The following is a 56,994-nucleotide window of genomic DNA, read 5'->3' as shown; positions in this document are numbered from 1 at the left end:
ACGCCCAGGGCCGCTTCGCCTTCACGCAGCTGGCGCCCGGACGCTACGAGCTCACCGCCGAGGCGCCGGGCTTCAGCCGCCGCACCTTGCGCCTGCTCCAGGTGCCGCGGGCCGCGGAAGTCGTGGTGGGGCTCTGGGGCGCGAGCACCCTGGAGGGCTTCGTCGTCGACGCGAAGGGCCAGCCCATCGCGGACGCGGAGGTGATGGCGGCGGGCGCCACCGCGCCGGTGCGCGTCACCACCGGGGAAGGCGGCGGCTTCGCGCTGGAGGTCAACGCCGGGACGTGGGTCGTGTCCGCGCGCCGAGGAGACCAGCTGGGCCGCGTGCAGGCGCCGCTGTCCGTCGCGCCGGGCGAGACGCTGCGCGGGCTCGTGGTGACGCTGGGCGCGGCCAGTGGCCTGACGGGCAGGGTGTCCACGGTGGAGGGCGCGCCGGTGCGCGGGGCTGTCCTGGTGGCGTCTCCCGCGGGCGGCCAGGGCGAGCTGGGCCGGGCCGCGTCCGCGGACGACGGCGGGTGGCGGATGGACGTGCCTCCCGGCGAGTACGACGTGACGGTGCGCGCCGCGGGGATGACGGGCCGCGTGTTCGAAGCGGTGGTGGTGAACCCGGGCGGCCACACGCCCCTGGACGTGCGGCTGGAGCCCGCGACGGCGGCGCTGGAAGGCCTGGTGGTGGACGCGGAGGGACGGCCCTTGGAAGGCGTGCAGGTGCGCGCCGAGCCGGAGTCCTTCTCTGGCGTGGCGCGCACGGCCCTCACCGACGCCGAGGGCGCCTGGCGGCTGGAGGGGCTGGAAGCGGGGCCCACCTCCGTGCGCGCGCGGCGCGAGGGCTCGCGGCGGTGGACGTCCCGCATGGAGACGCTGAAGGCCGGGGTCATCACCCGCGTGGACTTCACCCTGGCGGACTCCGGCTCCGTGTGGGGGCAGGTGACGCGCGCGTCGGGCGGGCCGCTGACCGAGCCCGCGCTGGTGCACGCCGTGCCTCGGGGCGGCTCGGGCACGGCCTCCACGGAGACGGACGCGCAGGGCCAGTTCCAGTTGGAACTGCCCGCGGGCGTGTACCAGTTGGTCGCGCTGCTCCACCAGACGCCCGCCATCTACTTCCACATGGAGAGCGACCCGTTCGTCACGGTGCCTTCGGGCGGCGCCGTGCGGCAGGACCTGCTGTTGAAGGAAGACTCGGTGTTGTCCGGCGTCGTGCTGGAGCCCTCCGGGGTGCCCAGCCCGCTGGCCATCGTTGCCGCCATCCAGGGCGGGGACTTCCCCATGACGCGCAAGGAGCGCGCGGACGAGTCGGGCCAGTTCACCCTGCCGCCGCGCCCCCAGGGCGCCAGTCCCCTGGAGCTGGTGGCCCACAACGCGGGACGCGTGGGGCGCCTGTCCGCCGCGCACGAGGACCAGGCGCCGCTCACCGTGCGGCTGGAGCCCGCGGCCACCCTGCGCGGGCGCGTGGTGGCGGGCAGCGGCGCGGCGCCGGAGGGCTTCGTCCTGGAGCTGCTCGAGGCCGACGGTGAAGCCCTGCCCTGGGCCGGCGCCTGGCCCACCACGCGGCGCTTCACCGGCAGCACCTTCCTGCTGCCGGACGCGCCCGCCCAGGCGCTGAAGGTGACGGTGCGCACCGAGGACGGCCGCACGGGCGAAGCCCAGGTGACGCTGCGGCCCGGGGGCACGTCGGACGTGGAGGTGCCGCTCACCGGCGGCGTGGCGTCCATCTCCGGGCGCGCGGTGTGGAGCCGGGGTGGCGGCCCGGCGCCAGGGGTGGCGGTGTTCCTCGACAAGGCCGTGGGCGGGCGCCCGGACGCCTTCACCGGACAGGACGGACGCTTCCGCCTGAGCGACGTGCGCCCGGGCATCCACACCGTGCGGCTGCTGCCGCCAGAGGGGCGCGTGGAGACGCGCACCGTGAAGGTGGCCGAAGCGGAGGCCAGTGACGTCGGTGACGTCACGGTGTCCCCGCGCCGGGCCACGCCGGGCACGCTGGGCGCGGGCTTCAGCGAGGACCGGGGCCACGTCGCCTTCGCGTGGCTGACGCCGGACGGGCCCGCGGCGCGCGCGGGCGTGAACGTGGGGGACCGGCTGGTGGCGGTGGATGGCCAGGTGGTGCGCGACAGCACGGAGGCGGAGTCCCGCACCCGGGGCGCGCCCGGCACGCCCGTGCGGCTCCACGTCCGGCGCGCGAATGGAGAGCAGGAGGTGCTCGTCACCCGCGCGGAGTGAGGCCCGCTACACCTTGTCCAGCACGCGCGACAGCACCTGCGCGGTGAAGTTCACCAGCGGAATCACGCGCCGGTAGTCCATGCGCGTGGGGCCGATGACGCCCACCGTGCCCAGCACCTGCTCCTGGTTGCCGTAGGGGCTGGCGATGACGGTGACGTCGCCGGCCGCGGAGAAGTCGCTCTCCGCGCCGATGAAAATCTGCATCTCGTTGGCCACCTGCACGCGGTCCAACAGCGACAGCAGCTTGTGCTTCTCGTCCAGGGCCTTGAAGAGCGCGCGCATGCGCTCCACGTCCGCGAACTCCGGCTGCTCGAAGAAGGAGCCCGTGCCCTGGATGAGCACCCGCTCCGTGGACGCCAGGTCCGTGGCCGCCGCGCCCAGCTTCAGCGCCTTGGCCGTCAGCGCGTTGTAGAGCGCCTGCTCCTGGTCCATCTCCGCGCGGATGCGCTCGCGCGCCGACTCCAGCGGCACCTCCCGCAGCAGCTCCGACAGGTAGTTGCTCGCCTTGAGCAGCTCGTCGGAGGTGATGGGGAACTCCACGGTAATCGCCTTGTTGACCACCTGACCGCTCGGCCCCACCAGGATGGCGAGCACCCGGTCCTCCCGCAGCCGGACGAACTCGATGCGCCGGAACACCGCAGACTCCGGCCGCGGCGCCACCACCACGCCCGCGTGGCGCGTCAGCGAATGGAGGATGCGGCTGGCCTCGCCCAGCATCTCCGCCAGTTCGGCCTCGTGCGCGAGCCCCGCGTGGATGAACTCCCTGTCCCGCGGCGTCGGGTCCTTCAGCTTCACCAGCGTGTCCACGTAGAAGCGGTAGCCCTGGTCGGTGGGGACACGCCCGGCCGAGGTGTGGGGCTTCTCCAGGAAGCCCAGCTCCTCCAGGTCCGCCAGCACGTTGCGCATGGTGGCCGAGGACACCTCGAACCCCGACCTGCGGGTGAGCTGCTGACTGCCTACCGGCCCGCCCGTGGAGATGTACTCCTGGACGACCGCCCGGAGGACTTCCTTCTCACGCTCACCCAGCTCTTCGGACATCCCTGGCGCTCACTCCGGAGCCACCGGTGCGGCGGCACCTCCGCCCTGGCTCCCTGGGAAAGTCTAAGGAAGCGGCCCCGGGCATTCAATCCGTCAGCCGCAATGTCCTTACGGGTGGCCCGGCGCGCCATTCCCGACGCGGGCATTCCAGCCAGCCGGACGGCCGCCCCGCCGCACGAGCGCGCTGCCCGTCACTGTACTTCCCCGAAGCGGGCCCGGCTGAGAGGTGTGGCAATGCCCACATGGCCGGCGAAATTCGCCAGCGATAGAAGCCGCGCCGTGCTCGCCTCGCGTGCCGCGGCCCTCCCCGCTCCACCGACAGCCCCCGTCAGCCTGCCCTCCGGAGACGTCCTCCCCGGCGGCGCCCAGCGCGGGTGGCTCATCGCCAGCCTCCTGTCCCTCTACGTTATTTGGGGCTCCACCTATCTGGCCATCCGGTGGGCGATGGAAGGCGGCATGCCGCCGTTCCAGATGTCGGGCGTGCGCTTCGTGCTCGCGGGCGCCCTGCTCTTCGCGGTGCTGTGGCTGCGCGGGGCGCCGGTGCCCACGGCCCGCCAGTGGGGCGCCAGCGCGCTGGTGGGCCTGTTGCTGCTGAGCGTGGGCAACGGCGGGCTCGTCTTCGCGCAGCAGTCGGTGCCGTCGGGTGTGGCGGCGCTGGTGGTGGGCAGCCTGCCGTTGTGGACGGCGCTCTTCGGTGGGCTCTTCGGTCAGTGGCCCGGGCGCGCGGAGCGCTGGGGACTGGCCGTCGGTTTCGGCGGCATCGTCCTGCTCAACCTGGGCAGGGACTTGGGCGGCGGTGTTCTTCCGACGCTGGCGCTGCTGGTGTCGCCCATGAGCTGGGCGCTGGGCTCGGTGTGGAGCCGCCGGCTGCCCATGCCGCGGGGGTTGATGTCCACCGCGGCGCAGATGCTGTGCGGTGGCGCCGTCATGCTGGGCTTCAGCCTGCTGATGGGGGAGCGCCTCACTGCGATGCCCACGCCCAAGGCGGTGCTCGCGTTCTTCTACCTCGTCGTCTTCGGCTCGCTGGTGGGCTACAGCGCCTATGGCTACCTGCTGCGCAACGCGCGCCCGGCACTGGCCACCAGCTACGCGTACGTCAACCCGGTGCTGGCGGTGTTCCTCGGCGGCCTGCTGGCCGGAGAGACGATGACGCCCACGGCCTGGCTGGCCATGGGCGCCATCCTGGGCGCGGTGGTGCTGCTGACGCGCAAGAAGTGACGCTCAGTTGACGAGCAGCACCTTGCCCACGCCGCCCTGCTCCGCGAGCTTCTGCGCTTCCTTCACCTGCTCCAGCGGGAAGCGCTTGCTGACGGGGATGACCAGGTCGCCCTTCGCCACGGCCTGTCCCAGTTGCGTCAGGCGGCGCGAGTCCGGGTGCGCGAGGATGGCGCGCACGGTGAGCTGGCGCCCCTTGGCCTCCGGAGGCTCACCCACGACGCTGCCCAGCGTGCCGCCGGGCTTCACCTTCTCCAGCACGCGGGCCACCACCTGGCCGCCCACGGTGTCCGCCACCGCGTCCAGCATGGGCAGCTTCGCGAACTCGTCCGCGACGTCGAGCGCGAAGACGCCGTCCACGCCCAGCTTCTGCGCCTCCGCCTTCTGGCTGGCGCGCACGCCGGCCAGCACCTTCGCGCCCCGCGCCTTCGCCGCGAAGACGGCGGCGCGGCCCACCGCCCCCATCGCGCCGATGATGAGCACCGTGTCCCCTTGCTTGGGGTTCACCGCCTCTTCCATCAATTGCACGCCGGTGAGCGTGACCAGGGGGAGCGCGGCGGCGTCCTTCAGGTCCATGGACTCGGGGACCTTCGCCCAGGCCTCCACGGGCGCGACGACCTTCTCCGCGTAGCCGGCGTTCACCACGCCCATGACGCGGTCGCCCGGCTTGAAGTCGGTGACGCCCGGGCCCACCTCGATGACCTCACCGGCCACGTCGCGCCCCAGGATGGTGGGGAACTGCACGGGCATCATCGCCTTCATGTCCCCGCGGCGAATCTTCCAGTCCACGGGGTTGATGCCCGCGGCGGTGACGCGGACCTTCACCTCGCCCGGCCCCACCTTCGGCTCGGGCATGTCTTGAATGGCGAGCGCGTCCACGTCTCCATAGGACTTGAGCACCACGGCTTTCATTGCGGGCCTCCCAACGAGAATGAGCTGACGTCGCGCGAAGGGTAGGCACCCATGGAGGCCGGCAAACGCGGCGCCTGCTCGGCCCTGCCTCCCCCGGGAAGGAGGCCCCGTCCCTGTCAGCCCACTCACTCGTTCAGTTGGACAAGCGTTACCCTGTTGGACCCGTACAACGAACTGTAGTTGGAGATCGCAATCACCGGCTTTCCAGAGCTCCCCACCGCCAACGTCGAAGGAGACACGGCGCCATCCGAGGAGATGTGGTCCGTCGCATACGAGCCCCGCCGGTGCCAGTACATGTAGACGCCGGAGGCCGAACCGCTGCTGTAACCCCCAGAGCTCACGGCAAACGTCACCATGATGTGCCCGTTGCCATCCACCGCGACGGAAGGCCAGCGGCGCTCCCGCGCATGGACCTGGGGCCCCGTCGCCATCACGACACGGAGGTCCCACGCCGAACCCACCCATTCAGCCACGACCACCTTCCGGTGGTAACCCAAGAAGTCGGCTTCAGCCCAGATCGCCACGGGCCGCCCATCCGGCAACGTGGCCAGCGCGGGCTCGGTCGCCTGCTCCCGAAGACCGTCCCAGGTTTCGTGGAGAAGCCGTCCTCCCCTTGCCTCCCAAGCCGAACCATTCCAGTAACGGACGTACAGCCCCGCGCCAACGGCCGAGGACTCGGCCTCCGCCCAGGCCAGAAATACGCCCCCGGAGCCATCCACGCTCAACGCGGGCGCATATGCCGAGACGGCGGCCCCCGGCCCCGTGCCTACCCGCTGAACGTCTCCCAATCGCAGCCACCCTCCACCTTCCCAGCGATGGACATGAACTCCATCCGCGGCGCTCCAGGCCACGATGGGGCGGCCTTCGCTGTCGACCGCGAGCGCGGCGCCCTGCAACGCCGCGGCATCGGGCGCGTTCACACGCGCGCCCAGCGGCGCCCAGGTGTCCACCGACCATTGAAAGACGTGGAGCGCGGGGTTGGCCTCCGCGGCATCACGCTGGAGGAACGCCATCACCAGACGCCCCTCCGAGCCCAGCGCGAGGCGGGGATGAGAGACGATGGCCTCCGGAGAGGCCCCTGGCGCGATGACCGGGGCACCGACCTCCTGCCAGGTACCGTCTTCCAAGCGCCCCACGACGATGCCCGCCGCGCGCACAGCCTCGTCACGCGGCGCGTTGCCGAGCGCATCGGCGAGCGCGGCCACCGGCGCCCCATCCGGTTCCACGACCAGTGCCAGCCGGTCCGTCACCGAGGCGGGGCCCTGCCCCCCTGATGACGGCCACTGTGACCAGAAAGGAGACTCTTGATGGAAAAGGTCGACCTCCCAGGTCCAGTCGATGCGCCCGACAGGAAGCCCATTGTGTACGGCGTGGTTTCCCGCCCGGTCCCTGACTTCCCACAGCGGCACAGAAGCCGAGCCCGTTGACGGGAGCACCTCTGGCTTGTCTATCCGCGCATACAGCGTCAAGCGGTCCTCGGACAACGACATACGCGGGGACAGGGTTCGGCCCTCTATCTGGACACTGGCCGTGGGGCCTTCGCCATGAGTGAACCAGATGGCCTCCGAGAAGGTCACCGCCAAGGTCGTCGTGCGGTCCACACGGAGGCCGCTGAGGGGCGACCAGCTCCAGACGCTGGGGCCCGTACGGTCGACAGTCACGGAGTGCTTCGTGCTCAGGAGGGACTGCCCCTTCCATTGCGTTCGAGCCTGAAGCTGATGCACGCCCTCCGGCAGCTGGGTTGTGTCCCACTCGAACTTGAAAGGCGACAGCAGCGTGGCCAGTAGCGAGCCATTCAAGAAGACCTCCACTAGCTCTGGCGTGCCCCCGTGCGCTCGCACCGTGACGGGGAGAATCCCGTTCGCGTACTCCATTTCCGGTGCGTTGTTGATTTGCAGGCGCAGCGAGTCGCTTGGGGAAGGGCCGCCCGGCTGTCCATCTGAGATTTCACCGCAGGCAGCCATGGCCAGCGCCGCGATGAGAAGCGTGGCGAGCGCCGGGGGCACGACGGAAGAGCGAGGCATTGAAGCTCCTGACAGGAATGTGCCTCTTTGGACACGCGAGCCGCCGCGGGCGGGAACCTGTCTTCTCAAAAGCTCCAGCCCAGCCCGGCCCCCGCGCTCGCGAGCGGCCGTAGCACGTTGCCCTCGGGCAGCGGCATCACCGCGCCGCCCAGGCCCCCCGTGATGACCAGCGACACCTCCTCCTCTCCACCCACCCAAACGGAAGCGCTCACGCCGCCGTAGGTCGCCACGCCCCGCCTGGACGTGCCCCCATCGTTCTGGAGGAAGACCAGCGCGCCCAGCTCGGGGCCGAGCACCAGCGCCGCCACCTCGCCGTGGAACCGGCGCCCCATCCCCAGCCGAAGGGACCACTCCGTCTGGCGGATACCTCGGCTCAAGGCGGACGTGCTGGCGCGCCCGGCGAACGTCCCCCAGACCACGTCCAGCAGCCCCGGCTCGATGGGGGCCTTGAACACGGCGGTAAGGTGGCCCCCCTTGCCCACGCCGAAGTTGCTGGCGGTCCGCGTCGAGAAGGAGCCCCCCAGGTGGACCGCGCCCCGCCAGCCCGTGGGGCCCTTCTCCTGCATCGCCACCAACGTGCCCTGGCGGAGCAGCGGCTCGTCCACCAGCACGTGCCCTTTCTCGGGCACCGCGACGCGCAGCTCCAGCCACGCGTCCTCCCGCCGCGAACGCAGGCGGTAGCCCCCAGGCGGCAGGGCCAGCATCACCGGGCCGCTGCCCTTGGAGAACACGCCCATCACCATGCCGTCCTGCGCCGAGGCCACCACCCACTCGCCCGGCTCGGGCACGGTGATGAGCAGCCGGCTGGGCGCGAGCAGCGGCTCGGTGAGCACCAGCTCCCCCTGCCCCTTCAGGTCGAAGTGGAAGTTCGGGTGCTGGGTGCCCGCGCGGGTGAGCAGCGTGGACTCCACCGTGCGCCCGTACGCATAGGCATAGGACTCCTGGAGCGTGACACGCCCATCCCGGTTCAGGTCCCCCGCCCCGCGCAATCCCGCGAGCAGGTGGTGGGTGAAGAAGGAGCCCTGGAGGTCATCTGCCTCCTGCGAGGCTTCGTCCGCGCTGGACGAGGTGACGATGACGCGCCCCTTGATGGCGGGCGCGGACCATTGCACCAGCCGCTCCTCCACCGGCTCCAGGCCCTTGATGCGGGTGGCCGCGCCCGAGCGGCATGAGTCGATGAACATCACCGCCACCCCCACCGGGGACGCCTCCATGAACGCCACCAGCTCCTTCACGGGCAGGCGCGTCCCGGAGAGGTGCAGCGACTCACCGTCGGCGTGGCTCGACACGTAGACGAGGAGCTGGTCGCCTGGCGTGGCATCACGCGCCATGCGTTCGCGCAGCGTCCCGAGCGCCGCCTTCACCTGCCTGGCATCCGCGCCCAGGACGACCTGGGCATCCTCCGGGAGGAGGCCCCCCGCGTCCCGGAACAGGGTGAACATGCGACGCGCGTCCGCGTCCGCGAAGCGCAGGGGCTCGTCGGAGGCCAGCCCCCGGTTGGCGCCGATGAGCAACGCATAGCGCCTGGGCGGCGGAGCCTCCTCGGAGGGAGACTGCGACAGCAGCGCGGCGGTCAGCAGCGAGAGCAGCATCATGGGCTGGAGCTCACGGGGACGGCGAGACGGTAGTGGTGCGCCGCGCCTTCGAGCAGCGCGGGAGGCTGGCAATCCAAAGGCAGCTCGAGGGCAGCGCAGGCGGCGGCCTGAATCGCCAGGGCCGCGCGGCCCGGCTCGGCCGGCAGCGGCGCATCCGAGAAGAACGCATCCAGCACGAAGTCACCGGGCGTGACGATGAACGTCGGCGGCATCACCAGCGTCGCCGGGTCTCCCGACTGCGTGCCCCGCGCGGGCCACAGGAGCGACACCTTGCCCGCCGCGTCCGTGGCGAACACCAACGCGTACCGGTAGGGCGCCGCCTTCAGCGAGAGCGTCACCACGTCCCCGGGCGACAGCGGCGCATCCACGGCGCCGTCCGCCTGCCGCACCACCGAGACGAAGGGACCGCCCTTGACGCGGACGCCTTCCGGCGGCTCCCGCAGCACCACCACCGAAGCCAGCCCCAAGGCCAGGGCCAGCGGAACCGCCCACCGCCACGCCCCGAGGAACCCACGCGCGGGGGCAGGTGCCGCACGCCACGCCAGCACCCGTGTCCGCGTCCACGCGAACTCAGGCGCCACACGCGCCGCGCCCGCCGCCTCGCGCAGCCGCGCCAGCCTCGCCTGACACTGCGCGCACGTCGCGAGATGCGCGGGCGGGGGTGCGTCTTCCACGACCAGCTCATCCAGCGCGAGCCTCGACAGGTGCCCGCTCATGGCCGGGGCTCCAGCGCCAGCTCCCGCGCGCGAACCCGGACCTTCTCCAGTTCGCGCCCCACCGTCTTGCGCGACAGGCCCACCACCTCCACGATTTCCTCCTGGGTGAGCGCGTCCACGAAGTGGAGCGTCGCAATCTGGAGGGCCCGGTCATCCAGCTCGCGAGCCAGCACCCGCAGCAGGTTGCGCGCCTCCACCTCCTGCGGGTCCTCGCCAGCCTCCTCCGCTTCGGAGGGTGCCTGGGCGGGGACGTCCTTCAACGCCCGGCTCCGCAGCATGTTGAGGCAGACATGGGTGGTGACCCGGAAGATGTAGGTCATGGGGCGTGCCTCCGCGCGAAACGCCCCACCCGCCTGGAGGAGCCGGCAGAAGACCTCCTGCACGGCGTCCCAGGCGTCCGAATCGCGGCCGAGCAGGGTCCTGGCCCTCCCGTGAACGGTGGGCGCGTACTTTTCATAGAGGTCGGCGAGCTCCGAGGCGCCTAGTCCCCGGGCCATTTTCTCTCCACGCTCCATTGGACACGCGACCGTGCCAGCGTGGGAACGCGCCCCCCAGGAAAAACGCCGCTCCCCCGGGGAGGCTCAGTTCGGGGAGCGCGTCACCGCGTCCGAGGGCACCGCGACGGAAGGCGCCTCCGTCTCGCGTGGCAGCCAGACGTGGAAGGTGGAGCCCTCTCCCGCCACGCCCGGGGACTCCACCCAGATGCGGCCGCCGTGCTGCTCCACGATGCCCTGGCTGATGGTGAGCCCCAGGCCCAGCCCGCCGTACCTGCTGCCGTGCGCGCGGCCGAAGCGCTCGAAGATGAGCGCCTGCTTCTCCTTGGGGATGCCCACGCCGGTGTCCGCCACCGACAGGTGGACGCCCTCGTCGCGCTCACCCTCCACCCGCACCCACACCGGCCCGCCCTCCGGCGAGTAGCGCAGGGCGTTGGACAGCAGGTTCGTCAGCACCTGGTCCAGCCGGCCCCGGTCCCACGTCCCCTCCAACTGCTCCGACGCCTCGACGTGGATTTCATGGCCTTGCGACAGCACCGCCATGCGGTCCCGCGTCTCCTGCACCAGGTGGCTCAGGTCGAACCGCTCCAGCTCCAGCGACAAGCGCCCCGCCTGGAGCCGGCTGATGTCCAGCAGGTCCTCCACCAGCTTGGCCATCCGGTCGATTTGCCGGTTGATGATCTTGAGCGACTTGCCCGGCCCGGACTCCGTCTCTCCGCCCAGCTTCAGCAGCGCCAGGTGCGCGTGGCCCTTGGCCGCGGCCAGCGGCGTGCGCAGCTCATGGCTGGCCGCCGCGAGGAAGGAGTCCTTCGCCTCGCTGGCCAGCCGCAGCGCCGTCTCCGCCCGCTGCCGCTCGGTGATGTCGCGCGCCACGGAGATGAAGCGCCCCGGGCCGCCGTCCGCCGCCACGTACTGGAGCACCACCTCCACCGGCACCTCCGAACCATCCCGTCGGCGGTGGCTGGTGGAGTACGTCTGGCTGGGCAACGTGCCACTCACCAGCGGCGCCAGCAGCTTGCGGAAGCCGGCCTCGTCGAAGGCGCCCTCCACCTCCAGCACCGACAGGCCCACCAGCTCCTCGGTGCTGCTGGCCAGCTGCTTGGCCGCGCCCGCGTTGGCGTAGGTGAGCGTCAGCGAGTCCGGGGAGAACATGAGGACGCAGTCCAGCGTCGCATCCAGCGTCGCCTTGAAGCGCCCCTGCGCCTCCTCCGCCCGGCGCTTGTCGTCGATGTCCGTGGCCACGGCAATCCAGCCGGCCAGCAGGCCATTCTCGTCCCGCTCCGGCACCGCGCGCGCCAGGTGCCAGCGGTACACGCCGTCGAAGCGGCGCAGGCGGAACTCGCGCTCCACGCGCTGCCCCATGCGGATGGCCTGCACCCAGACGGCGCGCATGGCCTCGCGGTCCGCCGCGTGGACGAACTCCAGGAAGGTGTTGAGCGACAGCGGCTGGTCCGCCTGGATGCCGGTGTAGTCCCGCGCGGCGCGGTTGGCGTAGGTGAAGCTGCCGTCCGAGCGCGCCGCCCACATCACCTCCGGCAAGGACTCCGTGAGCCGCAGGTGGCGCAGCTCGCTCTGCCGCTCCATCGCCTCGCGCTCGCGCTGCCGCAGGAGCACCGCCTGCCGCTGAAGCTGCTGCTCCTTGAGGAACAGGTCCACGAAGACGCTGACCTTGGAGCGGAGGATTTCCGGGTCGAACGGCTTGAGCAGGTAGTCCACCGCGCCGTGCGCGTAGCCCTTGAAGACGTGGGCCGCGTCGCGGCTGAGCGCGGTGAGGAAGATGATGGGGATGGTGCGCGTGCGCTCACGCTGCTTGATGAGCGTGGCCGTCTGGAAGCCATCCAGCCCCGGCATCTGGACGTCCATCAAGATGACGGCGAAGTCGCGCTGAAGCAGGAACTTGAGCGCCTCCTCGCCGCTGGTGGCCTTCACCAGCTCCTGGCCGAGCGGTTCGAGGATGGCCTCGAGCGCGAGCAGGTTGGAGGGATGGTCGTCAACCATCAGGATGCTCGCCCGGGGCTGGGAAGGCCCTTCCTGGTTGCGGTCCGCGGAGATGTGTTCGCTAGGCGTCATTGAAGTCGGCGGATGAAGCTGCCCCGGTCCTACCTTTTCTCAAGGTAGAAGAGGCTAGGTGGCCCCTCGACCGGACCCAAGCCCGGAAGAGGGGCGCCGTACGGTAACCATCACTCAGTGAATCAAGCCGTCACCCACAGACGGATGAGCTCCAGAAGCTTGTCGGTGTCCACCGGCTTGGGCAGGTAGTCACTCGCGCCGGCCGCCATGCACTTCTCCCGGTCGTCCTTCAGCGCCTTGGCCGTCACCGCGATGATGGGGAGGCTGGAGTACTTGAGGTCCTTGCGGATGGCCCGCATGGTCTCATAACCGTCCATCTCCGGCATCATCACGTCCATGAGGACGATGTCGACGTCGCGGTGCTGCTCGAGCATCTCGATGGCCGCGCGCCCGTTCTCCGCGAACACCACCTGCATGCCGTGGTTCTCCAGCACGCTGGTGAGCGCGAAGATGTTGCGCATGTCGTCATCCACCACCAGGACCTTCCTGGCGGACAGCTCCGCGTCCTTGTCGTTGCGCTGCGCCAGGGCGGCCCGTGCGCGCGGCGGCAGGTTCTGGTCCAACCGGTGGAGGAACAGCGCCGTGTCGCTGAGCAGCTGCTCCGGGCTCTTCGTCCCGCTCTTGAGGATGACGCTGCCGGTGTAGCGACGCAGCCGGGCCTCGTCCTTGGGCGTCAGCTCCTTGCCGGTGTAGATGACGATGGGAAGGTCGCGGAAGCGGTTCTGCGTCTTGACCTCCTCCACCAGCCGGATGCCGTCGGTGTCGGGCAGCATCAGGTCGATGACGACGCAGTCGAACTCGCCGGTCTCCAGGTTCTGGAGCACCTCCTCACCGGTGGCCACGGCCGTCACCACCACGTCGCCGCCCTCGCTGAGCAGCGACACCAGGCTGTCGCGCTGGACGTCGTCGTCCTCCACCAGCAGCAGCCGGCGCTCCGTGCGCTCCAGGAAGCTGGCCAGCTGATTGAACACCCGCTCCAGGCCCTCCTTGCTGACGGGCTTGGTGAGGTAACCGAAGGCGCCCTGCGAGTTGCCCTGGTTCTTGTCCATGACGCTGATGACGTGCACGGGGATGTGGCGCGTGCGCGGGTTGCGCTTGAGCCGGTCCAACACGCTCCAGCCGTCCACCACGGGGAGCTGGATGTCCAGGGTGATGGCGTGCGGCTGGAACTCGTTGGCCATGGACAGGCCGGTGTCACCGCGCGTGGCCACCAGGGCCTTGAAGCCCTTCTCCCGCGCCATCTGCACCATGATGCGGGCGAACTTCACGTCGTCCTCGATGAGCAGCAGGACGCGGTCCCCTTCGCGGATGTGGTCGCGGTCATCCTCCACGGCGACGGGCGTCAGCAGCGACTCGATGGGCGGCGGCAGCGCCGCGTCCAGCACGTGGCCGCTGTCCGCCACCGGCGGCGCGACAGGCGTCTCCTCGCGCGGCGACTCCGGCGTCGGAGGAGGCGGCAGCCGGGGCGGAGGCTCGTACGGGGACGGCATGGACGGCATGCCCTCCTCCTCCGGGCTGAGGTACTCGGGCGGCAGGTAGAGGGTGAAGGTGCTGCCGCGGCCGGGCTCGCTGGTCACCTGGATTTCGCCGCCCAGCAGCTTCGCGATTTCGCGGCTGATGGACAGGCCCAGGCCCGTGCCGCCGTACTTGCGCGCGGTGGAGCCGTCCGCCTGCTGGAACGCCTCGAAGATGAGGCGCTGCTTGTCCCGCGCGATGCCGATGCCCGTGTCCGACACCGCGAAGCCGAGCACGTACCGCGAGCGTCGCAGCGTCTCGTGGTCGAAGTGCGTGCCGGCCTCGGCCTGCTTCACCTTCAGCTGGACGCTGCCCTCGTCGGTGAACTTGAAGGCGTTGGACAGCAGGTTCTTGAGCACCTGCTGGAGCCGCTGCGGGTCGGTGCGGACGTGGCGCGGCGCGCCGGGCCCCACCTCCACGGTGAAGGACAGGCCCTTCTGCTCCGCGACGGGCAGGAAGCTGCGCTCGATGAACTGGTTGAGCTCGGTGAGGACGATGTCCCGCGGCTCCACCTGCATCTTCCCGGCCTCCACCTTGGACAGGTCGAGGATTTCGTTGATGAGGCTGAGCAGGTCTCCGCCGGAGGCGTAGATGGTGTTCGCGTACTCCACCTGCTTGGTGCTGAGGTTGCCGTCCTTGTTGTCCGACAGCAGCTTGGCCAGGATGAGCAGCGAGTTGAGCGGCGTGCGCAGCTCGTGGCTCATGTTGGCCAGGAACTCGCTCTTGTACTTGGAGATGACGGTGAGCTGCTCGGCCTTCTCCTCCAGGCTGACGCGGGCGCGCTCCACCTCGTTGTTCTTCTCCTCCACGCGGCGGTTCTGCTCCTCCAGCAGCGTCGCCTTCTCCTCCAGCTCGATGTTGCTGCGCTTGAGCGCGTCCTGCTGCTGCGTCAGCTCATTGGACTGGCTCTGGAGCTCCTGCGTCAGGTCCTGCGACTGGAGCAGGAGCTGCTCGGTGCGCATGTTGGCGATGATCATGTTCAGCACCACGCCAATGGTCTCCGTGAGCTGGTCCAGGAAGATTTGATGGATGGCGCTGAACGCGTGGAAGGAGGCCAGCTCGATGACGGCCTTCACCTCGCCCTCGAAGAGGACGGGCAGGACGATGATGTTGAGCGGCGCGGCCTCGCCCAGCCCGGAGGAGATGGTGATGTAGTCCTCCGGCACGTGGGTGAGCAGGATGGTCTTCCGCTCCAGCGCGCACTGGCCGACCAGGCCCTCACCGAAGCGGAACCGGTTGGCGATGTTCTTGCGCTCCCGGTACGCGTAGGTGCTGGTGAGCTTGAGCAGCGGCACGCCCGCCTCGACGCCGTCCACCAGGAAGAAGGCGCCGTGGTGCGCGGAGACCAGCGGCGTCAGCTCGCTCATGATGAGGCGGCTGACGGCGTCCAGGCTCTTCTGGCCCTGCATCATGCCGCTGAACTTCGCCAGGTTCGTCTTGAGCCAGTCCTGCTCCTGGTTCTTCTGCGTCGTCTCACGCAGGTTGACGATCATCTGGTTGATGTTGTCCTTCAGCGCGGCGACCTCGCCCTCCGCCACGACGGTGATGCTGCGCGTGAGGTCCCCCTTCGTCACCGCGGTGGCCACGTCGGAGATGGCGCGCAGCTGGCTCGTCAGGGTGCCGGCCAGCTGGTTCACGTTGTCCGTGAGCTGCCGCCACGTGCCGCGCGCGCCGGGCACGCGGGCCTGGCCGCCCAGCTTCCCTTCGATGCCCACCTCGCGGGCCACCGTCGTCACCTGGTCGGCGAAGGTGCCCAGCGTGTCCGTCATGTTGTTGATGGTCTCCGCCAGCGCGGCGACCTCGCCCTTCGCCTCCACGGCCAGCTTCTGCGTCAAATCGCCGTTGGCCACCGCCGTCACGACCTTGACGATGCCGCGCACCTGCGTGGTGAGGTTGGAGGCCATGAAGTTCACGTTGTCCGTGAGGTCCTTCCACGTGCCGGCCACACCGGGCACGCGGGCCTGGCCGCCCAGCTTCCCTTCGACGCCCACCTCGCGCGCCACCGTGGACACCTGCTCGGCGAAGGTGCCCAGCGTGTCCGTCATGTTGTTGATGGTCTCCGCCAGCGCGGCGACCTCGCCCTTCGCCTCCACGGCCAGCTTCTGCTTCAGGTCGCCATTGGCCACCGCCGTCACGACCTTGACGATGCCGCGCACCTGCGTGGTGAGGTTGCGGGCCATGAAGTTCACGTTGTCCGTGAGGTCCTTCCACACGCCGGACACGCCGCGCACCTCCGCCTGACCGCCCAGCTTGCCCTCGGTGCCGACCTCGCGCGCCACGCGCGTCACCTCCGCGGAGAAGCTGTTGAGCTGGTCCACCATGATGTTGATGGTGTCCTTCAGCTCCAGGATTTCGCCCTTGGCGTCGACGGTGATCTTCTTGGACAAATCGCCGTTGGCCACCGCCGTGGTCACCAGCGCGATGTTGCGCACCTGCGCGGTGAGGTTGGAGGCCATGCTGTTCACGTTGTCCGTGAGGTCCTTCCACGTCCCGGCGACGCCGGGCACCGCGGCCTGCCCTCCCAGCTTGCCGTCCGTCCCCACCTCCTTCGCGACGCGCGTCACCTCGGCGGCGAAGGCGCGGAGCTGATCCACCATGGTGTTGATGGTGCTCTTGAGCTCCAGGATTTCGCCCCGGGCCTCCACGGAGATTTTCTGTGACAAATCGCCGTTGGCCACCGCCGTCGTCACCTTGGCGATGTTGCGCACCTGGTCCGTGAGGTTGCCGGCCAGCACATTCACGTTGTCCGTGAGGTCCTTCCAGGTGCCGGCGACGCCGGGCACCGCGGCCTGACCGCCCAGCTTGCCCTCGGTGCCGACCTCCTTCGCGACGCGGGTCACCTCGGAGGCGAAGGCGCGGAGCTGGTCCACCATGGTGTTGATGGTGTTCTTGAGCTCCAGCACCTCGCCCTTCACGGAGACGGTGATTTTCTGCGACAAATCGCCGTTGGCCACCGCCGTCGTGACTTTGGCGATGTTGCGCACCTGGTCCGTGAGGTTGCCGGCCAGCACATTCACGTTGTCCGTGAGGTCCTTCCACACGCCGGACAGGTCCTTCACGTCGGCCTGACCGCCCAGCTTGCCCTCGGTGCCGACCTCCTTCGCGACGCGCGTCACCTCGGCGGCGAAGGCGCGGAGCTGGTCCACCATGGTGTTGATGGTGCTCTTGAGCTCCAGCACCTCGCCCTTGGCGTCGACGGTGATCTTCTTGGACAAATCACCGTTGGCCACCGCCGTGGTCACCTCGGCGATGTTGCGCACCTGCGCCGTGAGGTTGTTGGCGAGCAGGTTCACGTTGTTGGTGAGGTCCTTCCACGTGCCCGCCACGCCCGGCACTTCCGCCTGGGCGCCCAGCTTGCCCTCCACACCCACCGTGCGCGCCACGTCCGTCACCTGCTGCGCGAAGATGGACAGCGTCTGCGTCATCGCGTTGATGGTGTCCGCGAGCGCGGCAATCTCCCCCTTGGCGTCCAGCGTCAGCTTCTGGTTCAGGTCGCCGTTGGCCACCGCCGTCACCACGCGCACGATGCCGCGCACCTGCGTGGTGAGGTTGACGGCCATGAAGTTCACGTTGTCCGTGAGGTCCTTCCACACGCCGGACACGCCGCGCACCTCCGCCTGGCCGCCCAGCTTGCCCTCGGTGCCGACCTCCTTCGCGACGCGCGTCACCTCGGCGGCGAAGCTGTTGAGCTGGTCCACCATGGTGTTGATGGTGCTCTTGAGCTCCAGCACCTCGCCCCTGGCGTCGACGGTAATCTTGCGCGACAGGTCCCCCCTGGCGACGGCCGTCGTCACCTCCGCGATGTTGCGGACCTGGTCGGTGAGGTTGTTGGCGAGCAGGTTCACGTTGTTGGTGAGGTCCTTCCACGTGCCCGCGACGCCCGGCACCACCGCCTGGGCGCCCAGCTTGCCCTCCACGCCCACCGTGCGCGCCACGTCCGTCACCTGCTGGGCGAAGATGGACAGCGTCTGCGTCATCGCGTTGATGGTGTCGGCCAGCTCGGCGACCTCGCCCTTGGCCTCCATCTTCAGGCGCTGGGTGAGGTCACCGTTGGCGACGGCCGTCACCACCTTGGCGATGCCGCGCACCTGCGTGGTGAGGTTGACGGCCATGACATTCACGTTGTCCGTGAGGTCCTTCCACGTCCCGGACACGCCGCGCACCTCGGCCTGGCCGCCCAGCTTGCCGTGGGTGCCGACCTCGCGCGCCACGCGCGTCACCTCGGAGGCGAAGCTGTTGAGCTGGTCCACCATGGTGTTGATGGTGTTCTTCAGCTCCAGGATTTCGCCGCGCGCGTCGACGGTGATTTTCTTGGACAAGTCGCCGTTGGCCACCGACGTCGTCACCAGCGCGATGTTGCGCACCTGCGTGGTGAGGTTGGAGGCCATGTAGTTCACGTTGTCCGTGAGGTCCTTCCACACGCCGCCCACGCCCTTCACGTCGGCCTGGCCGCCCAGCTTGCCGTCGGTGCCCACCTCGCGGGCCACGCGCGTCACCTCGGAGGCGAAGGCGCGGAGCTGGTCCACCATGGTGTTGATGGTGTCCTTGAGCTCCAGCACCTCGCCGCGCACGTCGACGGTGATTTTCTTGGACAGGTCGCCCTTGGCGACGGCCGTCGTCACCTCGCCGATGTTGCGCACCTGGGCCGTGAGGTTGCTGGCCATCAGGTTCACGTTGTCCGTGAGGTCCTTCCACGTCCCGGCGGCGCCGGGCACCTGGGCCTGGGCGCCCAGCTTGCCTTCCACGCCCACCGTGCGCGCGACGCTGGTCACCTGCTGCGCGAAGACGTTGAGGGTGTCCGTCATCGCGTTGAGCGTGGCGCCCAGCGCGGCGATCTCCCCCTGCGACGGCACCATCAGCTTCTGGGTGAGGTCGCCGTTGGCGACGGCCGTCACCACCTTCACGATGCCCCGCACCTGGGTGGTGAGGTTGGAGGCCATGAAGTTCACGTTGTCGGTGAGGTCCTTCCACGTCCCGGACACGCCGGGCACCGCGGCCTGACCGCCCAGCTTGCCCTCGGTGCCCACCTCGCGGGCCACGCGCGTCACCTCGGAGGCGAAGCCGTTGAGCTGGTCCACCATGGTGTTGATGGTGCTCTTGAGCTCGAAGACCTCGCCGCGCGCGTCGACCGTAATCTTCTTCGACAGGTCGCCGTTGGCCACCGCGGTGGACACCTCGGCGATGTTGCGCACCTGGGCCGTGAGGTTGTTGGCCATCAGGTTCACGTTGTCCGTGAGGTCCTTCCACACGCCGGACACGCCGCGCACCTCGGCCTGGCCGCCCAGCTTGCCGTCGCTGCCCACCTCGCGGGCCACGCGCGTCACCTCGGCGGCGAACGAGTTGAGCTGGTCCAGCATCGCGTTGACGGTGGTGCCAATGCGGAGGAACTCGCCTTTGACGGGCTGGCCATCAATCTCCAGCGCCATCTTCTGGGTGAGGTCGCCCTGCGCCACGGCCACCAGCACGCGCGCCACCTCCGTGGTGGGCTGCACCAGGTCGCCGATGAGCGAGTTGATGGAGTTGATGCTGTGGGCCCAGTCGCCGCGCACGTCGCCCAGCGACACGCGCTCGCCCATGTGGCCCTCGCGGCCCACCACGCGCTCCACGCGGACCACTTCCTGCGTCAGGGTGGCGTTGAGCGACACCACGGCGTTGAAGGCGCTGGCGATCTCCTCCATCACCGGGTCGGCGCTGCCGCCGGGGAGCCGCACGGTGAAGTCACCGCCGTGCACCGAACGAAGCGCGGCGAGCAGGGGCTGCAGCGGATGGCCGCCGCGTCCCTGGGCCCGGGGGCTGGACGCGCGAGCGGTCCCCCCCGGGCGGGAAGTGCCGTTCCCCGAAGGCTTGCGCGCGGAGGCCCGCTTGCGGCCGTGGGTAGGGGACTGGGGAACCTTGGTGTCGTCCAAGCGAGAAACCTCTGATCGGGATGAACGCTGCTGCCTGCCCTGACGCGGCGCCCGGGCTGGAGTGAATCTCCAGGGAGTTCGCGGGCTTGTCGATTCAATGCAGGCCCCGCGGACCCCTGAACGTTCACCAATGAACGCGGTGGTTCAGGAGGCCGGACCGCCCGTGAAAGGCACGGGACGCCGCGCCTCATACCAACATCTCAGGGGGCGGGGGCCGTGCACGGAAATCCATCGCAGCCGTGCACATAGAGGGGCCGTCCGAGGAGCCTCCGAGCAGGCATCCCGGACGGGCGCCTCGCCGGCTCGTACCGGGCCGTCTGGAGGTCCACCGCGAAAGCCTGCTCGGCGTCCTGGGCGCAGGCGATCAGCACGCGCTCGGGACGCTCGAGCCACCAGAGGCCCTCCACTTCACACGGCAGCTCCACGGGGAGTGGGGTGAGGGTGCGCGCTTCGTAGAAGCGGAGCGAGGCCCCGTCGAGCACGGCGGCGAAGGTGCCCTCCGCTCCCACGGACAGCCGCGCCTCCGCCCTGGACACCGGCGCCTGCCCCAGCACCGCGCCGTCAGGCGCCACCGAGACGAGCTGGCCCTCCGCGTCGAGCGCCAGCACCCCGCTCCCGTGGCTGACGAGCGACACCGGGGAGAAGTCGCCCATGTGCCGGGCCTCTGCCCCGTCGTCGCGCCAGAGCTGTCCAGCCTGCGACCACCAGAGGCGATTCTCCCGGTCGAAGGTGACGGCGCGTACACCCGCCAGGGGGAGTCGCCGGGAGCCCTCCGGCAGGGTGCAGACCGCCATGGCCTGGGCGCCATAGACGGCGGCGCGCGAGGCATCCGGCGAGACGGCCCAGCCCAGCAGGGGACGCTGCAGCAGGCGGGCGAGGCAGTGGTTCAGCGCGCCGAAGTGGGGGTCCGACGTGGGCGCGGAGATGAGGTAGGGCAGGCTGGTGGTGGCGACGTAGACGAGCAGTCCGAGCGCGGCGGCGGTGGCCACGGTGAGCGGCCATGGACCGGCTCGGCGCAGGCGGGCCTCCTTGGCGGAAGCGCGCGCCGCCTTGCCCCCAGACACCGGACTCTCCCGTCCACTCACGGCGGCTCCTCGCGGCGGCGTTCCCGACCTTGCCGGGGGGTGGTGTCAACAGCGGCCCGGCGCCACGTCCCAGTTCGTTTCCCCACGACAGCACAGAACGGGGCCGAAGGGTGGCCGTGTCATGCTGTTCTGAAGGGGAGACAACGCCCGCATGGTGAGGGAGAAGGCGCCGCGAATCGTGGGCCTCGCATACCTGGGCGCGGCTGGTACACCGCGCGAAGCGGACAGCACGCGGACGCCCTGGGTCCACACCATCGATGCCCAGCTGAGCGCTCGCCATGGCACTGCCGACCAGCACCTGGTGACGCTGAGCATCGACGCGTTCAATTTGCTCAATGCCCAGGCTGTGCTCCGTGAGGAGACGTTGCTGCCCTTGCAGTACCAGGCGCCACGACAACTCCGTCTCGGGGTCCGCTTCGCCTTCTGAGGCAGGCCTCCTCCGTCCGCAGGGGCGCCGGCTGCTGTTCGGAAATGTCGGGACATTTGCGGCGCAAAACCCCCGACAATTCCGAACAGCACGCGCTGAAACCCCGTCCAGGGGCGGGCTCACCGTGGGGCGGACTCGACAGGGGTTTCCTGAAGCCAACGCTCCCAACATGCGGCCATCCTCCTGGCTGTTCGCCTGTTCCCGCGCTTGCCGCCTCGCTCCCGGACCTCACCTTTGCGAGGCAAGGAGAAAGGAACCGACCATGCGACGCGCCATCACCCATGCCGCCCTGACCTTCAGCCTTCTTACGTCGTCGGCTGGGCTCGCCCAGTCAGCAAGCGGTGGCTCGGCCGGAGGCACGGCGACAGGCGGAACATCGGGCGTTGTCCAGCCACAGGACGCCTACGAACCAGGCAACTTTTCGCCTCCGCCGCAGCGGGCTCCTGGCGACTTGGGAAGAAGCTCGATGGACTCGATTGAGACCAACACCGGCGCGGAGCCCGTTGCCGCGCCACCCGCGGGCGCGACGCGCGGGTACACCCCACAGCAGGGTATCGGTGGCAGCGGGCAGCCCGAGACACCCGCGAACGCCGCCAGCGGCAGCACGCTGGGACCGCAGTCCCCCGCGTCGAACCAGGGCAGCCCGACAGGTGGCAGTGAAGCACCGACTGGCGCGACCACGGGCGGCGCGGTCAGCGGCGGCGCAACGGACACGCAGGAAGCCAGCGGCGCGCGGCCCGAGAACCTCGAGCAAGAGGTCGCGCGGCTCCGCGACCAGGTCCAGCGGCTCGAAGCCGAGGTGGACACGTTGCGGCGCGAGGACACGGGCACGGGCGGCTCAGGGACGCAGACCACTGCGTCCGACGCGGACACGGACTCCACGGTGCTGGCCAGCGTCGTCATGCAAGGGCGGGTGGCCTCCGTCGGGGAAGACCGCGTCGTGGTCCGCGACGCGGAGTCCGGAGACACCTTCAACCTGTTCGTCACCAACACCACCCGCATCAGCGCCAACGGCAAGCGCGTCTCACCGAAACAGCTCTCCGCGGGCACGCCCGTGCAGGCCGCGTTCAACTACATCGCGGACGGTGACACCTACGCCACGCAGATTCAGGCCTATCCCGGCCGCGGGCGCTGAGGCCTCGCGCATCCACGCCTCGCGTCCGGTGACACGGCGCCCCAGGGATGTGCCTGGAGCGCCGTGACTGAATCCAGCGACGACGAAGCAGGCGGCCTCACCACGGCTAAGCCTGCCCCTCCAGACTGGCCATGGCCTTGCCGATGTAAGCGAAGAGCGCGGGGTCCAACCCGTGCTTCGCCGCGACCTCGGGCTCCTGCTGATGCGTCGCGTTCAGCGCCCCTTCGATGCCAGGGTCGCCCCCCGTGAACGCCTTCAGCAGCTCCCGCCAGCGCGAGGCCAGCGAGCGCACCGGCTCGCTCGTGGGGTCCGTGCCCTGGTCCATCTCCGCGCGGACGCGGGCGATGAGCTGGGGCCACTCGGCCTCGACCTGGCGGATGGCCTCCTCGCCCAGGGCCTCGCGGCGGGCCTTCAACTGCTGGAGCTGCTCCGGCGTGTAGTGCTTCTCGAACATGATTCACACCTCATCCCGCCACGGCAGTGTGGCGTGATGAGGTGGGTACGGCCTCACGCGGCGTGAGGCTCAAGCGGATTCAGCGCTCATCATCCGGAGCGCCACCCGCCAGCTTCCGCAGCTTCGCGGCGAACGGGCTCTCCTCTCCCGCCCGCAGCGAGCCGCCCGCCATCCGCTGCCGCCGCGTCATCGCGAGGCCGCCCTCCGCGGGGCCTTCCAGCGACTCCTTCTCGAAGCGGTCCTGCCCACCGAGCGCGCGGCCCACGGGGCGCGATGCAATGACACGGCGGTTCGTATCCACGGACATGAAGGCCCCTTTCGAAGCAGCGGCCCGATGCTACCCCACCTCCGCACCGCTCGCAGCCCCGCCCCACGCCCCCTCCGGGTCCTCCAACGCGGCGCCGATGTCGCGCAGGACACACGCGGCGTCCTCCACGCCGATGAGCCGGGCGTCCCAGGTGCAGGTGAGCGTCATCACCTGCCCAGGCACCAGCGCGCCCGCGTCCAGCACGGGCTCCGTCCGCACCGAGCCCGGAGCCAACAGGAAGGGCACGCGCGTGTATGGCACCAGGGCCACATAGCCCCGCTCCAGCCCCAGCGAGCCCAGGCTCGTCACCGCCACCGAGCCGAACGGGTCCCACGGCATCCCCACCCAGCGCAGGTCCACGTTCAGCGTGAACCACACGAAGGACAGCAGCCGCAGCGCCAGTCCCATCAAGAAGCCAGGGAGGAGCGAGGAGCGCCGCTTGCCCCGTTCGATGACGGCATCCCGGCGCTCGCGGACCGCCTCGATGCGCGAGGCCATCGTCTCCGCGAAGGCACCCAGGGACAGCGCGTCCGCGCGGTGTACCGTGGCCGTCGTCAGGTCCGCGCGCCCGGTCTGCGCGGGCTGCACCACCAACACGCAGACGCCGACCTCCTTGCGCCGCCAGGGGCGATTCCAGCGCATCAGGACATTCGCCTCCGGATGGCGGCGCAGCGCATCCGCGGCGGCCTTGGCCACCAGGTGCGTCACCGTGAGGCGCTGTCCCGTGCGGGCGCGGAAGGCCTCGAGGAAGGCCACCGCCCGCTCCATGCGAACCTCCACCGCCGCATAGGCGCTGGGGTCTCCCGGCGAGCGCCACGTCCCCAGGGCGAGCTTGCGGAAGGCACCGGCGGGAGGTGCGGGTTGAAGGTCGAGGTGCACGGGCAGCTTCCGCCTTCGCACGGCGCCGAGCCCCCTGCAACCGCGCGGAGCCCTGCGCCTGGCCCGCCGCCCTGTTAGACAGGGGCTTCCCTCCCCCGAGGCCCCGACATGACGCCCATCGCCCTGGCCCTGTCTCTCGCCCTCCACGCCGCGCCAGCCTCCCAGAACATGCCCCAGCCCACCGCCGATGACTTGCAGACGTCCACCCGCGCCTGGCACGAGCAGCGCGTCCAGCGGCTCCAGGCGGAGGATGGCTGGCTCACCCTCGTGGGCCTGTTCTGGCTCAAGGAAGGCGAGCAGACAGCGGGCTCCGCACCCGAGAGCGACCTGGACTTCCCCGCGGGGACGCCCGCGAAGCTGGGCACCTTCACGCGGCAGGGCAACACCGCGCGCTTCCAGCCCGCGCCCGGCGTCACCTTCACCCGCGACGGACAGCCCTTCACGGGCGGCGCGCTCCAGTCGGACGAGAAGGGCACGCCGGACGTGCTCAAGCTCGGCGACGTCAGCCTCCAGCTCATCCTCCGAGGCGACAAGCTGGGCGTCCGCGTGAGGGACTCCGGCGCGGCGGCGCGCAAGCAGTTCCAGGGCATCCCCACGTACCCGGCGAGCAACGACTGGCGCATCGAGGCGCGCTTCGAGCCCGCGCAGACGCCTCGCATGTTGCAGGTGCCCAACGTGCTGGGGACCAGCGACGAGATGAAGGCCCCCGGCACGCTCGTGTTCACGGTGGCGGGCAAGGAGCACCGGCTGACGCCGGTGGAGGACGGCTCGGGCAAGCTCTTCATCATCTTCGCGGATGAGACGAACCGCGACGCGACCTACGGCGCGGGCCGCTTCCTCTCCGCGGACATGCCTACCGGCGGGCGCGTCGTGCTCGACTTCAACCGCGCCTACAATCCGCCCTGCGCATTCACGAAGTTCGCCACCTGCCCGCTGCCTCCGCGTGGCAACCGGCTCGCCACGCGCGTGGAGGCTGGCGAGAAGCGCTACGTGGACCACTGACGCCGGGCCTGGAGCAAGCAGCCCGGCACGCGCGTTCGCGCCTGGACGCTCCGTGCCCGGGAGGCTGGCGCATCCACGGGCTCGCGGACATTAATCCGACCATGCGCGCCTCTTTGACGCTCCTCCCCGCTCTCCTGGTGCTCGCCCTGTCCGCCTCCGCCTGCCGCAAGAGCCAGGCGCAAGGCACCGCGTCTCCCCAGGACTGCGTCCGCGTGGAGGACGACTGGGGCGCCGACGGCACCGTGCCCTTCAACGTCGAGGTGGTGGCGCGGGGCCTGGAGACGCCGTGGGGCATCGCGTGGCTCCCTGGAGGGGACGCGCTCGTCACAGAGCGCCCGGGCCGCATCCGCCTGCTCAAGGACGGCGTCCTCCAACCCCGGCCCGTGGCGACGGTCCCCGTCGCGGACGCCGCGGAGGGCGGGCTGCTCGGCATCGCGGCCCACCCGGACTTCGCGAGCAACCGCCAGTTCTACATCTACGTCACCACGGACGCGGGTGGCACCGAGGAGAACCGCATCGAGCGATGGACGCTGTCGGAGGACCACGCCACGGCGACGCACGAGCGCGTCATCTTCGGCGGCATCGCCTCCGCCACGTATCACGACGGTGGACGCCTGCGCTTCGGCCCGGACGGCATGTTGTACGCGGGCACCGGCGACGCGAGAGCCCCGGACCGCTCGCAGGACGCGAGCGACCCGGCCGGGAAGCTGCTGCGCCTCACGCCGGAGGGCGCGGTGCCCCAGGACAATCCCATCCCTGGCTCGCCCGCGTTCCTCACCGGCATCCGCAACCTCCAGGCCTTCGACTGGCGCGACGCCTCCACGCTGTACATCGTGGACCACGGCCCCAGCGGTGAGACGCTGCGCCGAGGCCACGACGAGGTCAGCGTCGCCCGGCGCGGCGACAACCTGGGCTGGCCCGGCATCTACTCGTGCGAGACGCGCGAGGGGCAAGTCACTCCGTCCATCACCTACAAGGACGCCCTCCCCCCGGGCGGCGCCGCCATCTACACCGGGACGGCCATCCCCGAATGGAAGGGCTCGCTGCTCATCGGCACGCTGGGCTCACGCCACCTCCAGCGCGTGGAGTTCGCGCCGGCTTCGAGCCGCGTGGCCAAACACGAGGTGTACCTGCGCGACACCCATGGCCGGCTGCGCGAGGTCATCATGGGGCCGGATGGCCACCTCTACGTCACCACCAGCAACTGCGATGGACGCGGGGACTGCGGGCCGGACAAGGACGTCATCCTCCGCTTGAAGCGCTGAGCGCGCGCCGTCAGAGCATCATCCCGCCCGAGGCCTCGACGCGCTGGCCCGTCACCCACGCGCTCTCCGGCGACAGCAGCATGACGACGGCATCCCCGATGTCGTCGGGTTGCCCCACTCGGCCGAGCGCGACCTGGGCGGCCAGGCTCCTGTTCAGCTCCAGGTTGTCCCGGACGACGCCGCCCCCGAAGTCCGTCGCCGTCGCGCCCGGCGCGAGCACGTTGACGGAGATCCGCCGGGGCCCCAGCTCCTTCGCCAGGTAGCGGGTGAGCGCCTCCACGCCCGCCTTCATGGTCGCGTAGGCGGCGTAGCCGGGGAAGGTGAAGCGCGAGAGCCCGGTGGAGATGTTCAGGATGCGCCCGCCATCCGCCAGCACCGGCAACAGCCGCTGCGTGAGGAAGAACGCTCCCTTGAGGTGGACGTTCATCAGCGCGTCGAACTGGGCCTCGGTCGTCTCCGCGAAGCTGACGTGGATGCCCATGCCCGCGTTGTTCACCAGGAAGTCCAGGCGCTCACGCCCGAAGTGACGGCCCAGCTCCGTCCGCACCGCCTCCACGAAGGCGCCGAAGCCTCGCGTGTCCCCCACGTCGAGCGGGAGCGCCACCGCCTTGCCGCCCGCCGCTTCAATCTGCTTCACGACCTCCGCCGCCTCCTCCACGCCGGTGCGATACGTCAGGATGATGCCGGTGCCCCGGGCCGCCAGCTTGAGCGCCATGCTCCGCCCCAGTCCACGGCTGCCCCCCGTGATGAGAGCCACGGGCATGTTCTTCGAGGTGCTCATGTCCAGTCCTTTCAGGTGACGCGGCGGTGCGCCGCACCTGTCCATGAATAGTGAGCCGTGTGTGGATTGAGAAAGCGGCTGCGCTCCGACACACTGTTTCGACTGGAGAAACAATGAGCCTGGACCTCGATTCGCTGAAGATATTCGTGAAGGTGGCCGAGCTCGGCAACTTCACGCGCGCGGGTGAGCACCTGGGCATGCCCAAGTCGCGGGTGTCCCTGCGGCTGAAGGCGCTCGAGGCGGAGCTCGGCTGCCAGCTCTTCCAGCGCTCGACGCGCGTCGTGCGACTCACCCCGGATGGGGAGGAGCTGCTGCCTCGGGCGCGGCGGCTGGTGCAGGAGGCGGATGAGCTCGGCGCGCTGTTCCAGGCGGCCAGGGGCTTGCGCGGGCGCGTGCGCATCGACCTGCCCGTCAACATCGCGCGCGAGCTCATCCTCCCGCGTCTGCCGGAGCTGCTGGCGCGGCATCCCCACCTGGAGGTCCTCATCAACACGACGGACCGGCGCACCGAGCCCTTCCGGGAGGGCTTCGACTGCGTGCTGCGCGTGGGCTCCCAGGGGGACTCGGAGCTGGTGGGGCGCAAGCTCGGCGTCCTGCGGATGATGAACTACGCCAGCCCCGCGTACCTGAAGAAGTACGGCACGCCGCGCAAGCTGGAGGACCTGGACCGGCACCTCGTCGTCCACTACTCCCCGGGGCTCGGCGCGGAGACGCCCTCCTTCGAATACCCGCACGAAGGCGGCTACCGCGAGTGGCCGATGCGCGGAATGGTGACGGTCAGCAGCGTCGACGCCTACGTCGCGGCGTGCCGGGCGGGGCTCGGCATCATCCAGATTCCAAGACGCAGGTCGCGTCCCGATGTGGGCGAAGGCGAGCTCGTCGAGGTCCTGCCGGAGCTCACCTGCAGGCCCATGCCCGTTTCACTCCTGCACACCTATGGCAGGAGCCTGCCGCGCCGGGTGCGCGTGGTGATGAACTGGCTCACCGAGCAGCTCACGAACTCCTTCGAGCCGCACGAGGAGGGCTGACGCCCGCCCTCCCGTGCCTCAGGCGCCGAGCTGCTTCAACAGCTGCTCGGCCTGCGCGCGCACGTCCTCGGCGCCCAGCGCCAGCGCCTGCTTCGCGTGGCGCGCGGAGAGCTCCTTGTCCGAGGGGAAGGTGCCCAGGGCCATGTTGAGGTGCGTGCCCGCGTCGTTCGGGTGCGCGCCCAGCACGGGCGCCAGCAAGGCGGCGACCCGCGCGTGCCCGTTGTCCTGCATCAGCACCACCGCGAGGTCATTGGTGGGGCCGGGGTCCGTCGGAACCGTGGCCACGGCCGCCTCCAGCAGCGTCACCGCCTCGGCGCGCTCGCCCAGGGCGAGGTGCATCTGCGCCAGCGCGTGCTGGGCCTGCCAGCTCCCGGGCGCCTGCCGCAGCACCTCGGCGAAGACGTCCTTGGCCTCGGCGAAGGCGCCGGCGCTCATCGTCGCCAGGCCGTGCAGGTAGAGATAGGTGGTGCTGGAAGGGTCCAGCTTTCGCAGCTCCAGGGCCGCGCGCTTGGCGCCCTCCGAGCTGCCAGCGGACAGGTACAGCTTGAAGAGGTCCTCCAGCACCGCGCGCTGGAGCCCACCCCGGGCCTTCTCCAGCGCCTGCGTGGCGGCCTGGATGGCCAGCCCGAGCTGGCCGCACGCGGCGTGGGCCCGCGACAGCATCAGCAGCGGCATGGCCTCCTGAGGCGCGCCCTCGGCGGCCCGCAGGAAGTGCGACACCGCGCCATCCGGCTCGTTCTGCTGAAGCCGGATGCGTCCCAGCTCGAAATGGACGTGGGTGCTGCCGGGTGAAATCTGGAGCACGGACTCGAAGGCGGCGCGCGCTCCAGCCAGGTCCCCGCGCTCGAACAGCAGCGAGCCCAGGTTGAAGCGCTCGAAGTAGCCCGCGGTGGGCGCGGCGGCCAGCGCCTTGAGGGACTCCAGCGCCTCCGGATTGCCCGCCTGCGCGCGCAGCATGGCGAGGTGCGCCTGCCCCTCCGTGTGGTCCGGCTTCGCCTTCAGCAGGCGGAGCACCGCGGCTTCCGCGTCCGCCGCCGCGCCGGTGCTCAGGTGCACTCGAACCAGGCCCAGGAGGCAATCCACGTCGTTTGGATCAATGGAGAGCCCCTTCTGGAAGCTCTTCACCGCGTCCTGGGTCTGTCCCGTTTGGAGGAAGCGCCCCCCGTCCTGAGCATGCGTCGAAGCCATGTATCAAGGTCTACCACGGGGTGCCGAGTCCCGGCAGTTCACGGAGCCACTTGCCCGTGTGGCCCTCGCCTGCTGGGGCGAGCGCCGCCCATACCCGCAGCGGCATCCGCGTTCGCCTCGAAGTGCGAGGGATGAGACTTCGGTGGGAGGTATCGAGGACCCACCCCCAGCCCTTCGAGCACCACGGACGCCTCAGGTGGGCATCGGCTGGCCCAGGCCCTTGCGCAGCGCCTCGTCGATGAGGCCTTGAACCTTCGTCTCCGCCTCCTTCATGCGAGAGTGGTGCTGCTCGCTCAACTTGGACTGCTCCAGGTGCAGGGCGTGCTGCTTCTCGCTGAGCTGGTGCTGCTCCTTGCTCAGGAGGGACTGCTTCTCGGCCAGTCCCGCCATCTTCGTCTCCAGGGCCTTCATCTCCTCATCCAGTTCGCGGTCCTGCTTCTCCAGCTCGGAGCGGCGGCGCTCGCGCTCCGCTTCGGGCAGGGCGTCCAGACGCGACTCCTCCAGGTGGAGCCCGGACTGCTTGTAGGCCAGGTCACCCAGCTTGCGTCCCAGCCCGCCCTGCTCGTGGCCCAGGGAGGCCTGCTGCTGGCCGAGCACCGCCTGCTGCTGGCCCAGGGCGCCCTGCTTCTCTCCCAGCGCGCTCTGCGCCTTGCCCAGCTCGCGGGTGGAGGAGAGCGCCTCGCGAACGGACTTCAGCGTGGCCGCGTCGCGGATGATGAACGCATCGCCCTTGCGGCGGACGAAGAGAATCGCTTTGTCCTTCTGCTTGAAGGTACGCGCCAGCTCCAGGTCGACCGTGCTGCCGTTCATCATCGCCATGCCGTCCGTGAGCAGCACGTAGCCGCTGTCCGGGTCGCCAGGAGGCGGCGGCGCGGGTGGAGTCGGAGGCATCGGCGGAACAGCGGCGAGGTGCGGCGAGGCCCTCACGATGTGCCGCTGCGTGACGACAGCAAGGCGCGGAGCAGCAGGCGCCCGCGGCGCTCCGGGAACGGATGGCGGCAGAGCAACGCTGGGCGGCACGGGAGGCACGGATGGCAACGCGGCAGGGCCGGGCGACGCGGACGGCGACGATACGGAGCCGGGCGACGCGGGCGATAACGATGCGGAGCCAGGCGACGCGGCGCCGCGCGGCCCTGACGCCGCCGACTCGGGCGCCAGGCGAGGTGTCCCCCCTGCTTCCCGTGCAACGACCTGGAAGGGCACCAGCGCGGCGACGCCCATGGCGGAGAGCGCCACCTTCAACAGGCGCCGGATTCGAGGGGGAACGGCATCAACGTGCTCCAGCATGCTCAACCTCCTGTGCAACGCATCAACGTGAGAGGACGCACCCAGCGCAGCGGCGGTGCCGGGAGTCCTGGCGATTCCAAAGGCGAGAATCAGCTCGCCGTAGTCCGCGAGCTCCGCATCCGTGAGCCGGATGGCCTCGGCGTCACACGCCTCCTCACGGGCCAGCGCGTACTCGCGAGCCGCCAGCCGCGCGAGCGGATGGAAGAAGAAGAGCGACTCCGCCAGCGCGGGCACCCAGCCGAGCCACAAGTCACCGCGCCGCAGGTGCGCCAGCTCGTGCGCCAGCGCCATGCGCAGGGCGGCCACGGGCAACCGTCGCACCGCCTTGTCGGGCAGCACCACCACGGGAGACAGCAGCCCCGTGGCCAGCGGGCTGGCCACCGACTCAGAAACAAGGAGCCCCGGCACGCGCCGCAGCCCCGCGGCCGTGGACAGCGCCCGCACCTCCGCCTCCACCCCGGGGTGAACCAACGGGCGCGCGGACTGGCGCAGGCGACGCACCGCGAGCCCGCCCTTCACCTGGCCATACACCTGCCACAGCACGCCAGCGCCCCACAGGACCAGGAGGCCCCCCACGGCGGCGCGGCTCCACGGGAAAGGACCACCAGGCTCGGCCACCGTGCCCGCATCGACAGCACCGGCCGGAAGCTCCGGCGTGACGCCACTGCGCGCGGCCTCCTCCTTAGACGTCGCGAAGGTCGTGCGCTCCGCAGTCACCTGCCCCTGAGCGTCCACCGCCCCAGGCCCCAAGACGAGCGCCACCGTCTCCCGCGCGGGAGCCCCGCTCCACCAGGCCTCCACCCGCGCCACGCCAGCGGCCACCGACGCGGGCAGCACCGGCAACGCGAGGGAAGGCAGCCACCCCAGCGCCACCACGAACCTCAGCGCCACCAGCCACCAGAGCCCCGCGCGCAGCGACGCCGGCAGCCTCGGCCATGTCCTCGCCACCGCCCACACCAGCGCGGCGCAGAGCGCCCCCTGCCACGACGCCCGCCACAGCCCCGACGACGCCCACGCCCCTGCGTGCGACAGCCAGTCCGTGCCCATGTCCCTATCCCTTCCGCTTCTTCGAGCGCAGCCGCGCCACGACGTCCTGGAGCTGCGCCAGGTCCTCGTCGGACACGTCCTTGGCCTCGGACAGGTACGCGGCGAACGGCGACAGCGAGCCCGACAGCGAGCGCTGCACGAAGTCCCCCACCACGTCCCGCAGCAGCTCCGACGCCGGCACGGGGGAGACGTACTGGAACACGCCCTCCACCTTGCGCCGCGTCAGGTAGCCCTTGAGCCGCAGCCGCTCCATGACGGTGAGGATGGTGGAGCGCGCCAGCCCCTGCGCCTCGCCGAAGCGCTCGGCCACTTCGCCCACGGTCGCCGGGCCGTGTTCGGCCACGTACCGCAGCACCAACAGCTCCTGCTCTCCCACCGGCTTCTTCATGGACCTTCCCGTGACGACAACTGTAGTCACAAAGAAGGTACGGCTGACTACAACCGTAGTCAAGTCGGACGAAAAGACAGCGGCGGCGGGCCCGTGGAGGCCCGTCCGCCGCTCGAGTCACCGCCGCTCAGCGCTGGAAGTCCACGCCGACGCCGGCGCCCGCGGTGACACCTCGCACGAGCGTGCCGTCTGGCTGGGGGAAGTGAACGGTTCCGCCGGAGCCCCAGGCATAGAAGTGGTTGAGGATGCGCTGGCGCAGCTCCACCCCCGCCGAGTAGCGCGGCCGGTCTCCCAGGCCCGTCAGCACCACGCGCGCCAGCGCTCGCGTCCTGCCGCCCGGCAGCTCGAAACCAGCGGACACGTCCGCGTCCGTCCTGCCGAAGCCGAAGTACTGCGCCGCCACGCTGCCCAGCAGGAGCAGCTCGTTGGGGTTCCCCTTCGCGACACTCAGCTCCGCGTAGCCGGCGAAGCCCGACGGCAGCACCTCCTCCGCGATGGGCGTCTCCGACAGACCGACGCCGGAGAAGCGGCCCAGCTCGTAGTCAGGGCCGAACATGCCGAAGCGGAAGCGGCCCCCCTGCTTGCGGCCCTGGACTGTCACGCTCACCTGCGTGCCGCTGGCCAGCTGCCCTTCCAAGGCCACGCCCAGCAATCCGCCGAAGGCCGGCGTGTAGGCCTGCGTGAAGCGCGCGCCGCCGCCCAGCAGGGCCCACGCGCGCAGCCGCTCACCCTTGTACAGGGCGATGTCTCCACCCACCGACGCCAGGGTGAGGTCGGGTGTCGTGCCGCCCGCGCGGCCCGCGTCATGCGCCGCGGACAAGCGGACGAGGTAGCGGTCGAAGTGCTTCGCGTTGTCATTGGCCATACGGCCAAGGTCCAGCAGCGCCTCGCCCGCGAAGATGCGGGCGGCGAGCACGTCGCTGGCCAGAACCTCCGCGCGGACCGCGCCCTTCACGAAGGTGAGCGAGCCACCCGCGGGGTGGTAGTCCGGCGCCAGCGTGTTGCTGTAGCGGCCCACGAGATAGCCGCGGCCCAGCGTCTCTTCGGAGAAGGGCTCGACGCGCAGGTAGACGGGACGGCCCTCCTGGCCAATGCGCAGCATGCGCACCACCTGCCCGAAGTCACTCAGCTCATCCCAGTCCTCACGGCGCATGCCGCCGCTGTAGTCCGCCTCGGCCGTGGGCGCTTCGTCCACCACGCGCAGCCGAAGGTTCGCCCCCAGCCGCAGCACGAAGGTCTCCCCGTGCGTCAGCCCCAGCGAGGGGTAGATGCGCGCGAAGAAGTCCTGCCCCCCGCCGCGAGGCCCCGATGGGAGGCTCAGGCCACCGACCTCCAGCTGTCCGCTGAAGCCGAAGCCCACGCCGCCCGGGTGGGAGCTGCCCGGAGGCGCGGGCTCATCCAGCCGCGCGGCGGAGACGGGGGCACCTTCGCCTCGCGAGGTCGAGGAGACGTCCTCTTCCGAAGACACCTCCTCCACGGTGGAGCTGCCGTCGTACTGCGTGGACACCAGGGCGAGAAGAGCGAAGAGGGGGGCGCCAGTCATCGTCCCCCGACTCTACCTGTCCATGGCGCGAGACGAAGCAGGTGACTGCATCCGCGTGTGGGTGACACTGCGGACCGTCGGCACACGCGCCCCCGCCTGGCGGCAGCGGGAGACGCGCGACCTTCACGCCGCGCTAACGGCTGCCGTCGACTTCAACCTCGTCGAGCTCCACTTCCTGCGTCTCTACGTCGCTGGCGTCGAGCTCCTCGACGTCGGACTTGCCGGAGCCGCCCACGCCCTCCTCCGGGGTCTCCTCACGCGGCTGGCCACCCAGGAGCGGGCCGTCCTGCACGTCGTACTTCTCGCCCTCCGGCGTCGTCACCGAGGTGCCCGCGCCCATGCCGGGGCCACTGCCACCGGTGGCCTCGCCGTCGTAGACGGTGGGCGCGTCCATCCGGTCGCGGCGCTCGTTCTCCGTCACGTCCGCGGCCTCACCGGCGCTGCGGTCATCCCATCCAGAAGTCGTGTCCACGGACTCGGGCGCCGTCGCCTCCGTGCCCGAACCACCGGTGGCGCGGTCATCCGCGCGCGTGTTCGCCGAGTTGCTCGAACAACCCCAGAAAGCCAGCGCCGCCACCGCGGCCATGAGAGGAAGCTTCATGGTGAATCCCCCTTGCGTGAGAGAAGTTGTGCTCTCGACAAGGTGGCGTTCCGCGCGGCAGGAACAACCCGCCGGCCATGCCCGTGCCTCCGGGCCCGTCCCAAGGCAGGCGGGCGGGCGGGGCCTTGGCGGCTTGCCGCCTCCGCGCGCGGCTACCCTTCGTCCTGCGCGCAGGGAAGGATGGCGCGGTGCGGACGCTCGGTGCCCGTGCCCACCAGCCAGCGCGACAGCAGGCGGACACCGGAGGCGAACAGCCCGTCCTCGGCGCGGTGGAGCGCCTCGAAGAGGGACTCGTCCAGCACCGACGCCTCCGGGTCGATGATGAGCTCCTCCGGCTCCAGCGACTTGAGCAGCGGGCTCTGGTCGAACACCGTCGACATCGGGTGGACGCGCAGACGCTGCAGCCCCATGACGGCCACGTCGTCCAGCCACTCCACCAGTCCGCTGTCCGCCGCGGTCAGCAGTCGCAGGGCCGCCAGGCCCTCCAGCCCCGAGTGCTCGGCCATCAGCGACACCCGGATGCGGCGGATGGCGCGCATCGTCGCGTCGTTCGGCGCCTCCGCCTCCCAGCTCAGGTTCAGCTCCGAATCCAACCCGAGGCTGCGGTTGGTGGTGTTCGCCGAGCCCAGCGTGAGGAAGCGGTCATCCACCACCATCACCTTCGAATGGATGTACGTGTAGATGTCCGCGCCGGTGCGCGCGTCGTGCCCCGCGGAGCAGTACACGCCAAAGGCATGTCCCGTCTCGTGCGCCACGCGCTCCAGCGCGCGCAGCAGCCGCACCTGGGCAATGCCCATGGCCAGCTGTTCACGCAGCGCCTCCGGCTGCTGCGGCAGCACCAGGACCACCTGCAGCCGTCCCCGCCCGGGGGACCGCATGCGCTTCACCAGCGCCTGGAAGATGGCCCGCGAGGAGAAGTACTGGTTTTCAATGTAGATGAAGCGCTCGGCCGAGCCGATGGCGTCCAGGTACAGCGCGGCCACCTCCTGCACCGCGGGCTGCGGCGGCAGGAGCGTCTTGCCGAAGGTGCGGCTGATGGCCACCGGACCTGGCGGCGCCGGCAGGCTCGGCGTGAAGTCCACGTCATCCCGAGACACCCGGGGCAGCCGCAGCTCCCCGCCGCCCGAGTGCGCCCAGCGCGCCTCGAACAGCTCCGCCAGCCGGTCCACCACCGGCCCTGTCAGCACGGACTGTACGTCATGGTAGGGGCCGTGCGGGTCCCTCCCACTGTCACAGCGCAGCTCCGAGCGCACCGGGTGGTCCCGGTCATCCCACCGGCAATCACAGACATCCATGCCCCCGGAGAAGGCCACCGCGCCGTCGATGACGACCAGCTTCTGGTGATGCGCGCCATACAACGGACTGGAGGCATCGAAGCGGAAGCACACCTGCCCGTTCGCCGTCCAATTGAAGATGAGCCGCTGCATCCACTCGCGCTCCATGGCGAGCAGCAAGCTGAAGTCCCACGCCAGCACGTAGACGCGCAGCTCCGGGTTGGTCCGGCACAGCGCGTCCAGCATCGGCAGCAGCCGTGACTCGCCGCGCGCCTCGCGAAGGTCCTCGCCTCGCAGCAGCGCCACGTCGCTGTCGAACTGCCAGCCGGTAATCGCGATGTAGTGACGGGCCTTCTGCGCGGCCCGGTACAGCTCCCGGTAGTAGTCGCGCGCGTCCACCAGCACGCCCGCGTCGCTTGCCTCCTCCACCGCCCAGCAATTCCGTCCGGGACTGATGATGCGTCTCACAGGTGCGTCCCTTCCCGTCCCCGCCTCGGCCACCCTCACCTGGCGCCACCGCCAGGCCCTCCTGCACCGCGCACGCCCCGGACTGGCGCGTGTCAGCCGACGAAGACGATGTGCTTGCCCGTGGCGACCGTCATGTCCTCGGAGGACATCACCTGCGCCACCTTCTTCACCTCGCCGCCCACCGTGTCGAAGGCCGCCGCGATGAGGTCACCCAGCGTCACCTGCACCTGGCGGGCGCTCCGGCCAGCCCCCTTCACCGCGCTCGCCGTCGACACCTTCATCTGCTGGGCCTTACGACGGATGACCTGTCCACGCTTCTGGGTCTTCGCCATGATTTCGTCTCCAAGGGTGAAGGGTTTGCTTGTGCTGCTCCCTTCAGCAACCGGCGTGCCGAGCGACAACCCCGCGATTTTCCGAGGGTCGGCTGCTTGCACCCCCGCCCCGGGGACCGGACTTCTGACTTTTTTTCAGCCCTGCCCCGGCAGCCTTCCGACGGAAGTTCTTCCAGGGGGGCCTGAAGGTGGCGTCCGGCCGCTGGGGCCCTTTCCCTGGGGCAGGTTGCCCCGCCGGGGCATCCCGCCCCACACGGCCCACGGAGGCCCGCTCCCGCGCGCCGCGTGGCCTCACGCCCACTCACAGCGAAGCCCAGGTCACCTGGCTTCATACCGACCGCGCGGGTCGTTATTGCGCCACGGGGAATCCCATATCGAATCTTTCGGAAAATTACAGACATGTGAGTCTATTTGAAAATATCGGGAAAAGCCGCTTCAATACGTGTCACTCCTCACGAGGGCGTTAACCGTATGGAATTGAAGACCCCCACCAGCGCCACCGCGCCGGCCCTTCAGCCCATGTCGTTCCAGGGCATCGAAGTCGTCGGCCAGTCGATTCTCGCCATCGTCAACGGCATGGAGCTCGCCCAGTCACGCGCGTTGCGCATCCTGGGGGAGAACGGCATCGCGCCGCTGAAGGCGGATGCCTGGTACCCCATGCCCGCCCTGCTGAAGTCGTTCCAGCTGGTGTTCGACAAGATTGGCCCCAGCACGGTGAGGACCATTGGCCGGAAGATTCCGGACAGCGCGCACTTCCCGCCGGACATCGACACGTTGGAGAAGGGCCTGCGCGCGGTGGACCTGGCGTACCGGATGAACCACCGCGGCAAGGGCGCCATTGGCGGCTACCGCTTCGAGCCGGTGGACAAGCGAAACGCGCGCATGGTGTGTGACAACCCCTATCCGTGTGACTTGGACCTGGGGCTCATCGAAGCCATTGGCGACCGGTTCCGCCCCAAGGATTCGCTTTGGGTGCGTATTGAACATGAGGCCAAGAGTTGCCGGCGACGCGGCGACAACGCCTGCACGTACAGCATCAATTGGTAGAGGCAGACACCCCAGGGAGGTCCATCATGAAGGAAGTGCTCCAACACATCGCCGTACGCGAGGCGCGCTTCGCAGCGCACCCCTTCTTCTCCGACATGCGGATGGACCGCCCCATTGAACAGGTGATGGCCTTCGCGCCGCGGCTGACGTTCTGGGTGATGACGTTCCAGGACGTGCTGCGCCTCAACGCGCACTTCATCCAGGACGCGCACCTCAAGGCGCTGGCCACGCGGCACCATGCCGAGGAGGGCGGGCATGACCAGTGGTTCGAGGAGGACATCTCCGCGCTCACCGGCGGCTCGCTCAGCATCGGCAGCATGTACGGCCGCGCGCACGTGAAGACGCGTGACGCGGCCTACGCCATCATCAGCGAGGTGTACCGCCCGGTGGATGACCGGCTGCGCATCGTCCTGCTGTGGGCGCTGGAGTCCACCAGCCATGTCTTCTTCAGCCGCACCGCCATCATCAGCGCGGCGCAGGGCGCGGACGACCGGCTGAAGTACTTCTCCGACCACCACATGCAGGCCGAAGCGCAGCACGCCATGTTCGAACAGGAGCTGGCGGCGGAGCTGGAGGCCATGCAGCTGGCCCCCCAGGTGCGCGCGGACGCCCTGGCCATGGTGGACCGCATCTACGCGGCGTTCGACACCATGTTCGACGGGCTGCGCGTCCACCTGGAGCGGGAGCACGCCGAGGCCCCCGCACCGGGCCTCCAGGCGCACACCGCCACCGAGGAAGTCCTGCCCCTGGAGCTCGAAGAGGACCTGGAAATCATCGTCCTGGAGGCGGACGGGGAAGCCCGCGCCGCCTGAGGCGGCGCTGGGGGACTACCGCGCGGGAGGGGAGAGCACGAGGATGAGCTCCCCGCCCACGTACTTGCCGGCCTTCTGGTAGACGGCGCCCTGGCGGCCCAGCTCCACGTCCAGCGTGGGCTGCCGGGGGATGGCCACGCGCACCGTGGCCGTGCCGTCCTTGATGCCAGACAGCTGCAGCGTCGCGTTGGCGCCGTTGGGCAGCTTCACCTCGGAGGCGCTCTTCGCGCTCACCGTCAGCACCTCCTGGGAGAGGCGCTTGAAGGAGGTGAAGCTGAAGTTCTGCTTCTGGAACTGCTCCTTCATCTTCTCCAGCTCGGGCGGGTCGACGTCGGTGCCCTTCTTCGAGGCGAGCACCACTTCGACCTGGACCTGGACCTTCGCGTCTTGTGCGCTGGCGACCATGGGCACCAGCAGGCCCAGCCCCAGCAGCGCCCACAGCATCCGGCCCGACGACACGTGTCTTCTCACAAGGAACCTCCCGACGGCCTGGGGGCGTCGGGAGCCGGGCGCGCGGGGCCGTTGCGCCCGCCTGCGTCTGACTGACCGACCCCCGTCTGGTCCTGCCGCTCACCCATCTCCGCGCCAGGAGACAGGACGTCCGAGTCCTCGTCCACCAGCCAGATGATGGTGCCCCCATTGTCCGTCTCCATCACCACCGGCGCCACCTCGGCGTTGCGGTAGGGCTGGATGGACTTCACCGTCATGCGCTCGGAGGCGTACCCCACCGGCGCCCGGTCGCTCATCAGCAGGGGCACTCCCACCAGTACCAGCACCGCCGCGGTGGCCAGCGACGAAATCATGGCAGTGCGCTGGTAGAGGAACATTTCGGACACTGCCAGCTTCAGCCGCTCCATGAGGGGCGGCTTGTCCGGCGTCACCCGCGCCATGACGCGCTGGGTGAAGTCCTTGAAGTCCACGTCGTCCACGGCCATGTCCAGGCCCACCCGCAGCAGCCCGGACTCCGCGCGCAGGTCCGCGGCCCGTCCGGTGCAGTCCCGGCAGGCCGCCAGGTGCCGCTCCACGTTGACGCGCTCGCCGGAGCTCAGCTCTCCGTCGACGTACGGGGACAGCATGGGGACGAAACGCTCACACGCGGGATTACCGGCCATTGATTCCACCTGCTCGCTGGAAGGGGCTGCGAAACTTGGGACGGGCAGGTCCCTCAGATATTCGAGGCGCGCTCACTCACTGCCCACACCGCTCTTCGCTTCGTCCAACTCCAGGTATTCACTGAGGATTTTCTGGACCTTGGCCCGGGCATGGAAAAGCCGGCTCATGACCGTGCCCTTGGGGATGTCCAGGGTGCGGGCGAGGTCGTCGTAGGACATTCCCTCGATTTCCCGCAGCAGGAGGATGGCCCGGTGCTTCTCCGGCACCGTGGCCAGGGCCTCCTGGATCTTCTCCGCCAGCTCGCGGCGCAGGGCGCTCTTCTGGGGATTGGTGCCCAGCCGGCTGCCCAGGGCGCCGATGCGGGCCTCGGACAGGTCCATGGCCTGGTTCTCGTCGAACTCCACGGCCTCGCCGCCCCCGCCACGCTTGCGGATGACGTCGATGCAGATGTTGACGGTGATGCGGTAGAGCCAGGTGTAGAAGGACGAGTCGCCCTTGAAGTGGTCCAGGTACTTGTAGACCTTGACGAACGCCTCCTGGGAGACGTCCATCGCTTCCTCCTTGTCCTTCAGCATGCCCAGCGCAACGGCGTACACCTTGCGCTGGTAACGCTCGACGAGGAGTTTGAAAGCGCGCTGGTCGCCGGTCCGGACGCGCTTGACGAGAGTGAGGTCGTCGGTTGCCAAGTAGGTGCGGCAACCTAGCACAAGCGGACACAATCCAAGGAGATTCGCACCGGCGAAGGCGCCGCCGCCGGGCCGCCGGGCCTAGAGGTTGACGAGCGCCGCCACGGCCAGCGCGATGGCCAGCAGCGCCAGCAGGGCACCGAAGGTCACCCGGTCCCACTGCCCCTCCGCCACCGCCCCGTCGTCCGGCCCCGAGCGGAAGCGGTGCAGCACGTTCCACAGCATCCGCGCGCCCAGGCGGCCGTTCGTTCCGCGCTGGCGCCGGGCGTCCCCGTCTTGCCGCGCGTCCTCCGATGAAGCGGTCTCCTCGCGCCGCGGTGCGGGCATGACCGGGCCATGAAAGGTCGTGGCCGCGCGGGTGCCGGCCGCCTGGACAAGCGCCTGCTCGTCCGGCCGGGCGGAGGCCTCCTCGGAGTGGCGCACCTCGGGAGGCGGCTCCAGCCGCACCTCGGCGGCCCGCGTCCGGGCCTCGGCGGGGGTGCGGGCGTCCATCACCCACAGGCCCCGCGTCACGCCGTCCTCGCCGGTGTGCGCGTCCCGCAGCTCGGCGAAGCCCTGCCCCTCCAGCGCCTCGCGGAAGGCCGCGCGCGCCTCCGGCTCCGGCGGGTGCCGCGCCGCCGCCGTGGCGTAGGCCGTGTAGAACGCCCACAGCCGCGTGGCCCGCTCCGAGCCCGACACCCGCGGAGGCGACAAGTGCGACGCCAGCAGCGCCGCGTCCGACGCGAAGCGCTGCCCCAGGGCCTCCTGCCCCGGCGTGTCCTCCAGCCCCGGGGGCACCAGCTCCGCCACCGACTTCACCGGCGCGCGCTCCTGGCCGCCCATGGGCGGGTGCGGGGGCGGCGGCACTGGACGACGGAAGTTGTCCCCCGGCCGGGGCGGCTGCGCCGGTGGGCCCCAGTCCTGGGGTTGGGGCCCCTGCACGCCCGGACCGTCGGGGCGTCTCGAGCCGCCGCCTCTCTCCAGTGAGCGGAGGGCGCGGTCAATCACGTTGGGGATGCGGAAGGAGGACATGGGCAATGCCTCACGCTGGCTTGGGGTCCCGGCCTGTTGATTCTCGGCGGACGGAAACGCCGGGTTGCGGAGGGGCCTACTCGCCCTCGCGCTCCACCTCGATGGGCGTCGTCATACCGTTGGCATCCAGACGAACGCGGTAGAGGGAGTTCAGCCCGTCGCCGTCGAAGTCCCCCCGCGCGAGGCAGGACACCTCCGGCTCGCCCACGGGGCTCTCCTGGACCACCACCTGGTACTGGAAGTGGACCTTTCCGTCGGGCTCGAAGCCCAGCCGGTGAAAGGTCTCGTCCTTGGGGAAGGGCACGGCCCTGCCGCCGCGTGGAATCGCCTTCGGCGTGGGACCCGCGGTGACGTAGACGCCGTGCTCGTCGCGGTGGGCCTGGACGGCGTCACACAGGGCGAGCACGTTGACGCGGGCCTCGGCGTCGCTGGGGGATGCCGCCTGCGTGGCGGGGCGCCCTCCCGAATACTTCTGCATCAGCATGTAGCCCGACACCGCCACGAGCGCGACGAGGATGAGGATGGGATGGGCCGGCTTCCGGACCGGTGTCGAGTCATTCCAATCATCCATTGCAGCCTCCTCGCGCCCAGTCACGCGGCTGGCGCAGCACCTCCACCAGCCGCGCCTCCGGGGTGCCGGGCTCGGGGTGGTGGTCATAGCGCCAGCGGACCTGCGGCGGCAGGGACATGAGGATGGACTCGGTGCGCCCGCGCGTCTCCAGGCCGAAGACGGTGCCCCGGTCATAGACGAGGTTGAACTCCACGTAGCGCCCGCGCCGCACCTCCTGCCAGAAGCGCTGCCCCTGCGTCACCGGCGTGTCCTTGCGCCGCTCGGCGATGGGCAGGTACGCGTCCAGGAAGGCCCGGCCGCAGTCCTGGATGAAGGCGAACTCCTTCTCCAGCTCCCCGCCCATGTTCTCGAAGAAGATGCCGCCCACCCCGCGCGTCTCCTCGCGGTGGCGCAGGTAGAAGTACTTGTCACAGGCGGCCTTGAAGCGCGGGTAGTAGCCGGCGTCGTGCTTGTCACAGGCGGCCTGGTGCACGCGGTGGAAGTGCGCCGCGTCCTCTTCATAGAGGTAGTAGGGCGTCAGGTCCGCGCCGCCGCCGAACCACGCCTTCCCGCCCTGGTGGATGAAGCGGTAGTTGGCGTGCACGGTGGGCACATGCGGGTTGCGCGGGTGCAGCACCAGGGACATGCCGCCCGCCCAGAAGTGGCGGCCCTCGCCCTGGAGCTTCTGCGCGAACTGCTCCTCCAGCTCGCCGTACACCACGGACGTGTTGACGCCGGCCTTCTCCAGCACGGCGCCGTCCTCCAGCACCCGGCTGCGTCCGCCGCCACCGCCCGGCCGGGTCCAGGAGTCCTCGCGGAAACGCGCCGAGCCGTCCAGCCGCTCCAGGCCGCCGCAGATGTCGTCCTGCAGCGACCGGATGAAGCCCGTCATCCGCTCCTTGAGGCTCTCCACGTCCACCGTCGTCATTCGCGCTCCCGAAGGCTCGGCGCGCAGGGGCGCCCGCGTCAGGCCTACACCAACTTCCCGGCCCCGGGGAGAACTCCCGCGCGCTACTGCTGCATCGAGTATTCGTCCGGGGCCTCGAAGTCCACGGGTGGGACGGCCGGCGCCATCTGCCCCGCCGCGTCGAAGGCCTGGATGCGGGCCCGGTAGCTGCGGCCGTCCTCCATGGCGAAGGTGCCGCTGCAGGCCTCATGGCCGATGAAGGCGGTGTTGTTGCTCACCGGCACCACGTACTGCTGCACGCTGGGGCCAGGGCGGCGCGGCTCCAGCTTCACCACCAGGTACGCCGGGCTGGACTCCTTCAGCGACAGGTTGAGGCGCACGAAGCGGGCGGTGCCCTGCGCGGTGCGGCGCAGGAAGCCCTCGGAGACGGCGGGCCGCTTGAGCCAGCGAGGGGCCGCCTTGTCCGGCCCCGTGCCCGTGCGCCACTCGGGCAGCATGGTGCCCCGGCCGTTGAGGAGCGCCACGTTGGGCAGCGACTCATCCACGCGCAGCGTGTAGCGCTTGTCCTCCTCCATGGCCCCGGCCGGCTTGAGGATGACGGTGACGCGGCCCAGGCTGCTCTCCCAGCCGCGCCGCACCGCCACCTCGACGACGTGGCTGTCCGACACCAGCCGCAGCTTCTTCCCCACCAGCGCGGCCACCTGGGGGCGCGCGGTTCCGACGCCTTCCAGCAGGAAGCGGGAGTTGGTGGGGATGATGGAGCCCGGTGTAGGGAAGAGCTGCACGCCATCCCCCAGGCACTGAGCCGCGGCGGAAGAGGCGTAGAGCGATACGAGCAAGGGGACCAGGAGTCTCAGCACCATGGCCCAAGTCTGCGCGCCACCGGGCCCGAAGGCCAGCGAAGCGGCCGTGGAAACACACGACGTGCGGGTTGCTCCCGGCGAAAACGGCGCTCAGTGCATGCCGCCGTCTTCCTCTGGAACCGCGATGGGGCCGAACTTCGCCTCGTAGCGCTGGATGTTGTCCTGCATCGCCGCCACCAGGCGCTTCATGTGCTTGGGGTTGGTGATGATGCGCGAGCGCACCCGGGCCTTGGGCTGCTGGGGCTGGACGTAGATGAAGTCCAGGGTGAACTCGGTGTCGGAGTGGTTCACCAGGGCCATGTTGACGTACTGACCATTGGCCACGTCATCGTCCAACTGAATCTGCAACTGCATGTCCGGGGGCTTCGGAGTGTCAGCCATGAGGCAGGGGGCATAGCGCCTGCGCTCGCGCGTGGCCAGTGTCACGGCGTGAGCCCGCTCTCAGAAGCCGCCCCCATGGACCCGCGAAAGACGGCGCCCTTCGAGCTGGGCCGGGGCGAGGACGCGTGCCTGCTCCTGCACGGCTTCACGGGGAGCCCCTGGGACGTGCGGCCCCTGGGCGAGGCCCTGGCGGCCCGAGGACTGCGCGTGGTGGCGCCGCGCCTGCCCGGCCATGGCACCACCCCCCGGGCCCTGCTCGACGTCACCTGGCGTGACTGGCTGGCGGCGGCGGAGCACGCCCTGCACGCGCTCCGGGGTCACCGGAGTGTGTTCGTGGCGGGCCTGTCCATGGGCGCGCTGCTGGCGCTCGAGCTGGCCGCGCGGCATCCAGCGGAGCTCCGGGCGCTGACGCTGGTGGCGCCCGCGGTGCGCTTCCGGGGGCCGCGCATGTTCCTGGTCCGGCAGCTGGCGCGCACGCCCGTTCTGGAGTGGACACACCCGTGGGTGGAGAAGACGGGCACGGACATCTCGGACCCGGAGGCGCTGGCCCAGGCGCCGGTGCTGCCCGCCTTTCCCGTGGCCCGGCTGCGTGACGTGTGCGCGTTGCAGACGCTGGCCATCCGGGACGCGGCCCGCGTGCGCTGCCCCACCCTGGTCGCGGTGGCGGAGCAGGACCACGTCGTGGACCCGGAGGGCGGGCGGTGGCTCGCACGGCGCCTCACCGCGGCGCCGTCGGTGCGCGTCCTGTCCCTGCGGCAGGGGTTTCACGTCATCCCTCGGGACACGGCGGGGCCCTTGCTGGCGGCGGCGGTGGGCGACTTCCTGGCGCAGCAGCGGAGCGCCTCGCGGTGGGAGTCCGCGTCGCCCGCCGCTGGCGCCTGAGTGGGGTGCGGGCATGCGCCGAAGGTCGAGCGACGGACAGGGCATCCGTGTATGGAGAAGCCCCCATGTCCCCGCCCGACTCCCCGCCCCTGGTCGAACTGCGCGACGTCACGAAGGCCTACGCCGAAGGCGACACCACGCGCGAGGTGCTCTCCGGCGTGCGGCTCTCCCTGCGCCGAGGCGAGTTCGTGGTGCTGCTGGGGCGCAGCGGCTCGGGCAAGTCCACGCTGCTCAACCTCATCAGCGGCATCGACCTGCCCAGCCAGGGCGAGGTCCGCGTGGATGGCCGCGACCTGGGACGGCTGAACGAGCGCGAGCGCACGCTGCTGCGGCGCGAGCGCATCGGCTTCATCTTCCAGGCCTTCAACCTGCTCCCCACGCTGACGGTGGAGGAGAACGTGCGGCTGCCGCTGGAGCTCAACGGCCATGGCGGCGCGGAGGCCAGCGCGCGGGCGCGGGCGTTGCTCGAACAGGTGGGGCTCGGCACGCGCGCCAACAGCTTTCCGGACCGGCTGTCCGGCGGAGAGCAGCAGCGCGTCGCGGTGGCCCGCGCGCTGGCGCATGAGCCGCCGCTGCTGCTGGCGGACGAGCCCACCGGCAACCTCGACGAGGCGACGGGACGGCAGGTCCTGGACCTGCTGGAGGCGCTGACCTGGAAGGGCAACACCTGCGCGCTCGTCGTCACCCACGAGCCCGGCCTGGTGGCCCGCGCCCACCGCGTCCTGACGATGGAAGGCGGCCGGTTGGTGGAGGTGGAGCACACGCCCACCCGCGTGATGAAGGAGGCCCTGTGAAGGGGCTGCTGGTCCGCTCCAGCCTGCGCCACCTGGGCCGCCACCCGTGGCTGACGGCCCTGTCGCTGCTGGGCATCGCGCTGGGCGTGGCGGTGGTGGTGTCCATCGACCTGGCCAGCGGCAGCGCCCTGCGCGCCTTCGAGCGCTCCACGGACGCGGTGGCCGGACGCGCCACGCACCAGCTCGTGGGCGGCTCCACGGGCGTGCCGGAGGCGGTGTACCAGGCGCTGCGCGTGCGCCCCGGCGCCCCCGTGGCCGCGCCCGTGGTGGAGGGCTACGTCCAGGCGGCGGTGGGCGACAAGCGCACGCTCACCGTGCTGGGCGTGGACCCCTTCGTGGAAGGGCCGTTCCGCGACTACGCCCGGGGCGAGGCGGTGGGCAACGTGAGCGCGCTGCTCACCGAGCCGGGCGCGGTGATGCTGAGCGCCCGCGCCGCGCGCGCCCTGGGCCTGTCCACTGGCGACGCGCTGCCGGTGCGCCTGGAAGGACTGGAGAAGCCGCTGCGCGTGGTGGGACTGCTGGAGCCCGCGGACGAGGACACGGCGCGGGCCCTGGAGGCGCTGGTGCTCACCGACGTGTCCACCGCGCAGGAGCTGCTGGGGCACACCGGCCGGCTGACGCGCGTGGACCTGCGGCTGACCGGCGGCGACGCGCAGGCGCAGGCGCTGGCGGCCACGCTGCCACAAGGCCTGGAGCTGGTGCGCGCCGCCGCGAGGGCGGGCACGGTGGAGCAGATGACGCGGGCCTTCCGCACCAACCTCACCGCGCTGTCGCTGCTGGCGCTCGTGGTGGGGATGTTCCTCATCTACAACACCATGACGTTCTCCGTGGTGCAGCGGCGCGGCCTCTTGGGCCGCCTGCGCGCGGTGGGCATCACCCGCCGCGAGCTCTTCGCGCTGGTGCTGGGCGAGGCGGCCGTGCTGGGCGCGGCGGGGACGGTGGCGGGGCTGCTGCTGGGTGTGCTGCTGGCGCGAGGGCTGGTGGAGCTCGTCACCCAGACGCTCAATGACTTGTACTTCGTGGTGAGCGTGCGGCGGCTGGCGCTGGAGCCCTTCACCCTGTTCAAGGGCCTGGCGCTGGGGCTGGGCGCGACGCTGCTGGCGGCGCTGGTGCCCGCGTGGGAGGCCGCGCGCTCGCCCCCGGTGACGACGATGCGCAGGTCCACGCTGGAGGACGTGTCGCGCGGACGGGCGCCCCGGCTGGCGCTGCTGGGCCTCGGGGTGCTGGCCGCGGGCGCCGTGCTGCTGCGGTGGCCGACCCAGGCGCTGCTGCCCGCTTACGGGGGCCTCTTCTCGGTGCTGCTGGGCGCGGCGCTGCTGGTGCCCTGGGCCACGCAGACGGTGTCCTCGCTGGCGGCGCGGCCGCTGGGCCTGGCCTTTGGCCTGCTGGGGCGCATGGCCGCGCGCGGCGTACACACCAGCCTCAGCCGCACGTCCGTGGCGCTGGCGGCGCTGATGGTGGCGGTGGCCACCACGGTGGGCGTGGGCCTCATGGTGTCCAGCTTCCGGGGCACGGTGGTGTCGTGGCTGGACACCTCGCTCCAGGCGGACGTGTTCATCTCGCCGCCATCGCTCGTGGCGCGGCGCGGAGGCGCGACGCTGCTCCCCGGCCTGGCGGAGACGCTGCGCGACACGCCGGGCGTCGCGGGCAGCAGCACCCTTCGCGTGGCGAACGTGCGCGTGGACGGCGTGCCCACGGACCTGATGGCCGTCGACTTCTCGCGCACGCCGGTGCGGCCCTACACCTTCAAGCAGGGAGACGCGGAGACGGCGTGGCGCGAGCTGGAGTCCTCGCCCGACACGATTCTCGTCTCGGAGCCCTTCGGCTTCCACCGCAACGTGGGCCAGGGGGACACCGTGCGACTGGCGACGGACCAGGGGCCCCGCGACTTCCGCGTGGTGGGCGTGTACTTCGACTACGGCTCCGACGTGGGCACGCTGCTGATGCCACGCACCACCTACGAGCGCTGGTTCGACGACCGGGGCATCAGCGGCGTGGCGCTGTACGCGGCGCCCGGCCAGGACGTGGACGCGCTGGTGGCCTCGGTGCGCGAGCGCGCCGGAGACACCCAGGCGCTGCTGGTGCGCGCCAACCGCTCGCTGCGGCAGGCGTCCCTGGACGTCTTCGACCGCACCTTCACGATTACGCAGGTGCTGCGGCTGCTCGCCATCGGCGTGGCCTTCGTGGGCGTGCTGAGCGCGCTGATGGCGCTGCAACTGGAGCGGGCGCGCGAGTTCGCCGTGCTGCGCGCCACCGGCCTGACGCCGGAGCAACTCTGGGGGCTGGTGTCGCTGCAGACAGGGCTGCTGGGGCTGCTGGCGGGGCTGTTCTCCGTGCCGCTCGGCGTGGGGCTGGCCTACGTGCTGGTGCACGTCATCAACCAGCGCTCCTTCGGCTGGACGCTGCAACTGGCCCTGACACCCCAGACGCTGGTGCAGGCCGTGGCGCTGGCGCTGGTGGCGTCGGCGCTGGCGGGCCTCTACCCCGCCTGGAAGATGGCGCGCGCCAATCCCGCGCTGGCGCTGCGGGAGGAGTGACACATGAGCAACGGCCGGGGACTCATCGTGGGGACGGCGGTGGTGCTGGTGGGACTGGCGGCGGCGGTGGTGGCGGTGACTCGCGAGCGCCCCCTGCCCGCGCTGCGCCAGGGCGGCACGCTGACGGTGGCCGGCGCCATGAGCGGCGGCACGGAGGGCTACGCGCGCGCGGTGGAGCCCCGGGACTTCCACTTCCCCCAGGACCACGGCCCGCACCCGGAGTACCGCACGGAGTGGTGGTACTGGACGGGCAACCTGGAGACCGAGGACGGGCGCGCCTTCGGCTACCAGTTCACCTTGTTCCGCAACGCGCTGGCCCCCGAGGCCGCGCCGCGCGACTCCGCCTGGGGCACAAGCCAGGTCTACATGGGTCACTTCACGGTGACGGACGTGGCCGGTGGCGGCTTCCACGCCTCGGAGCGCTTCAGCCGCGTGGCGCTGGGGCTGTCCGGCGCCGCCGCGCACCCCTTCAAGGTGTGGCTGGAGGACTGGGAGGCGGCCAGCGCGGGCCCGGCCACCTGGCCCATGCGGCTGCGCGCGCAGACGGACACCGTGGCGCTGGAGCTGCTCCTGGAGCCGGGCAAGCCGCCGGTGCTCCATGGTGACCGGGGCCTGAGCCAGAAGAGCGCGGAGCGCGGCAACGCGTCCTACTATTACTCCATGACGCGCATGCCCTCGCGCGGCACGGTGCGGGTGGACGGGCGCACGTACTCGGTGACGGGCCACAGTTGGATGGACCGCGAGTGGAGCACCAGCGCGCTCGGCGGGAACCAGGTGGGCTGGGATTGGTTCTCGCTCCAGCTCTCCGACGGCAGCGAGCTGATGTACTACCAGCTCCGTCACCGGGACGGCGCGCCGGACGCGTTCAGCTCCGGCCTGTGGGTGCCCCCCGAAGGCATGGGTGAAGCGGTGCACGTCGGCCGCGACGACATGCAGCTCACGGTGCTGGACACCTGGAAGAGCCCGCGCAGTGGCGGCGAGTACCCGTCACGCTGGCGCATGCAGGTGGACTCGCTGGGCCTGGACCTCACCGTGACGCCGCGCCTGGCGGACCAGGAGCTCCCCGTCACCGTGCGCTACTGGGAGGGCACGGTGGGCCTTGAAGGGACGCGCGCGGGCCAGCCCGTCACGGGGCGCGGGTACGTGGAGCTGACGGGCTACGCGGACACGCAGGCGGCGCGGCGCAGGGAGTCCCAGGCGCGCGGCACGCCGGATGCGGAAACCCCGCGGAACATCCGGTAGCCAATCCTCGCCTCCAACCCGGGGGCATCCCGTTCGCCAACTCCAGACAGCCGGAATCGCCGAACGGCCAGGGCAAACGCTTTGCCGCCTGCCTGGATTGCCCGGTCCTCCGCTCCAGTGGCACGAAGAAGGTGTCAGGGGCCTTCACCGGCGCATGCCCGGTGAGAACGGGAGCGGACCATGCAACGGATGCGAGCAAGCTTTCTGATTCGAGGCGTGGACGGCAGGCTGCGGCACGGCAAGGCGCTCTTCTCGGGCCTGGCGTATTCCCTGAGGCACGACGGCACGCTGGACTCGCTGATGGCGGTCTCGGAAGGTGTCCTCACCGGCCCCTCCGCCGACTGGCTCCCGCTGCCCGAAGGCGGGCTGCGTGTGAACAGCGCGCTGCTGGAGCTGCCCGAGGACTACGGCCCCCGCCTCTTCCAGGGCCGGCCCTTCACGGGCGTCGCCCATGCCTTCACGCGCAACGGCTACTGCACCTCCGAGGTGGAATACGCGGGGGGCTTCGCCACCGAGGTGGCCGAGCAGCGCTGGTACGTGTCGGGGCAGCCCAAGATGCGCGTGGACGGCGGTGAGTACACGTCCTGGTTCCCCGACGGACGCCTCCAGCGACGAGGCTTGAAGGGCGAGCTCGTCTACGGCCTCAACACGCGGGACGACGGCCACCTGCGGGAGCTGGTGCTACGGGACGCGAGCTTCCTGGACATGGAGCTATTGAGCGCGCTGACGCCGGCGGAGGAGTTCCAGATGCTCGGCGGCGCGTTCGACACGGCGATGCTGCACACGCTGCGGGAGCAGACGGACATCGGCGCCGTCCCGAGACTCCGGCTGGTGCAGACCCGCGTGGGCGCGGAGGGCGTCGAAATCCTGGCCGCCTTCAAGAACCTGCGGGAGGTCTGGTTCGACGGCAACCCGGGCCTGGGACTCCAGGAGGCCCGGAAGCTCGAGCGGCTCCGGCCCGGCTGCGTGGCGCACCACGTGGACCCCGACGCGCTCCCGCCCGTGCGCAGGCCTCGCGCCCTGTCCTCCGCGGCCAGCGGACACACGGCACGGCCCCGGGGGTGAGGCGTCCAGGTTCCCCGTGAGGGCAGCGCGGGGCCCTACCGCTCCCTCTGCCTTTCCCTCCCCCCATCGAGGCTCGCCATTCAATCCCTGGCACCTTGCTTGCCTCTGGAGTCAGGACGCGAAGTGACGCGTCCAAAGACAGACTCCGGAGGCGGACCCAGGTATGAGCGGACTTGAACAGGGCAAGTGGTGGGCGGGCGTGCTCGGGCTGACGTTGCTGCTGAGCTGTCATGGCGGCGAGCAGCTCCAGTCGCCGCCGTCCACGGACGATGGGATTGGCGACGAGAACGAGCCACCACCACTCGAGCAGCCGGGAGACCCGCCGCCGGGCGAAGGCGAGGACCCGCCGCCGGTGGAGCCCGACGCGGGCACGAATGGCCCCGTGGGCGACGGCGGCGAACCCATTCCACAGGACAACGCGAGCTGGCGCTTCTGGGGCACCGCCGAGGGCGGCCCTCGCGAGGTGCTGGGTGTCACCCAGGACGAGGGCGGCAACATCTGGGTCGCGGGCGGCGAGGACGGCCTGTGCCTCCTACGTCCGGGCGCCACCGCCCTGCGCTGCTACACCCTGGCGGACGGCCTGAAGCCCTGGGCCCCGTGGAAGGGCAAGGACCCGGCGCCCGAAGCGCGCTACCTCAAGGTCCTCTCGGTGACGGGGGGCCCCGCGGACACCGTCTTCGTCGGCTACGAGGGCCGGCCCAACTGCGAGAGCGAGTTCTACAAGGCCCCCGGCGTGTTCGAGGACCCCGCCATCTTCAAGAGCGGTGACGCGGACCGCGTGGAGCTCCAGGCCGACGGGACGCTCCGCGTGGTGCACTACGACCTCCACTCGCCCGCGCACTCGGTGCCCGGCTATGGCCATCGCGAGAAGCTCTGCTCGGTGAACCGCATCGTCTGGGACAAGGCACGCAACAGCCTGTGGTTCGCGTCCAACCACGGCCTGGCGTGGGGTGAGCCCGACTACCAGGGTGGCGAGGCGTGCTCCAACGCCGAGGTCGTCGCCGCCAACGCGTGGGTCTACACGGGAGGCGAGCAGCGCCAGCGCTGCAAGTTCGGCGTCATGGAGCACATCCACCCCGCCATCGCGATGGGCGACGGCACCAGCGAGGACAGCCGGCTCGCCGGAGACGTCTGGGGCGTGGCGGTGCGGCCCGACGGCGACGTCTGGCTGGGCACGCACATCCGGACCACGCGGTTCAAGATCATGACCAACGCCGTGGGCCACGAAGGCACCGGCGCCCCATGGAACTTCGAGGCGGCGCGCAAGCAGAGCGAGGAGAAGAAGCACCGCGCCAACCGCATCGACCTGTGGCCGGACGCCGTGGCCGAGCCCCAGTACCCCACCCACGCGCAGCGCAAGGACGACCTGGTGAGCGACCTGGTGCTGATGCCGGATGGCACCGTCTGGGTGTCCAGCTTCGCGTGGGGACTGGCGAAGCTGAACGACGCCGGGCTGGTGACGGGCTACCTGCTGGAGGGCGACGGCGACCGCAACATCTCCTCGCTGGAGTTGGACTCGCGCGACGGCAGCCTCTGGGTTGGCCACCGCTGGGGCAGGGGCCTGACGCGCCTGCACCCCGATGGGCAGCTGAGCAGCCACAACCGGGAGCTCGGGGGGCTGTCCGCCCTGCCCGTCTGGGACATCCAGATGGTGGGCAGCGGTGACGCCCGCAAGGTGCTGGTGGCCTTCAGCGCCCAGCGGGACGCGGCGGGCACCATCGTCCGCCCCGGCGCCATTGGCATCTACAGCGGGAAGTAGGCAGACCGCCTGGCTGCCTCCCGTGCCTGCCAGGGGCGCGGGAGGCACTTCCTCCGGCCAGGGCTGCCCCCGGCGGAAAGAAGCGTCAACTTGAGGGCACTCCGCGTTCGCGGGGCGTCTCCGCCCGGCGGGGGCTTTCAACGCATTGACGAACAGAGGAGCCACCATGTCGCTACTGGGCAACATCTTGGGGAATCGTCGCAGCTCGGGCTTCGGTGGATGGAGCCGCGGCCGGAGCAGGTATGGACGCCGGGGTTACGGCCGCGGCCGGGCGGCCTCGGGCGGCCTGCTCGGTGGCTCGCTGGGCCGCATCGCCCTTGGCGGGCTGGCCGCGTTCGGCCTCCGGAAGGTGCTCGGGAACCGGCGCGCCTCCGGCTACTAGCCGCGCCGCCGGGCAGGAAGCTCGCCTGCCCGGCCCGCCGACTGGAGTAGGGTCCCTCCCCGCTGGCATCCACCATAGGGAGGGCACACCCCATGCCGAAGGCGAAGTACGTCCTGGCCCTGGACCAGGGCACCACTGGAACGCACGTCTCCATCCTCGACACCAAGCTGCAGGTGGTGGGCCGCTCCTACAAGGAGTTCACCCAACACTTCCCCAAGCCGTCCTGGGTGGAGCACGACCTGGATGAAATCTGGGCCAGCAGTGAGTGGTGCATCGCCCGGGCGCTGAAGGACGCGGGCCTTCGCGGCAAGGACATCGCCGCCATCGGCATCACCAACCAGCGCGAGACGACGGGCCTGTGGATGCGCGGCAGCGGACAGCCGCTGTCCCACGCCATCGTCTGGCAGGACCGCCGCACCGCCGAGCAGTGCCGCCGGCTCAAGGAGCAGGGCGTGGAGCCGCGCGTGCGCGAGGTGACGGGCCTGGTGGTGGACCCGTACTTCTCCGGCACCAAGCTGACGTGGATGTTCGACCACCTGAAGGGCGCGCGCGCGAAGGCGGAGAAGGGCGACGTGTGCTTCGGCACCATCGACACCTGGCTCGTCTACAAGCTCACCGGCGGCGCGGCGCACGTCACCGACGTGTCCAACGCCAGCCGCACGCTGTTGATGGATTTGACGACGCTCCAGTGGAGCGACGAGATGCGCGCGCTGCTGTCCGTCCCGGCCGCGTGCCTGCCGCAGATTCGCGGCTCCGCGGAGGTGTACGGCACCACGCGCGGCATGCGCAGCCTGCCGGACGGCATCCCCGTGGCGGGCATGGCGGGTGACCAGCAGTCCGCGCTCTTCGGGCAGGCGTGCTTCGAGCCCGGCGAATCCAAGTGCACCTATGGCACCGGCGCCTTCCTGTTGATGAACACCGGCTCGGAGCCGGTGCGCTCGTCGGCGGGCCTGCTCACCACCGTGGCGTGGCGGCTGGGCGGCACCGGCACCACCACCTACGCGCTGGAGGGCAGCAGCTTCATCGCTGGCGCGGCGGTGCAGTGGATGCGCGACGGGCTCAAGGTCATCAAGCGCGCGCCGGACATCGAGGCGCTGGCCGCCAGCGTGAAGGACTCCGGGGACGTCGTCTTCGTGCCCGCGCTGGCGGGCCTGGGCGCGCCGCACTGGCGTCCTGAGGCGCGCGGCCTCTTCGCCGGCCTGGACCGCTCCACCACCGTGGCCCACATGGCGCGCGCGGTGCTGGAGGGCATCGCGCTGCAGATTCATGACCTGGCGGAGGCCATGCGCCGCGACAGCGGGCGGGACATCCCCGTGTTCAAGGCGGACGGCGGCGCGGCGGCCAACAACCTCCTCATGCAGTTCCAGGCGGACGTGCTGGGCGTGCCGCTGGTGCGCCCGCGCAACCTGGAGACGACCAGCCTGGGCGCGGCGTTCCTCGGCGGCCTGGGCGCCGGCATCTGGGACAGCCCGGACGCCATCCGCCGCGCGTGGAAGGCGGAGAAGACGTTCAAGCCGAAGATGAAGCCGGAGGCCCGCGAGCGGCACCTGGCCAAGTGGAAGCGGGCCGTGGAGCGCGCGTGATGCGGGCGCCCCGCCCCCTTCGGTTGCTGACGGCGCTGCTGGCGGTGGGCACGGGGGTGGGGTGCCCCATGCGCCCCTGCGAGCAGCACCCGCCAGCGCCCCTCTTCGACAGCGCGCTGGTGGGCGTGGGCCAGCCGCTGGAGCTCACCGTCCCCGGCGCCTTCAACGAGTGCGCCTCCGCGAGGGAGGACCGGGCGCAGTCCGTCACCGTGGAGGTGAGGGACCCACAGAACCGCGTGGTCCCCGCCACCGCGGAGCTGGGGGGGCATGGCTCGTCCGCCATCGTGCGCTTCACACCGGAGCAGACGGGGCGCCACCACCTCGTCGTCTCCTTCGCGCCGGTGGGCAGCGTCCGCCAGTCCTCCCTCTACGTGGTGGAGGACCACGGCGCCCAGGCCCCCCTGGCGGAGCTCTCCACCGTGGTGGAGTGCCTCGGCGTGGACCGGACGTCGTCGGGGACGTGGCTGTGCGGCAGCCGGGCGCTGCGCGCGCCGGACCAGGAACCCCAGCCCCTGGGCGACTACTTCGCCCCCGCCGTCGTGGCAGACGACGTGGTGTGGGTGACGGAGGCCGCGCAGGTGCGCCGCTATGTCGACACCGGAAGCGGGCCCCTGGCGACCTCCGCCATGGCGCCCTTCCCCGCCACGGGCGCGCCCGCCGAGGCGCCGCCCCACGCTCGGCTCGCCACCGCGAACGAGCTGCTGCTGCTGGATGACACGCGGCTGCACCGCTACGCCTTCTCGGAAGGAGAGGGGCTGCGCGCCATGGGCTCCACCCCCGTCCCCCCATCACGGCATGCCACCTTCAACGATGGCATGCCCTCGCTGCTGATACGCGCGGGCGAGCGGCTGCTGGTGGTGCGCATCGCCGAGGCGCCGCCTCCCGCGTCAATGGCCATCGAGGCCTGCCCCTTCCAGGTCGACGCCGCGGGCGCGCCGCGGCCCGTCCCGGACGAGCCCTGCCAAAGCGTCCCCGGGCTGCCCGCGGGCCACGAGGAGGGCGTGCTGTGGGCGCACGCCGGCTCAGGCCCGGAGGGCATGGCGCTGTTCCGGTACTCGGCGGCGAGCGGCCGCCTGCGCCTGGAGGGCGTCCTGGAGATGACCGCCTCCTTCCAGGCGCAGGGCGCCAGGCGGCTGCGGACGACGGGCTTCGGAGTCCCCGTGATTTCCGCGGCCACGAGCGCCTCGGCTGCCTACGCCGTGCCCCGCTGGCGCGCGGAGACGGGCACCGTCGTCCTGGAGCTGCTGCCGTCCCCTCACGAGCGCCAGCCTCCCTTCGTCAGCGGGCGCTACTTCTACCTGGAGCACTGGAACATTCTGTACGGCGTGAAAGTGTACGCGCGGCCGTCCACACCTTGACGATGGACGGCGGTGGTAGAAAGGCGGCCATGGCATCCAAACCCACGCTGCTCGCCCCCGAGGCGCTCCAGTCCTTCCTCTCGCTGCACACCGAGTGGAAGCACGAGGGCGGGATGATTCGCCGCACCTTCGAGGCCCCCACCTTCCTCGCCGGCATCGCCTTCGTGGCGCAGGTGGCGCAGGCGGCGGAGAAGGCGGACCACCACCCGGACATCGACATCCGCTGGCGCAAGGTGACGCTGGCGCTCGTCACCCACGACGCTGGGGGCCTCACCGACCGCGACACCGCGCTGGCCACCGAGGCGGACCGGCTCTTCACGGAGGCCACGCGCGCGCGGTGAGTCCTTCCAGGTCGGTGGCGCGTCCGACGGGGCGCGGTGGCGGGGGGTGGAGAGCGTTCGGGTGCGCGCTGGTGCTGGGCGCCACGCCGGCGGCATGGGCGCAGCAGACGCCCCCGCCGCTGGAGCCTCGCCCGGAGCGGCTGTACCTCAACCCCGGCGCGCTGCTGGGCTCCGCGCGCATGGTGGCGATGGGCGGCGCGTACGTGGGCATCGCCGAGGGCGCCGCGGGGCTGCCCAGCAACCTGGCCTCGCTGGCGCACCGGGGGCCGGCCTTGGAGAAGGACTGGGACCTGGGCGTCACCCTGTCCTGGCTGGATTTGCCCTTCACCGGCTCGCGCAAGCGAGACGTGGACAACGACGGACAGCCCGACGAGTCCCACGACAGCCGGCAGCTCTTGGGCGGCCTGCTGCTCCAGTACAAGCGCTTCGGCATCGGCTTCGCGATGCGCAACAGCGTGGTGTCCTACTGCGCCACGGTCGCCTGCGCGGGGCCGGGTGAGCGCATCCGCGTGTCGCTCACGCAGTCGGTGCTGGCGGGGGCCATGTCCTTTGGCCAGGACGACTTCATCCTCGCGCTGGGCATCTACGCGGCGCAAGCCTCCTTCCGGCTGGACTCCGGAGGCACGGACCTGCGCTACGGCGACACGGGCGTGGCGGTGGACATCCTGTACCGGCCCCATGGGCGCCCCTGGCGCATGGGCGTGACGGTGCGGCCCGAGGTGGTCGGTGACTGGCGGCGCGAGCAGGACCAGGTCCCGGAGCTGGCGGGCCGCACCCTCTTCGGCGCGGTGGTGTCGCCCGCCATACTGTCGGTGGGAGCGAGCTGGCGCTTCGGAGAAGGGGCCGAGCGCTACAACCGCCTGTCTCCCGCGGCGCGGCGGCAACTGCTCGTGGAAGGAGACGCGCTGCCGGTGCCGGAAGCCGAACCCCTGGAGGCGCCCGCCGGACGCTGGCTCATCAGCGCCCAGGTGGACCTCATCTCCAGCGTGGACAACGCGGTGCCCGCGCGCACCTTCGCGTCCACGGCGGACGAGGCCACCGTGGGCAAGGGCACCTCCTTCGCGCCGCGCATCGGTGTGGAGCATGACACGGTGCCGGGCATGATTCGGCTGCGGGCTGGCGCGTACGCGGAGCCCTCCCCCTTCGACAAGCGGCCCGCGCGCCCCCACGTCACCGGCGGCTTCGAGGTGTTCGTCTTCCGCTACTGGGAGGACTGGTCCGTGACGGCCTCCTTCGACCTGGCGCGCCGCTACACCAACGTGGGCTTGTCCGTGGGCTTCTGGCGCTGAGTCACCCCGGGCGCACGGCCATGGGCGGCCAGGCAGGCAGACGCCCCAGTGGGTGTTGCTGACACAGACACGCATGTCGACCCTCCGCTAGGCGGAGCGGGGGACTTCATGCATCCAGGGTGGCGGTGGGTCCGGACCGTCGTGAGCCTGTCTCTTATACAAATCTGACGCTGCCGACGAATAGCCTTGTGTATGGTTTG

Annotated in this window: 48 protein-coding genes (1 of these 48 only partly in view); 20 read left to right on the top strand and 28 right to left on the bottom strand. The window is 70.7% G+C overall.

The genetic code is table 11. The annotated features are described in order from the left end of the window. Positions 1-2,216, top strand: the 3' portion of a protein-coding gene (locus tag HV826_RS37830; protein WP_176415627.1) for a carboxypeptidase regulatory-like domain-containing protein. Its footprint begins 631 nt before the window's first position; only the last 2,216 of its 2,847 coding nucleotides appear in the window; its start codon lies off the left edge, out of view; its stop codon occupies positions 2,214-2,216. Positions 2,217-2,222: 6 nt separating this feature from the next. Here the strand turns inward: HV826_RS37830 and hrcA are convergent, their stop codons facing one another. Continuing rightward, a complete protein-coding gene (hrcA, locus tag HV826_RS03730; protein ID WP_176415626.1) occupies positions 2,223-3,254 on the bottom strand; it encodes a heat-inducible transcriptional repressor HrcA in 1,032 nt (343 codons plus the stop codon). A 234-nt stretch (positions 3,255-3,488) separates the two neighbouring features. Here hrcA and yedA point away from each other — a divergent pair, with 234 nt between their 5' ends. Then, positions 3,489-4,472, top strand: coding sequence for a drug/metabolite exporter YedA (gene yedA, locus HV826_RS03725; RefSeq protein WP_176415625.1), 984 nt, complete (start codon positions 3,489-3,491; stop codon positions 4,470-4,472). Positions 4,473-4,475: 3 nt separating this feature from the next. Here the strand turns inward: yedA and HV826_RS03720 are convergent, their stop codons facing one another. The 8 genes from HV826_RS03720 to HV826_RS03685 all read right to left on the bottom strand — a co-directional run bounded on the left by HV826_RS03720 (position 4,476) and on the right by HV826_RS03685 (position 20,786). Beyond that, the gene (locus tag HV826_RS03720; RefSeq protein ID WP_176415624.1) at positions 4,476-5,381 is read right to left on the bottom strand and encodes an NADP-dependent oxidoreductase; all 906 of its coding nucleotides are present in this window, start codon (positions 5,379-5,381) and stop codon (positions 4,476-4,478) included. Positions 5,382-5,506: 125 nt separating this feature from the next. After that, a complete protein-coding gene (locus HV826_RS03715; RefSeq protein WP_176415623.1) occupies positions 5,507-7,405 on the bottom strand; it encodes an Ig-like domain-containing protein in 1,899 nt (632 codons plus the stop codon). A gap of 65 nt (positions 7,406-7,470) precedes the next feature. Continuing rightward, positions 7,471-9,000: a caspase family protein gene (locus HV826_RS03710; RefSeq protein ID WP_176415622.1), complete on the bottom strand. Its 1,530-nt coding sequence runs from the start codon at positions 8,998-9,000 to the stop codon at positions 7,471-7,473. Next, the gene (locus HV826_RS03705) at positions 8,997-9,716 is read right to left on the bottom strand and encodes a hypothetical protein (protein ID WP_176415621.1); all 720 of its coding nucleotides are present in this window, start codon (positions 9,714-9,716) and stop codon (positions 8,997-8,999) included. Before HV826_RS03705 ends, HV826_RS03710 begins: the two co-directional genes overlap by 4 nt. Then, positions 9,713-10,213 carry a sigma-70 family RNA polymerase sigma factor gene (locus tag HV826_RS03700; RefSeq protein ID WP_176415620.1) on the bottom strand — a complete coding sequence of 167 codons (501 nt, stop codon included), beginning with the start codon at positions 10,211-10,213 and terminating at the stop codon, positions 9,713-9,715. The genes HV826_RS03705 and HV826_RS03700 overlap by 4 nt, the downstream gene beginning before the upstream one ends. A gap of 84 nt (positions 10,214-10,297) precedes the next feature. Then, positions 10,298-12,280, bottom strand: coding sequence for an ATP-binding protein (locus HV826_RS03695; protein WP_176415619.1), 1,983 nt, complete (start codon positions 12,278-12,280; stop codon positions 10,298-10,300). Positions 12,281-12,402: 122 nt separating this feature from the next. Then, positions 12,403-19,701, bottom strand: coding sequence for a HAMP domain-containing protein (locus HV826_RS03690; RefSeq protein WP_176415618.1), 7,299 nt, complete (start codon positions 19,699-19,701; stop codon positions 12,403-12,405). 200 nt (positions 19,702-19,901) lie between these two features. After that, entirely contained in the window at positions 19,902-20,786 is an 885-nt protein-coding gene (locus tag HV826_RS03685; protein WP_176415617.1) for a hypothetical protein, read from the bottom strand. 151 nt (positions 20,787-20,937) lie between these two features. On the opposite strand from HV826_RS03685, the gene HV826_RS03680 reads away from it, so the two are divergent. Together HV826_RS03680 and HV826_RS36925 are read left to right on the top strand one after the other, a co-directional pair. After that, positions 20,938-21,213: a hypothetical protein gene (locus HV826_RS03680; protein ID WP_255208440.1), complete on the top strand. Its 276-nt coding sequence runs from the start codon at positions 20,938-20,940 to the stop codon at positions 21,211-21,213. 466 nt (positions 21,214-21,679) lie between these two features. Next, positions 21,680-22,348, top strand: a complete 669-nt coding sequence (locus tag HV826_RS36925; protein ID WP_255208439.1) for a bZIP transcription factor — start codon at positions 21,680-21,682, stop codon at positions 22,346-22,348. Positions 22,349-22,454: 106 nt separating this feature from the next. Here HV826_RS36925 and HV826_RS03670 read toward each other — a convergent pair whose 3' ends face one another. From HV826_RS03670 to HV826_RS03660, 3 genes are all read right to left on the bottom strand, one after another. Next, a complete protein-coding gene (locus HV826_RS03670) occupies positions 22,455-22,802 on the bottom strand; it encodes a TipAS antibiotic-recognition domain-containing protein (protein ID WP_176415616.1) in 348 nt (115 codons plus the stop codon). Positions 22,803-22,881: 79 nt separating this feature from the next. Continuing rightward, entirely contained in the window at positions 22,882-23,109 is a 228-nt protein-coding gene (locus tag HV826_RS03665; RefSeq protein WP_163782765.1) for a hypothetical protein, read from the bottom strand. 30 nt (positions 23,110-23,139) lie between these two features. Then, positions 23,140-24,009: a 2-oxo acid dehydrogenase subunit E2 gene (locus HV826_RS03660; protein ID WP_368670829.1), complete on the bottom strand. Its 870-nt coding sequence runs from the start codon at positions 24,007-24,009 to the stop codon at positions 23,140-23,142. An 87-nt stretch (positions 24,010-24,096) separates the two neighbouring features. On the opposite strand from HV826_RS03660, the gene HV826_RS03655 reads away from it, so the two are divergent. Next, positions 24,097-24,990 (top strand): DUF1684 domain-containing protein, encoded by an 894-nt coding sequence (locus HV826_RS03655; RefSeq protein ID WP_176415615.1) that lies wholly within the window; start codon positions 24,097-24,099, stop codon positions 24,988-24,990. A 101-nt stretch (positions 24,991-25,091) separates the two neighbouring features. Next, positions 25,092-26,255: a sorbosone dehydrogenase family protein gene (locus HV826_RS03650; RefSeq protein ID WP_176415614.1), complete on the top strand. Its 1,164-nt coding sequence runs from the start codon at positions 25,092-25,094 to the stop codon at positions 26,253-26,255. Between the two features lie 10 nt (positions 26,256-26,265). Here HV826_RS03650 and HV826_RS03645 read toward each other — a convergent pair whose 3' ends face one another. After that, positions 26,266-27,036, bottom strand: coding sequence for an SDR family NAD(P)-dependent oxidoreductase (locus tag HV826_RS03645; protein ID WP_176415613.1), 771 nt, complete (start codon positions 27,034-27,036; stop codon positions 26,266-26,268). 113 nt (positions 27,037-27,149) lie between these two features. Between HV826_RS03645 and HV826_RS03640 the strand changes: the two genes are divergently transcribed. After that, entirely contained in the window at positions 27,150-28,064 is a 915-nt protein-coding gene (locus HV826_RS03640; RefSeq protein WP_176415612.1) for a LysR family transcriptional regulator, read from the top strand. 18 nt (positions 28,065-28,082) lie between these two features. On the opposite strand, the gene HV826_RS03635 is transcribed toward HV826_RS03640, so the two are convergent. The 7 genes from HV826_RS03635 to HV826_RS03605 all read right to left on the bottom strand — a co-directional run bounded on the left by HV826_RS03635 (position 28,083) and on the right by HV826_RS03605 (position 36,192). Then, positions 28,083-29,252: a tetratricopeptide repeat protein gene (locus HV826_RS03635; RefSeq protein ID WP_176415611.1), complete on the bottom strand. Its 1,170-nt coding sequence runs from the start codon at positions 29,250-29,252 to the stop codon at positions 28,083-28,085. A gap of 192 nt (positions 29,253-29,444) precedes the next feature. Then, positions 29,445-31,586 carry a M56 family metallopeptidase gene (locus tag HV826_RS03630; protein ID WP_176415610.1) on the bottom strand — a complete coding sequence of 714 codons (2,142 nt, stop codon included), beginning with the start codon at positions 31,584-31,586 and terminating at the stop codon, positions 29,445-29,447. Positions 31,587-31,590: 4 nt separating this feature from the next. Further along, positions 31,591-31,974 carry a BlaI/MecI/CopY family transcriptional regulator gene (locus tag HV826_RS03625; protein WP_176415609.1) on the bottom strand — a complete coding sequence of 128 codons (384 nt, stop codon included), beginning with the start codon at positions 31,972-31,974 and terminating at the stop codon, positions 31,591-31,593. 127 nt (positions 31,975-32,101) lie between these two features. Further along, on the bottom strand, positions 32,102-33,517 hold the full coding sequence (locus tag HV826_RS03620; RefSeq protein WP_176415608.1) for a hypothetical protein: 1,416 nt from the start codon (positions 33,515-33,517) through the stop codon (positions 32,102-32,104). A gap of 133 nt (positions 33,518-33,650) precedes the next feature. Beyond that, complete coding sequence (locus tag HV826_RS03615; RefSeq protein WP_176415607.1) at positions 33,651-34,118, bottom strand: hypothetical protein; 468 nt, start codon at positions 34,116-34,118, stop codon at positions 33,651-33,653. Between the two features lie 152 nt (positions 34,119-34,270). Beyond that, entirely contained in the window at positions 34,271-35,821 is a 1,551-nt protein-coding gene (locus tag HV826_RS03610; RefSeq protein ID WP_176415606.1) for a phospholipase D-like domain-containing protein, read from the bottom strand. Between the two features lie 131 nt (positions 35,822-35,952). Then, a complete protein-coding gene (locus HV826_RS03605; protein ID WP_176415605.1) occupies positions 35,953-36,192 on the bottom strand; it encodes a chaperonin in 240 nt (79 codons plus the stop codon). A gap of 471 nt (positions 36,193-36,663) precedes the next feature. On the opposite strand from HV826_RS03605, the gene HV826_RS03600 reads away from it, so the two are divergent. Together HV826_RS03600 and HV826_RS03595 are read left to right on the top strand one after the other, a co-directional pair. Further along, positions 36,664-37,239, top strand: a complete 576-nt coding sequence (locus tag HV826_RS03600) for a hypothetical protein (protein ID WP_176415604.1) — start codon at positions 36,664-36,666, stop codon at positions 37,237-37,239. A gap of 26 nt (positions 37,240-37,265) precedes the next feature. Continuing rightward, positions 37,266-38,051, top strand: coding sequence for a hypothetical protein (locus HV826_RS03595; RefSeq protein WP_255217025.1), 786 nt, complete (start codon positions 37,266-37,268; stop codon positions 38,049-38,051). Between the two features lie 15 nt (positions 38,052-38,066). On the opposite strand, the gene HV826_RS03590 is transcribed toward HV826_RS03595, so the two are convergent. The 8 genes from HV826_RS03590 to HV826_RS03555 all read right to left on the bottom strand — a co-directional run bounded on the left by HV826_RS03590 (position 38,067) and on the right by HV826_RS03555 (position 43,562). Continuing rightward, entirely contained in the window at positions 38,067-38,522 is a 456-nt protein-coding gene (locus tag HV826_RS03590; protein WP_407938382.1) for a hypothetical protein, read from the bottom strand. Then, positions 38,519-39,163, bottom strand: a complete 645-nt coding sequence (locus HV826_RS03585; protein WP_176415602.1) for an anti-sigma factor — start codon at positions 39,161-39,163, stop codon at positions 38,519-38,521. The genes HV826_RS03590 and HV826_RS03585 overlap by 4 nt, the downstream gene beginning before the upstream one ends. Before the next feature lie 72 nt (positions 39,164-39,235). After that, the gene (locus HV826_RS03580) at positions 39,236-39,850 is read right to left on the bottom strand and encodes an RNA polymerase sigma factor (protein ID WP_176415601.1); all 615 of its coding nucleotides are present in this window, start codon (positions 39,848-39,850) and stop codon (positions 39,236-39,238) included. A gap of 81 nt (positions 39,851-39,931) precedes the next feature. Next, positions 39,932-40,861, bottom strand: coding sequence for an Immediate early protein ICP0 (locus HV826_RS03575; RefSeq protein ID WP_255217024.1), 930 nt, complete (start codon positions 40,859-40,861; stop codon positions 39,932-39,934). A gap of 76 nt (positions 40,862-40,937) precedes the next feature. Further along, positions 40,938-41,432 carry a hypothetical protein gene (locus HV826_RS03570; protein ID WP_176415599.1) on the bottom strand — a complete coding sequence of 165 codons (495 nt, stop codon included), beginning with the start codon at positions 41,430-41,432 and terminating at the stop codon, positions 40,938-40,940. Continuing rightward, positions 41,425-42,339 (bottom strand): oxygen-dependent coproporphyrinogen oxidase, encoded by a 915-nt coding sequence (gene hemF / locus HV826_RS03565; RefSeq protein WP_176415598.1) that lies wholly within the window; start codon positions 42,337-42,339, stop codon positions 41,425-41,427. Before hemF ends, HV826_RS03570 begins: the two co-directional genes overlap by 8 nt. 83 nt (positions 42,340-42,422) lie before the next feature. Then, the gene (locus HV826_RS03560) at positions 42,423-43,181 is read right to left on the bottom strand and encodes a hypothetical protein (protein ID WP_176415597.1); all 759 of its coding nucleotides are present in this window, start codon (positions 43,179-43,181) and stop codon (positions 42,423-42,425) included. 90 nt (positions 43,182-43,271) lie between these two features. After that, on the bottom strand, positions 43,272-43,562 hold the full coding sequence (locus HV826_RS03555) for a DUF3467 domain-containing protein (RefSeq protein ID WP_176415596.1): 291 nt from the start codon (positions 43,560-43,562) through the stop codon (positions 43,272-43,274). 75 nt (positions 43,563-43,637) lie between these two features. On the opposite strand from HV826_RS03555, the gene HV826_RS03550 reads away from it, so the two are divergent. From HV826_RS03550 to HV826_RS03500, 11 genes are all read left to right on the top strand, one after another. Continuing rightward, positions 43,638-44,444 carry a carboxylesterase gene (locus HV826_RS03550; RefSeq protein ID WP_176415595.1) on the top strand — a complete coding sequence of 269 codons (807 nt, stop codon included), beginning with the start codon at positions 43,638-43,640 and terminating at the stop codon, positions 44,442-44,444. A 65-nt stretch (positions 44,445-44,509) separates the two neighbouring features. Next, positions 44,510-45,238 (top strand): ABC transporter ATP-binding protein, encoded by a 729-nt coding sequence (locus HV826_RS03545; protein WP_176415594.1) that lies wholly within the window; start codon positions 44,510-44,512, stop codon positions 45,236-45,238. Continuing rightward, on the top strand, positions 45,235-47,775 hold the full coding sequence (locus tag HV826_RS03540; RefSeq protein ID WP_176415593.1) for an ABC transporter permease: 2,541 nt from the start codon (positions 45,235-45,237) through the stop codon (positions 47,773-47,775). Before HV826_RS03545 ends, HV826_RS03540 begins: the two co-directional genes overlap by 4 nt. A gap of 3 nt (positions 47,776-47,778) precedes the next feature. Beyond that, positions 47,779-49,017, top strand: coding sequence for a lipocalin-like domain-containing protein (locus tag HV826_RS03535; RefSeq protein WP_176415592.1), 1,239 nt, complete (start codon positions 47,779-47,781; stop codon positions 49,015-49,017). A 189-nt stretch (positions 49,018-49,206) separates the two neighbouring features. Continuing rightward, complete coding sequence (locus tag HV826_RS03530; protein WP_255208499.1) at positions 49,207-50,082, top strand: hypothetical protein; 876 nt, start codon at positions 49,207-49,209, stop codon at positions 50,080-50,082. Positions 50,083-50,245: 163 nt separating this feature from the next. Further along, positions 50,246-51,841, top strand: a complete 1,596-nt coding sequence (locus HV826_RS03525) for a hypothetical protein (RefSeq protein WP_176415590.1) — start codon at positions 50,246-50,248, stop codon at positions 51,839-51,841. 166 nt (positions 51,842-52,007) lie between these two features. After that, positions 52,008-52,223, top strand: coding sequence for a hypothetical protein (locus HV826_RS03520; protein ID WP_176415589.1), 216 nt, complete (start codon positions 52,008-52,010; stop codon positions 52,221-52,223). Between the two features lie 92 nt (positions 52,224-52,315). Continuing rightward, positions 52,316-53,806 (top strand): glycerol kinase GlpK, encoded by a 1,491-nt coding sequence (gene glpK / locus HV826_RS03515; RefSeq protein ID WP_176415588.1) that lies wholly within the window; start codon positions 52,316-52,318, stop codon positions 53,804-53,806. Continuing rightward, positions 53,806-55,164: a hypothetical protein gene (locus tag HV826_RS03510; protein ID WP_217918486.1), complete on the top strand. Its 1,359-nt coding sequence runs from the start codon at positions 53,806-53,808 to the stop codon at positions 55,162-55,164. Before glpK ends, HV826_RS03510 begins: the two co-directional genes overlap by 1 nt. A 29-nt stretch (positions 55,165-55,193) precedes the next feature. Beyond that, complete coding sequence (locus tag HV826_RS03505) at positions 55,194-55,505, top strand: 4a-hydroxytetrahydrobiopterin dehydratase (protein ID WP_176415586.1); 312 nt, start codon at positions 55,194-55,196, stop codon at positions 55,503-55,505. Continuing rightward, positions 55,502-56,794: a hypothetical protein gene (locus tag HV826_RS03500; RefSeq protein WP_176415585.1), complete on the top strand. Its 1,293-nt coding sequence runs from the start codon at positions 55,502-55,504 to the stop codon at positions 56,792-56,794. Before HV826_RS03505 ends, HV826_RS03500 begins: the two co-directional genes overlap by 4 nt. Positions 56,795-56,994 lie beyond the last annotated feature (200 nt).

The sequence above is a fragment of the Myxococcus sp. AM010 genome (genome assembly GCF_013372585.1).
Lineage (GTDB): Bacteria > Myxococcota > Myxococcia > Myxococcales > Myxococcaceae > Myxococcus > Myxococcus vastator.
The sequence above is the reverse complement of the archived record's forward strand: the minus strand, read 5'-3'. Positions and strand labels throughout refer to the sequence as shown.

What these genes read in the sequence shown, in the direction of transcription:
- HV826_RS03665 (WP_163782765.1), bottom strand. Translation starts at nt 23,109, where the DNA reads ATGTCCGTGGATACGAACCGCCGTGTCATTGCATCGCGCCCCGTGGGC.
- HV826_RS03530 (WP_255208499.1), top strand. Translation starts at nt 49,207, where the DNA reads ATGCGAGCAAGCTTTCTGATTCGAGGCGTGGACGGCAGGCTGCGGCAC.
- HV826_RS03715 (WP_176415623.1), bottom strand. Translation starts at nt 7,405, where the DNA reads ATGCCTCGCTCTTCCGTCGTGCCCCCGGCGCTCGCCACGCTTCTCATC.
- HV826_RS03510 (WP_217918486.1), top strand. Translation starts at nt 53,806, where the DNA reads ATGCGGGCGCCCCGCCCCCTTCGGTTGCTGACGGCGCTGCTGGCGGTG.
- HV826_RS03630 (WP_176415610.1), bottom strand. Translation starts at nt 31,586, where the DNA reads ATGGGCACGGACTGGCTGTCGCACGCAGGGGCGTGGGCGTCGTCGGGG.
- HV826_RS03625 (WP_176415609.1), bottom strand. Translation starts at nt 31,974, where the DNA reads ATGAAGAAGCCGGTGGGAGAGCAGGAGCTGTTGGTGCTGCGGTACGTG.
- HV826_RS03705 (WP_176415621.1), bottom strand. Translation starts at nt 9,716, where the DNA reads ATGAGCGGGCACCTGTCGAGGCTCGCGCTGGATGAGCTGGTCGTGGAA.
- HV826_RS03670 (WP_176415616.1), bottom strand. Translation starts at nt 22,802, where the DNA reads ATGTTCGAGAAGCACTACACGCCGGAGCAGCTCCAGCAGTTGAAGGCC.
- HV826_RS03615 (WP_176415607.1), bottom strand. Translation starts at nt 34,118, where the DNA reads ATGAAGCTTCCTCTCATGGCCGCGGTGGCGGCGCTGGCTTTCTGGGGT.
- HV826_RS03695 (WP_176415619.1), bottom strand. Translation starts at nt 12,280, where the DNA reads ATGACGCCTAGCGAACACATCTCCGCGGACCGCAACCAGGAAGGGCCT.
- HV826_RS03570 (WP_176415599.1), bottom strand. Translation starts at nt 41,432, where the DNA reads ATGGATGATTGGAATGACTCGACACCGGTCCGGAAGCCGGCCCATCCC.
- HV826_RS03585 (WP_176415602.1), bottom strand. Translation starts at nt 39,163, where the DNA reads ATGGCCGGTAATCCCGCGTGTGAGCGTTTCGTCCCCATGCTGTCCCCG.
- HV826_RS03650 (WP_176415614.1), top strand. Translation starts at nt 25,092, where the DNA reads ATGCGCGCCTCTTTGACGCTCCTCCCCGCTCTCCTGGTGCTCGCCCTG.
- HV826_RS03720 (WP_176415624.1), bottom strand. Translation starts at nt 5,381, where the DNA reads ATGAAAGCCGTGGTGCTCAAGTCCTATGGAGACGTGGACGCGCTCGCC.
- HV826_RS03575 (WP_255217024.1), bottom strand. Translation starts at nt 40,861, where the DNA reads ATGTCCTCCTTCCGCATCCCCAACGTGATTGACCGCGCCCTCCGCTCA.
- HV826_RS03605 (WP_176415605.1), bottom strand. Translation starts at nt 36,192, where the DNA reads ATGGCGAAGACCCAGAAGCGTGGACAGGTCATCCGTCGTAAGGCCCAG.
- glpK (WP_176415588.1), top strand. Translation starts at nt 52,316, where the DNA reads ATGCCGAAGGCGAAGTACGTCCTGGCCCTGGACCAGGGCACCACTGGA.
- HV826_RS03535 (WP_176415592.1), top strand. Translation starts at nt 47,779, where the DNA reads ATGAGCAACGGCCGGGGACTCATCGTGGGGACGGCGGTGGTGCTGGTG.
- HV826_RS36925 (WP_255208439.1), top strand. Translation starts at nt 21,680, where the DNA reads ATGGACTCGATTGAGACCAACACCGGCGCGGAGCCCGTTGCCGCGCCA.
- HV826_RS03645 (WP_176415613.1), bottom strand. Translation starts at nt 27,036, where the DNA reads ATGAGCACCTCGAAGAACATGCCCGTGGCTCTCATCACGGGGGGCAGC.
- HV826_RS03555 (WP_176415596.1), bottom strand. Translation starts at nt 43,562, where the DNA reads ATGGCTGACACTCCGAAGCCCCCGGACATGCAGTTGCAGATTCAGTTG.
- HV826_RS03635 (WP_176415611.1), bottom strand. Translation starts at nt 29,252, where the DNA reads ATGGCTTCGACGCATGCTCAGGACGGGGGGCGCTTCCTCCAAACGGGA.
- HV826_RS03600 (WP_176415604.1), top strand. Translation starts at nt 36,664, where the DNA reads ATGGAATTGAAGACCCCCACCAGCGCCACCGCGCCGGCCCTTCAGCCC.
- HV826_RS03545 (WP_176415594.1), top strand. Translation starts at nt 44,510, where the DNA reads ATGTCCCCGCCCGACTCCCCGCCCCTGGTCGAACTGCGCGACGTCACG.
- yedA (WP_176415625.1), top strand. Translation starts at nt 3,489, where the DNA reads ATGCCCACATGGCCGGCGAAATTCGCCAGCGATAGAAGCCGCGCCGTG.
- HV826_RS03505 (WP_176415586.1), top strand. Translation starts at nt 55,194, where the DNA reads ATGGCATCCAAACCCACGCTGCTCGCCCCCGAGGCGCTCCAGTCCTTC.
- HV826_RS03550 (WP_176415595.1), top strand. Translation starts at nt 43,638, where the DNA reads ATGGACCCGCGAAAGACGGCGCCCTTCGAGCTGGGCCGGGGCGAGGAC.
- HV826_RS03525 (WP_176415590.1), top strand. Translation starts at nt 50,246, where the DNA reads ATGAGCGGACTTGAACAGGGCAAGTGGTGGGCGGGCGTGCTCGGGCTG.
- hemF (WP_176415598.1), bottom strand. Translation starts at nt 42,339, where the DNA reads ATGACGACGGTGGACGTGGAGAGCCTCAAGGAGCGGATGACGGGCTTC.
- HV826_RS03640 (WP_176415612.1), top strand. Translation starts at nt 27,150, where the DNA reads ATGAGCCTGGACCTCGATTCGCTGAAGATATTCGTGAAGGTGGCCGAG.
- HV826_RS03595 (WP_255217025.1), top strand. Translation starts at nt 37,266, where the DNA reads ATGAAGGAAGTGCTCCAACACATCGCCGTACGCGAGGCGCGCTTCGCA.
- HV826_RS03680 (WP_255208440.1), top strand. Translation starts at nt 20,938, where the DNA reads ATGGTGAGGGAGAAGGCGCCGCGAATCGTGGGCCTCGCATACCTGGGC.
- HV826_RS03700 (WP_176415620.1), bottom strand. Translation starts at nt 10,213, where the DNA reads ATGGCCCGGGGACTAGGCGCCTCGGAGCTCGCCGACCTCTATGAAAAG.
- hrcA (WP_176415626.1), bottom strand. Translation starts at nt 3,254, where the DNA reads ATGTCCGAAGAGCTGGGTGAGCGTGAGAAGGAAGTCCTCCGGGCGGTC.
- HV826_RS03655 (WP_176415615.1), top strand. Translation starts at nt 24,097, where the DNA reads ATGACGCCCATCGCCCTGGCCCTGTCTCTCGCCCTCCACGCCGCGCCA.
- HV826_RS03520 (WP_176415589.1), top strand. Translation starts at nt 52,008, where the DNA reads ATGTCGCTACTGGGCAACATCTTGGGGAATCGTCGCAGCTCGGGCTTC.
- HV826_RS03620 (WP_176415608.1), bottom strand. Translation starts at nt 33,517, where the DNA reads ATGACTGGCGCCCCCCTCTTCGCTCTTCTCGCCCTGGTGTCCACGCAG.
- HV826_RS03710 (WP_176415622.1), bottom strand. Translation starts at nt 9,000, where the DNA reads ATGATGCTGCTCTCGCTGCTGACCGCCGCGCTGCTGTCGCAGTCTCCC.
- HV826_RS03560 (WP_176415597.1), bottom strand. Translation starts at nt 43,181, where the DNA reads ATGGTGCTGAGACTCCTGGTCCCCTTGCTCGTATCGCTCTACGCCTCT.